The sequence below is a fragment of the Thalassotalea mangrovi genome, from assembly GCF_005116735.1.
GTDB classification, from domain to species: Bacteria; Pseudomonadota; Gammaproteobacteria; order Enterobacterales; family Alteromonadaceae; genus Thalassotalea_A; species Thalassotalea_A mangrovi.
Genome location: NZ_SWDB01000041.1, coordinates 1 through 41,120, shown reverse-complemented (window position 1 = coordinate 41,120; position 41,120 = coordinate 1). Strand labels below are relative to the sequence as shown.

The 41,120-nt window shown below is 46.4% G+C and carries 30 protein-coding genes; 17 read left to right on the top strand and 13 right to left on the bottom strand.

The features are described 5' to 3' along the window. Positions 1-127: 127 nt before the first annotated feature. Positions 128-1,804, bottom strand: a complete 1,677-nt coding sequence (ettA, locus tag E8M12_RS15760; protein ID WP_136737229.1) for an energy-dependent translational throttle protein EttA — start codon at positions 1,802-1,804, stop codon at positions 128-130. 295 nt (positions 1,805-2,099) lie between these two features. On the opposite strand from ettA, the gene E8M12_RS15755 reads away from it, so the two are divergent. Together E8M12_RS15755 and E8M12_RS15750 are read left to right on the top strand one after the other, a co-directional pair. Continuing rightward, a complete protein-coding gene (locus tag E8M12_RS15755; RefSeq protein ID WP_169303164.1) occupies positions 2,100-5,075 on the top strand; it encodes a response regulator in 2,976 nt (991 codons plus the stop codon). Positions 5,076-5,149: 74 nt separating this feature from the next. After that, positions 5,150-5,782, top strand: coding sequence for a LysE family translocator (locus E8M12_RS15750; RefSeq protein WP_136737227.1), 633 nt, complete (start codon positions 5,150-5,152; stop codon positions 5,780-5,782). A gap of 2 nt (positions 5,783-5,784) precedes the next feature. Here the strand turns inward: E8M12_RS15750 and E8M12_RS15745 are convergent, their stop codons facing one another. The 5 genes from E8M12_RS15745 to E8M12_RS15725 all read right to left on the bottom strand — a co-directional run bounded on the left by E8M12_RS15745 (position 5,785) and on the right by E8M12_RS15725 (position 12,000). Further along, on the bottom strand, positions 5,785-6,366 hold the full coding sequence (locus E8M12_RS15745) for a 3D domain-containing protein (RefSeq protein ID WP_136737226.1): 582 nt from the start codon (positions 6,364-6,366) through the stop codon (positions 5,785-5,787). 290 nt (positions 6,367-6,656) lie between these two features. Then, complete coding sequence (locus E8M12_RS15740) at positions 6,657-7,196, bottom strand: GNAT family N-acetyltransferase (protein ID WP_136737225.1); 540 nt, start codon at positions 7,194-7,196, stop codon at positions 6,657-6,659. 209 nt (positions 7,197-7,405) lie between these two features. Then, complete coding sequence (locus E8M12_RS15735; RefSeq protein ID WP_169303163.1) at positions 7,406-8,809, bottom strand: sigma-54 dependent transcriptional regulator; 1,404 nt, start codon at positions 8,807-8,809, stop codon at positions 7,406-7,408. Between the two features lie 42 nt (positions 8,810-8,851). Continuing rightward, a complete protein-coding gene (locus tag E8M12_RS15730) occupies positions 8,852-11,026 on the bottom strand; it encodes a M3 family metallopeptidase (RefSeq protein ID WP_136737223.1) in 2,175 nt (724 codons plus the stop codon). A gap of 194 nt (positions 11,027-11,220) precedes the next feature. Further along, positions 11,221-12,000, bottom strand: coding sequence for a DsbA family protein (locus tag E8M12_RS15725; protein ID WP_136737222.1), 780 nt, complete (start codon positions 11,998-12,000; stop codon positions 11,221-11,223). Between the two features lie 517 nt (positions 12,001-12,517). Between E8M12_RS15725 and E8M12_RS15715 the strand changes: the two genes are divergently transcribed. Then, positions 12,518-15,490 (top strand): Ig-like domain-containing protein, encoded by a 2,973-nt coding sequence (locus tag E8M12_RS15715; RefSeq protein ID WP_136737221.1) that lies wholly within the window; start codon positions 12,518-12,520, stop codon positions 15,488-15,490. A 94-nt stretch (positions 15,491-15,584) separates the two neighbouring features. On the opposite strand, the gene E8M12_RS15710 is transcribed toward E8M12_RS15715, so the two are convergent. Then, the gene (locus E8M12_RS15710; protein WP_136737220.1) at positions 15,585-17,861 is read right to left on the bottom strand and encodes a hypothetical protein; all 2,277 of its coding nucleotides are present in this window, start codon (positions 17,859-17,861) and stop codon (positions 15,585-15,587) included. Positions 17,862-18,379: 518 nt separating this feature from the next. On the opposite strand from E8M12_RS15710, the gene E8M12_RS15705 reads away from it, so the two are divergent. Then, positions 18,380-19,033 carry a cupin domain-containing protein gene (locus tag E8M12_RS15705; RefSeq protein WP_136737219.1) on the top strand — a complete coding sequence of 218 codons (654 nt, stop codon included), beginning with the start codon at positions 18,380-18,382 and terminating at the stop codon, positions 19,031-19,033. On the opposite strand, the gene E8M12_RS15700 is transcribed toward E8M12_RS15705, so the two are convergent. Next, positions 19,002-20,087 (bottom strand): acyltransferase family protein, encoded by a 1,086-nt coding sequence (locus tag E8M12_RS15700; RefSeq protein WP_136737218.1) that lies wholly within the window; start codon positions 20,085-20,087, stop codon positions 19,002-19,004. The genes E8M12_RS15705 and E8M12_RS15700 overlap by 32 nt on opposite strands. Positions 20,088-20,340: 253 nt before the next feature. Beyond that, positions 20,341-21,591: a sodium:proton antiporter NhaD gene (nhaD, locus tag E8M12_RS15695; RefSeq protein ID WP_136737217.1), complete on the bottom strand. Its 1,251-nt coding sequence runs from the start codon at positions 21,589-21,591 to the stop codon at positions 20,341-20,343. Positions 21,592-21,866: 275 nt separating this feature from the next. Between nhaD and E8M12_RS15690 the strand changes: the two genes are divergently transcribed. Then, positions 21,867-22,178 carry a 2Fe-2S iron-sulfur cluster-binding protein gene (locus E8M12_RS15690; RefSeq protein WP_136737216.1) on the top strand — a complete coding sequence of 104 codons (312 nt, stop codon included), beginning with the start codon at positions 21,867-21,869 and terminating at the stop codon, positions 22,176-22,178. 22 nt (positions 22,179-22,200) lie between these two features. On the opposite strand, the gene E8M12_RS15685 is transcribed toward E8M12_RS15690, so the two are convergent. Next, positions 22,201-22,374, bottom strand: a complete 174-nt coding sequence (locus E8M12_RS15685) for a DUF2986 domain-containing protein (RefSeq protein WP_136737215.1) — start codon at positions 22,372-22,374, stop codon at positions 22,201-22,203. A gap of 633 nt (positions 22,375-23,007) precedes the next feature. Then, positions 23,008-24,459, bottom strand: coding sequence for a decarboxylating NADP(+)-dependent phosphogluconate dehydrogenase (gene gnd, locus E8M12_RS15680; RefSeq protein ID WP_136737214.1), 1,452 nt, complete (start codon positions 24,457-24,459; stop codon positions 23,008-23,010). 326 nt (positions 24,460-24,785) lie between these two features. Between gnd and ppc the strand changes: the two genes are divergently transcribed. From ppc to E8M12_RS15620, 12 genes are all read left to right on the top strand, one after another. Next, positions 24,786-27,341, top strand: coding sequence for a phosphoenolpyruvate carboxylase (gene ppc / locus E8M12_RS15675; protein WP_136737213.1), 2,556 nt, complete (start codon positions 24,786-24,788; stop codon positions 27,339-27,341). 387 nt (positions 27,342-27,728) lie between these two features. Next, the gene (locus E8M12_RS15670; protein ID WP_136737232.1) at positions 27,729-29,900 is read left to right on the top strand and encodes an ABC transporter permease subunit; all 2,172 of its coding nucleotides are present in this window, start codon (positions 27,729-27,731) and stop codon (positions 29,898-29,900) included. Between the two features lie 24 nt (positions 29,901-29,924). Then, entirely contained in the window at positions 29,925-31,559 is a 1,635-nt protein-coding gene (pstA, locus tag E8M12_RS15665) for a phosphate ABC transporter permease PstA (RefSeq protein WP_136737212.1), read from the top strand. Between the two features lie 41 nt (positions 31,560-31,600). Next, positions 31,601-32,422 carry a phosphate ABC transporter ATP-binding protein PstB gene (pstB, locus tag E8M12_RS15660; RefSeq protein ID WP_136737211.1) on the top strand — a complete coding sequence of 274 codons (822 nt, stop codon included), beginning with the start codon at positions 31,601-31,603 and terminating at the stop codon, positions 32,420-32,422. Between the two features lie 16 nt (positions 32,423-32,438). Further along, a complete protein-coding gene (gene phoU, locus E8M12_RS15655; protein ID WP_136737210.1) occupies positions 32,439-33,146 on the top strand; it encodes a phosphate signaling complex protein PhoU in 708 nt (235 codons plus the stop codon). 152 nt (positions 33,147-33,298) lie between these two features. Continuing rightward, positions 33,299-33,976, top strand: a complete 678-nt coding sequence (locus E8M12_RS15650) for a TIGR00153 family protein (protein ID WP_136737209.1) — start codon at positions 33,299-33,301, stop codon at positions 33,974-33,976. 18 nt (positions 33,977-33,994) lie between these two features. Beyond that, complete coding sequence (locus E8M12_RS15645) at positions 33,995-35,260, top strand: inorganic phosphate transporter (protein WP_136737208.1); 1,266 nt, start codon at positions 33,995-33,997, stop codon at positions 35,258-35,260. A 292-nt stretch (positions 35,261-35,552) separates the two neighbouring features. Beyond that, positions 35,553-36,974: a DUF3943 domain-containing protein gene (locus E8M12_RS15640; protein ID WP_246034197.1), complete on the top strand. Its 1,422-nt coding sequence runs from the start codon at positions 35,553-35,555 to the stop codon at positions 36,972-36,974. Between the two features lie 6 nt (positions 36,975-36,980). Next, complete coding sequence (locus E8M12_RS15635) at positions 36,981-37,886, top strand: hydrogen peroxide-inducible genes activator (RefSeq protein ID WP_136737207.1); 906 nt, start codon at positions 36,981-36,983, stop codon at positions 37,884-37,886. A 128-nt stretch (positions 37,887-38,014) separates the two neighbouring features. Further along, the gene (locus E8M12_RS15630; protein ID WP_136737206.1) at positions 38,015-38,563 is read left to right on the top strand and encodes an RNA polymerase sigma factor; all 549 of its coding nucleotides are present in this window, start codon (positions 38,015-38,017) and stop codon (positions 38,561-38,563) included. Continuing rightward, a complete protein-coding gene (locus tag E8M12_RS15625) occupies positions 38,556-39,245 on the top strand; it encodes an anti-sigma factor (protein WP_136737205.1) in 690 nt (229 codons plus the stop codon). Before E8M12_RS15630 ends, E8M12_RS15625 begins: the two co-directional genes overlap by 8 nt. Before the next feature lies 1 nt (position 39,246). After that, entirely contained in the window at positions 39,247-40,170 is a 924-nt protein-coding gene (locus E8M12_RS15620) for a hypothetical protein (protein ID WP_136737204.1), read from the top strand. A 57-nt stretch (positions 40,171-40,227) separates the two neighbouring features. On the opposite strand, the gene E8M12_RS15615 is transcribed toward E8M12_RS15620, so the two are convergent. Next, positions 40,228-40,533 carry a hypothetical protein gene (locus E8M12_RS15615; RefSeq protein ID WP_246034195.1) on the bottom strand — a complete coding sequence of 102 codons (306 nt, stop codon included), beginning with the start codon at positions 40,531-40,533 and terminating at the stop codon, positions 40,228-40,230. A 1-nt stretch (position 40,534) separates the two neighbouring features. Then, positions 40,535-40,906 (bottom strand): hypothetical protein, encoded by a 372-nt coding sequence (locus E8M12_RS15610; RefSeq protein WP_136737203.1) that lies wholly within the window; start codon positions 40,904-40,906, stop codon positions 40,535-40,537. Between the last annotated feature and the right edge of the window lie 214 nt (positions 40,907-41,120).

Genomic DNA, 41,120 nt, shown 5'->3' with positions numbered 1-41,120 from the left:
AAAAACGCTTCAAAACCAGAGCGAAGGACTCGGCTATGAAGCGTTATAAATTTGTGGGGATCCTACAGGGTCAGAGTCACAGACTCTGACCCCTTGATTTCTAACCCCTGATTGGAGTTTTAAAAAGTTAAGCACTGATACGCTTATACTTGATACGGTGTGGCTCAATTGCCTGCGGACCAAGAGTTTTCTTCAGCCATTCTTCATATTCGGTGAAGTTACCTTCAAAGAAATTCACCTGGCCTTCATCACGATAATCGATGATGTGGGTGGCAATTCTGTCCAGGAACCAACGGTCGTGCGAGATCACCATGGCACAACCCGGGAATTCCAGTAAGGCTTCTTCAAGCGCACGCAAGGTTTCAACGTCCAAATCATTGGTCGGCTCATCGAGCAGCAATAAGTTGCCGCCGGTTTTTACCAGTTTCGCCAGGTGCACCCGGTTACGTTCACCACCGGATAAATCGCCAATGAATTTTTGTTGATCATTACCTTTAAAGTTAAAGCGACTGACGTAGGCACGGCTAGGAATTTCATAACCACCAATCTGAATCAGGTCATTACCTTCGGAGATTTCCTGATAGACGGTATTTTTAGCATCCATATCGTCACGGAACTGATCAACACTGGCCAGTTTCACGGTTTCACCTAATGAAACGCTACCGGAGTCCGGTGTCTCACTGCCACTTAACATTTTAAACAAGGTTGATTTACCGGCACCGTTCGGGCCGATAATACCAACAATGGCACCTTTTGGAATTGAGAAACTCAAATCATCAATTAACACGCGACCATTGAACGACTTGGTAAGGTTTACCACATCCAGCACTTTGTCACCCAAACGTGGTCCGGGCGGAATGTACAGCTCATTGGTTTCGTTACGCTTTTGGTTTTCCTGGCTCGATAGCTCTTCAAAACGTGCCATACGGGCTTTGCTTTTTGCCTGACGGGCTTTCGGGTTAGAGCGTACCCATTCAAGTTCCTGTTTAATGGTTTTCTGCAATGCATTCTCGGCGCGCTTTTCCTGCTCCAGACGAGCATCTTTTTGTTCCAGCCAGGACGAATAGTTACCCTCCCATGGGATACCGTGACCACGGTCAAGCTCAAGGATCCAGCCGGCAACATTATCAAGGAAATAACGGTCGTGGGTAATGGCAACCACAGTACCGTTGTAATCGTGTAAGAAACGCTCTAACCAGGCAACCGATTCCGCGTCCAGGTGGTTGGTCGGTTCGTCGAGCAGTAACATATCCGGCTTTTCTAACAACAACCGACACAAGGCAACACGACGACGTTCACCACCGGATAATACTTTAACCTGCTGATCCCACTCCGGCAAGCGCAGCGCATCGGCGGCACGCTCTAATACATTGTTGATATTATGACCGTCCTGGGAGTCAATAATCGCTTCCAGCTCGCCCTGTTCTTTGGCAAGGGCATCAAAGTCTGCGCCTTCTTCGGCATATTCCATATACACCTGATCGAGACGAGCCAGGGCATTTTTCACTTCGCTAACCGCTTCTTCAACGACTTCGCGAACCGTCGCTTCTTCATTCAGCTCCGGCTCCTGTGGCAGATAACCAATTTTGGTGCCAGCCAACGCTTTGGCTTCGCCTTCAAATTCGGTATCAACGCCAGCCATAATGCGCAGCAAGGTTGACTTACCCGCACCATTCAAACCTAGTACACCGATTTTGGCGCCAGGGAAAAATGACAGGGAAATATCTTTTAGAATGGTTCTTTTTGGAGGCACCACTTTAGAAACGCGGTGCATGGAATAAATAAACTTATCGGGCAATGCCATGGATAAAACCTTTTGATTTTGGTACTCGAATTATAGCCGGATATTTTATCCCAAGAATGGCTCATTTCACAATTGTAAAGGTTGACCTGATGACCACCAATCAAGGTGTTTGGCTGGGCGCTGTGGCAAAGAACTTGGTGATAAATCAAACTATATGGTAACAACTGAACAAAAGCCCACGGATTCCTTGCATCATAACAACAGGATTGCATCATTTTGTGTTTATTTATTGCTCACAAACTGGTATAAAAAGCACTTCATGGACGATCAGGATGTTAGGGATTTCAATCACTTCATGCGCAAGCTAGATACGCGTTTCGGCGAAAACTTCAATAAAGTTGTAATTCAGTCTCTGACGCTGTCGACTGCCGCATTGATATGCCTTTCGTCTGCCACGTTTTCACCACGGTCGTTGGCCAGTCAGGCGAACCTTGCGGATTCGCTTGCCACATCACTAGCGGCAAACCTGGAACGCATCAGTGCCGAGCAAGATGAACAAAAGGCACAACAATTATTTGCGACTTTGCTTGCCGACGATACATTAACCGATATTGAAACCATTAATATCCTGCGTGCCAAAGGAATGCGCGCATTTGCCAGTGATAATTTGCAGCTGGCTATTGAGGAATTTAACCGGGCCAGGGAAATCGCCGAGGTCATAAAAGCCAGGCAGCAGGTCGCTGAAATAAATAAACGGCTTGGTGTATTTCATTACTTTCGCGGTGAATACGAGCAGGCCGCAGCCTACTACAAAAAGTCGTTGTTATTTTACTCGTTGCAACATTACCCGGTTGAACGGGCCAACCTGTTTAATAATCTGGGTCTCGTCTACAGCAACATGGCCGAATTTAAAACGTCGCTCGATTATTATCAGCAGGCAGAACCCATTTATCGGCAATATGGTGAACCACTGGATGTGGTCGATGTGCGTTTCAATATCGCCGGTTTGTATGTGCAGATGAAGCGCTATGATGTCGCAATAGAGTCGTTTTTAGAAGTAAAACGATTTCGTGAACAGCAACAGGACGAATCGGGTCTGGCATTGGTACATAGCGATCTGGGCGTCGCTTATAAATATGCGGGTGACTTTCAGCTCGCCGAACGCTATCAATTACTGGCATACGACTATTACCAGACTCAGGGCGAGGGTTACCACCTTGCTACCCAGTGCAACAATCTGGCCGGTTTGTACAATGAGTTTGGTATGACGGAACACGCAAGGAAGTATGCAGAGCAGGGGATTGACCTTGCACAACAGCATCAGCATAAAAGCGCCTTAGCGGGAAGCTACTATGAATTAGCGTTAGTCACCTATACCGCGGGGCAGCAACCAGCGGCGCTTGATCATTTGCAGCGTGCCAGGCAATTGGCTGAACAGTATGATAACCAACGATTACTGGATGAAGTTAAACAACTGTCTGCATTGGTTTATGCGGCTGCCGGTCAATATCGACAGGGTTATCAAAGCCAATTGGCGGTTATTCAGGATAAGGATAAACGCAATAATGAAGAGTTAAATGCGCAGCTGGCTGAATTTGAAACCAAACAGCTTAAACAACGCATCGGCCAGTTGGTAACCCAGGATAAGTTGACGCAACTGGAATTCGAACGCGCCAATCAAATGCGTAATTTCTTTGTGTTTGTACTGATCTGCATCACCATTATCGGTTTATTGTTAATGCAGAAACGTCGTTCCAGAAAGGCTGAAGCGGAACTTGAAGCCAGGGTGTCAGAGCGAACTGCAGAATTAAGTCAGGCAACAGACAAACTGGAAGAAGCAAACCGTATTAAAAATCAGTTTCTTGCCAATGTCACCCATGAGATCAAAACGCCTTTGTCGGTAGTACTGGCTAATGCCGAAGCGTTATTAAATGAAGAGCTGGCTGGCGATGATAAACCGGCGCACTATCGACAACTGCATACGAACAGCCTTTATCTGCTGGATATCGTCAATGATTTACATGATCTCAGCAAGATAGAAGCCGATCAACTTAGCCTGTGTCCAAGACAAACGTCGCTGAGTGAATTATTTGCACAGCTTGACGCCATGTTTTCGAAACAGGCGCGAGACAAGGGGCTGACGTTTCGTGTTAACCAGAACTTTGACAATGATATCTCCATCAACCTCGATGCCATGCGCTTTAATCAGATATTGATTAACCTGTGCTCCAATGCAATTAAGTTTACCAACGCAGGAAGTGTCATAATTGATGTTTCATTGCTTGATGAACAATTATTAGTGCGTGTCAGCGACACTGGTATTGGCATGGATGATGAGCAGGCCAGTCAGGTATTTGGCTGTTTTGTGCAGGCCGATGAAAATATCGCCCGGCGCTTTGGTGGCAGTGGCCTTGGTTTGTATCTGGTGGCGAAATTATGCAGTCTGATGCAAGCGGATATCAGTGTCAGTAGTGCCATCGGTCGTGGCAGCGTATTTACCCTGACCGTACCCATTACCAGTTGTCAGCATCACTCAAGCCGCCGTACAGTCAGTGCAAGCATTCACAGTCAACAGGCATATCGGTTTACCGGTCAGGTGTTGGTGGCTGAGGACCATCCGGATAACCGGGCGCTGATTTCGCTTTATCTGCAGCGCCTGGGGTTAGAGGTTCTTGCGGTTGAAAATGGCGAGTTGGCAATAAACGCGATTGAACAACATGAACTGGACCTGGTATTGATGGATTTGCAGATGCCTGTGCTGGATGGTTTTGCCGCGCTTACCCGGTTACGAAAATCTGGTTTTCAAAAACCGGTTTATGCGTTTACCGCCAATGCGATGTCCCATGATATTGAGCATTTTCATAGCATCGGCTTTACCGGCTGTGTCGAAAAGCCCTTAGATCGCCAAAACCTGATAAGCATGTTGCAACAACATTTGCCGTACCAGTCAGAGGTCGTGATCGATGAAACGCCTGAGGTTGTCATAGCCGCTAATCAGGATGCGCAAGCTCAACAACAACTGGCAAAGCGATTCCGCGATAGCATTCATCTCGATGTTGCCAATATCTGTCGCGCCGATGCCGAGCAGGACTGGCAGGCGATGAGTCGATATTGCCATAAACTCAGCGGTGCAGCCCTGATGTTTGGCGATAAAAAGCTCGCTGATGTGAGTCGACAATTAGAGCTTTGTCTGGTTCACCGACGATTTGAACAAAAACACGCGTTACTCATGGCGTTAAAGCGCGAAGCCGGGCAAATGGGTGATCCAGCCAGTGACGACATGAGACACGAGTTTTGGGACAGTAAAGTCACTAGTGCTACATTACAATAAGGTTTTAGTCTAACCCCTGACTTCTGCTCTGCTATGTTAGATTATCGGTGTTTATTACCTTCCAGGAATTACAGATGAGTGTGGAAATGTACGCGGCCTTGGCGCTGTTTTGTTTGGTATCGTCGATAACGCCCGGCCCCAATAACCTGATGTTGATGTCATCTGGCGCAACCTTTGGGTTTCGTCGCACCATTCCGCATCTGCTAGGCGTCGCCATTGGTTTTGTGGTGATGGTAATCCTGGTAGGGATAGGTTTGACGCAACTATTTGACCTGTTTCCAGTCAGCTATCAGATCCTCAAGGTCATTAGCGTCGCCTATCTGCTGTTTCTGGCCTACAAGATTGCTCACTCGTCTGATGCGGTAAAAAATAATGCAAACACTATCGCTGAACAGGACGAGGGAGATGAGAATAACCAGCCAACCCCAATCAGCTTCTGGCAGGCAGTGGCATTTCAATGGGTTAATCCTAAAGCCTGGACCATGGCATTAACGGCTATCAGTGTTTACGCACCATCACAACAATTCGCCGCCGTGTTAGTCGTTGCAGGTATCTTCGGGATGATCAATTTACCCTCAATTAGTGCCTGGACCATGCTGGGGCAGGAATTACAGCGGGTGTTAACCAGTCAGCGACGCTTGCAACGTTTTAACTGGACCATGGCGACATTGCTGGTGTTGTCATTGTACCCAGTGGTGTTTATCTGAGTTTAACTGATTGTAGCTGCCGTCGGGTAGCACACCTGATGAAAGCCGGTAATGGCGTAGGTTTTATGCCTTGCCTGATCACCTTCACCGGTATAAACATCCACATGCTTTTGCTTGATTGCACTACCGACATCGCTGGCGATAAACTCACTGCGGTTTAAATGAGCTTTAATGTTGGGGATATGCACCTGGCTTTGTTTGGGGATGATCCGGTTATCAACCGCGACCTCACCGATGACCAGAGGTTTGCCGATTGAATTTAATGGTGTCTGGCTTTTATGCCAGTGTCCGGAGAAATATCCCAGATACCAGCCAAAGCGGGTTTTTCCCCAACCCTCGATTCTGACGGCATTGACAAAATTGAGCTTGAACCGGTAAGTTTCATCGTTTTTTAAGGTGAGTGATTTGTACGGCGCAACAGAAAAATCAGTTTCTATCGGCGTGTAATAGCCTGTGATTCTCCAGTTATCTTCACAACGAAGGTTGGTTGTCGAACTTGATAATTCCGGGGGCACCGCCGTGCAACCGGTGAGTGCAAGCGATGCAATAAGACCGGCCAATCCTCTGCCTTTGATTAATTCCATGTGGTTATCTTGTTGCTAATTACGTTATACCAATCCCATTAAATTATTGCTCACTCAGTGAGAATTTAAAGGCGTTTAGACAAGGCTTTGATTGCAGAGAATGGTCACTCCATTGTCAAAATCAATAACGCAGGATAAACGCCTTTAAAACTCACCCGTAGGGAGTTTGCCAGAGGCCCATTTACGACCCTATATTTCATTAATATAGAATGACTATATCAATGAAATCTATGTTGTAACTGAACCTCTGCCCTAACTCTGAGTTGTGCACAAACTTAATGGGATTGGTATTAGTTATTATCTAACTGATAATAAACGACCGTCTCAGAAATACCACTATCTTCATGCACATACGTTTTGATGTAGGTCATTCCCAGTTTTTCCATAATGCGAATCGAACCTTCATTTTCCGGTACCGCCAGCGCCGAGAATGCTTTCACCTCGGGTTGAGTCGCCAGGGCATCCATCACCGCCTGTGCCGCTTCGGTCGCATAACCTTTACCCCAGAATTCCTGCTTAAAACGCCAGCCGAGCTCCAGGTTATGATCATCGCGTTGCTCGGAGAAAAAGTTCGCCGGGCGCACCAGAATCCAGCCGATAAACTCATCCGAATCTTTTAGATTTACCTGCCATAATCCCCAGCCCCTCTCCGGGTTACGATAGGCATTCAGGCGCGGGATAAACCGCTGTTCGATTTCCTGCCAGGTGGTGGGTTTGCCATCATTGACATACTTCATCACTTCCGGGTTTTGATCGAGTTCGAATAGGAGTTGGCTATCCGCTTCAGACATAAGCGTAAAAGACAGGCGTGTACTATTTTCTATATTCATGTAACCAGCAGAATTTATTATTTAATCTGGCAATATAACACAAACGGTTTCTCTTATTAGGTATTTTATTAATCAATCACTAATGGCTTTTTTGTAAGTCTGGAATATGGAGGGATGCAGGTTTCCCCACCAAACACGTTTGATTTACGATTTATTGTTAAATTGATAAAGTTCATCAATATGGGCGTGTGATCTAGCTGGTTGTATCGTCAGACTTTTAGGTTCGATTTTTCAATAATTCGATATAGAGATGTTCTTGAAATATTTAATGATTTCGCCGCTTCTGACAGGTTATGTTTACTGTCCTCAATAGCTCTCACGATTTCCGCTTCTTGCAATTCGCTGGGCTTTTTGCAATTTCGTTGCGCTCCGCTATTCGACTTTTCCTTCCTGTCGTTCGGCAATTCGTCAGTTCCCAGTATCTGGGCTCGTTCTATGTAATTCAAAAGTTCACGGATATTGCCAGGCCAGTGGTAATGCTTTATTTTCGCAATGAATTCGTCACACAGAATCCTATCTGTATCACCACTGAATTTGCCAAGGTGCGACTGAGCAATAATGAATGCATCATTTTCCCGGTCACGTAATGGTGGGCTTTCGAGCTGCAAGATATTGAGGCGGTGATAAAGATCCTCTCTGAATTTACCTTCGCTAACGGCTGATTCGAGGTTATTGTGCGTTGCCGCAATAATCCGGCAATCGACTTGAAACGAAGAGTTGGCGCCAATTCGCTCTACTATTTTATCATCTAAAAACTTAAGTAAAACCGCCTGTAATTGCAAAGGTAATTCACCAATCTCATTAAGAAATAAAGTGCCACCATGGGCTTGCTCAATTTTCCCTTTGTGTTGACAAACGGCACCGGTGAATGACCCCTTTTCATGACCAAACAATTCCGATTGGATCAGATGCTCTGGAAATGCAGCACAATTAATGTTGATAAATGGCCCATTGGAACGCTCTGACAGTTTATGTATTGTTTGTGCTGCCAAATCTTTTCCTGTGCCGGTTTCTCCGAGTAGCAAGACACAAGCACTTGATTGAGCGACCAGTTGAATCTTTTGCCTGAATTGTTGCATCGCAAAAGAGTCACCTACCAGCTCATTGAGTGGAGAATCGTGCTCTGAAGTTCGAGGTCTGGATTGCGCGATATTAGCGAGGCCGTATGCATGACCAAGAGTATGTTCCAGGCGGGAGGAGTCAACTGGGAAGTGATGATAATCGTGAAAAAAACGAGGAAACAGCAGTTGCGCTTTTTGTAAATGAGAATCATTGATTAAGGCAATATGTTTTACCTCAGGGTGGTGACCATGCAAGTAGTCCAGAGAAGAAAATATTTGCTGGTGTGATTGGTTTTCCAATATCACCAACATTACCCGGATTGCGAATTGCTGGATGAGTGCGGAAGCCTGTTCAACCTGATTTATTTCGCAATTCAAACAACGCCAGTTGGAGAGTTCAGGTTCTATTTTTTCTCGATATTCTGGGGGTCCGATAACAAGGACAGTTCGTTTAAGGATGGAATTCGAATCTCTGCACTTCATTGAAATCCAGATACTACTGTTGATTAAACCTGTGGGGTAAAGCCTAGAAGATGATTTTCCTTTGAGCAAGAAAAAGCCGGCTAATGCCGGCTTTCAACTGTAAAGAGTGGCTTATTTAGGAGCCAATAATCCGCGACGCTCCAGTAGGTGAACCGGATCTGGTTCCTGGCCACGGAAACGCTTGTACATGATCATCGGATCTTCAGTACCGCCAGATTCCAACACGTTCTTACGATAAGATGTTGCCGTATCCTGATCGAAAATGCCTTTTTCTTCAAATACTTTCCAGGTGTCCGCGTCAAAAATGTTCGACCAGATATAACCGTAGTAGCCTGAAGAATAGCCACCCGCGAAGATGTGCGAGAAGTACGTAGTGCGATAACGTGGTGCAATCTCGTCAATCAGACCAATGTTAGCCATCGCATCGGCTTCGAACTTGTCCGCATCCTGCTCTTCGGCAGTTTTCAATGTGTGCCATTTCAGATCCAGTAATGCCGCTGCCATGTACTCGGTAGTAGCAAAGCCCTGGTTGAATTTCCCTGAGGCCTGGATTTTTTCGACCATTTCCATTGGGATCACTTCACCAGTTTTGTAGTGAATAGCGAACTGGTTCAGTACTTCTGGCTCGGTCATCCAGTTTTCCATTACCTGTGATGGATACTCAACGTAATCGCGTGGCAGGGAAGTACCCGTCAATGAACGGTAATAACCGTCAGATAGTAAGCCCTGAATGGCATGGCCAAACTCGTGGAACAAGGTTGAGGCCTGATCAAATGTCAGTAGTACCGGCTCATCACCGACAGGTGCCGGGTAGTTCAAAACGTTGTAAATAACAGGCTTAACGTTTTCACCATACATCTTGTATTGTTTGCGGAATGAACTCATCCAGGCGCCACCGCGCTTCGAAGCACGCACGTAGAAGTCGGTCATATAGACACCGATAGAAGAACCGTCTTTATCGAAAACTTCATAGGTGGTGACATCCGGGTGGTATTTCGGTAAGTCATCACGCTCTTTAAAGGTAACGCCCCAAAGTTTTTCAGCCGTGTAGAATACGCCCTGCATGGTGTTTTCTAAAGAGAAATACGGTTTGGTGGCTTCTTCGTCCAGGTCATACTTTTGCTTGCGAACTTTCTCGGAGTAATACCACCAGTCCCAAGCTTCCAGTTTAAAGTCTGCACCTTCAGATTCGGCGAAAGTTTGCATATCGGCAACTTCCTGCTTGGCACGCGCTAAAGACGCAGGCCAGACTTTGTCTAACAGACCGTAAACGTTTTCTGGTGTTTTCGCCATCGCGTTTTCCAGCACGTAATGGGCGTGAGTTTCATAGCCTAGTACCTGGGCACGTTGATAACGAAGGGATGCCATTTTCGATGCAATTTTCTTATTGTCGTTGGCATTGTCGTTATCGCCACGGTGGGTGTAGGCGTAGAATAACTGCTCACGCAGGTCGCGCTTGGTCGAATAGGTTAAGAATGGGTAGAAGCTTGGACGATGCGTGGTAAATACCCACTTGCCTTCGTGGCCACGGTCGCTGGCAGTTTTCGCCGCTGCAGCAATAATACCTTCTGGCAGACCGGCCAGGTCTTCTTTATTGTCGATGACTAATTCAAAGTCATTGGTTTCATTCAACAGGTTTTCGCCAAACTGAATGCTTAATTTGGATAACTGTTCGTTTAAGTCACGTAACTTGGCTTTATCGTCGGCATCGAGATTAGCACCACCGCGCACAAAACCTTTGTAGGTTTTCTCTAATAAGGTTTTTTGTTCGGTGTTTAATGTCAATGTATCTTTTTGTTCGTAGACCGCTTTTACGCGCTTGAACAGGTCTTCGTTCAGATATACATCGTCGGATAGCTTAGATAATTTTGGTGAAATTTCTTTCGAGATAGCCTGCATTTCCGGCGTCGACATAGAGCCGATTAGGCCATAAAACACGTTAGTGACTTTGGTTAGTAAATCGCCACTTTTTTCCATGGCTTCAATGGTGTTTTCGAACGTTGGTTCTGCTTCATTATTGGCGATTGCCATAATTTCTGCTTTTTGCTCGGCAATGCCTTTTTCAAGCGCAGGCATGTAATGTTCGATTTTAATTTTTTCAAATGGTGCTATACCAAATGGCGTATCGTAGTCAGAATAGAAAGGATTCGCTTGCTCAAGGTTGGCGTCATTTTGTGCAACTTGTTCGGCGGCGACTGGCTGTGTATTTGCCTGTTCTTTTTGTTCTGACTGACATCCAGCCAATGCGATTGCCAATGCAATCGGCGTTAACACGCGTTTGTTCATATTAATTTCCCCTAAAAAAAGTCCGGTTTACTGACATTTTGCCTTTCCAATCGGAACACCGGACTTCTACTATATATTTAACTTCGACACCTTATTTAACCTAAACGAAGGGAAATGTAAAATATTCATGGCAACAGCCCGCTGTGATACTGTCAACTTTCAAAGCAGGCTGAGGGGGAGGGTAAGTGCGGCTACTACTCGCCCTGGGAGCCGTCCGTGTCGCTACCTTTTGACAGTTGTGCGATAACATACTCGAACGAGGATTGTGGTTGAGCGCCAATTAACAGTTGCGCATCGATTAACGAGTTACCTTCGATTTTTCCGATCACGAATGCTGGAGTCCCGGTTACGCCTAACGATCTGGCCAACGCTATATCCTCATTGATGTTGTCTTCAGTCGCAGACTCGATACAGTCATTAAATGCATCCATGTCTATGTCCAGGCTACTTGCCGCCTGTCGATAATAATCGTCCGATAGCTTAGCTATGTTGTTAAAGAAAACTTCTCTTAATTGCCAATACTTTTGTTGCTGATGGGCACAGTGACCAGCAATCGCCGCACCACGCGCCTGAGGGTGGAAACTTAATGGAAAGTCGCGTACAAAATATGCGGTTTTGCCAGCGTCAATAAACTTTCGTTGAATGGAGGGAAACGTTTGCTCAATAAAACGCTTACAGTATGGACACTGAAAGTCGGAAAATTCGATAATAGCGATCTTGGCTTCGTCGTCCCCCAGTCTTGGAATGGTATTATTTCGGTTGAAGTTTTCTAAAGTTCCAAGCTGTTTGGTGTTAGGGCGTTGTGAGCGGGTGGCAATTTCATGAATCTCTTCTACCTGCTTAGCTAATATCGACACTTGCTCCTGAAGTTCACTGAGTTGTTGTTTCATCTCCGCATTATCGGCCGAATCGGAGCAGGAAACTAACGATAAGCTAAAGAATATCACGCTGAATATCTGTATGAGTCGTTTCATGTAGACCACCTTAAGTTATTGATATAACGCACGGAGTAAGGTCGAAACCACAAAATGCAAGACATCGGGTTTTACAATACTTCCTACCCGTCTAACAGAACGAGTTTACCCTTAGCGTTTTTCAATGTGTTAGCGAATGCAAGAAGTGTAGAAAAGGCTCGCTGAAACGGCAATTCATTCTTCAAGAAATAGACACCCTCATCAGGCCAGGTCGGTCACAAATTCGAACAATTAATTTTTCTGAATTTTCCGGTTGAAATCTAAAGCATTTTTCCAGGCTTTATCTACGGCCGACAAAAATGGCGAAGGACATGGCTTGAATATTAAATAGACAGTTTGCTAGTGTTGGCGCGCTAATTCCCGTTTTGTAGTTGCCCGACGGCGAACCAATGTTCAGCTCTTATATGCATGGCAAATAAAAATGTCGCGGCAGTAATACAAAATGGAGTCATGGGGTTATTGGGTTCAGTTAATGAAAGATAAGAACCAAACCCACTTCTGTTAAGGGGATAATATCTTGAAATTTAAGTCTGTGCTAAAGGCAGGGGATTTTTGTGCGCCAAAATCCTGGATGCCGATGCTATTAACCACCAGCTTATTGCTGGTTTCTACTAATTTATTGGCTTCGCAAGCCGGTAGTGTCATTTCATCAGAGACTTCATCTTCGGTAAATGATGTCGAAGCTCTGGTGCGTCAGGTACAGAATCAAACATTACGTCTGTCCAAATCAATGCGCGACAAGGCAGCTGAAAGCGCCGCTGTAGATATAGCCAAAGCTCGTCATCAAGGGTTACTGCGACTGGCTGAATTATCTCCGTCAGATGTCGTCAATATGAAGATTCCGAATAGGGGGTCTGTAACTAGCAAAATTAAACCTTATCTGCTCGATCGTAAAAAATTGACCGGAGCTGTCGAAGTCATATACGAAGATGATGCGAATAATGGTATTGCTCAGGTTCAATATCGGTTAATGCAAAATGGCCGAAAATTCGTAATAAAACCGACCCTGCCCGGTCAGTTAAAAGGCTTAACCACTGATCAGCACATTGAAATTAGCGGCCTGCACCTGCCAGTAGACGATAGTGAGTCATACCTGTTGCTTGAGCAGGGAGATACTGCACAAACTTCACAACTTGTCACCCCACAAGGTGCATCAATTACTCTTGGTGAGCAAAAAACCCTAGTGATGCTGATTAATTTTCAGGACAATGCGGAAGTTAAGCCCTGGTCAGTCGAGGAAACGTCAGATCTGGTATTTAACCGTGTTGATGCGTTTATTCGTGAAAACTCCTACGGCAAGACCTGGTTAACCGGGGAAGTACTCGATTTTACAACCTTACCAATTGCCCAGACTTGTGACAGCTGGGTAATATATACGGCGTCCCGGGAAGCTTTGTCGACGCAAGGCATAGATGTGTATGATTTTGATAAAATCATTTATATCTTTCCTGAGAATTCTGCGTGCGGTTGGACTGGTAAAGGCACATTAGGGGGTAACCCTGGGCGTACTTATATCAACGGCTCTTTTACCCTAAATACAGTTGGCCACGAGCTGGGCCATAATTTGGGGTTGCAACATGCCAATGCGTTTGAGTGTGGCGATTTTGCTATCGCCGAAAATTGCTTAAACCTTAGCTATGGCGATAAAGTTGACATCATGGGCGCTTTTGGAAATGAAGGGCATTTTAATGCCTTCAACAAGGAAATTCTGGGCTGGTCGAAGGATGATGCAGCTAGTGTGGAATCAGTTAATACCAGTGGCACTTATTTCATCAGCCCATTGGCAAGCCAACAGGCCTCTGGTAGCAAAGGACTAAAAGTGTTGCGTCATCTAACGGCGACAGGGGAGCAATATTGGTATTATCTTGAGTACCGGCGTGCAGAAGGGTTTGATCAGTTTATAGCCGATACCCCGGCATTATCGAATGGGGTGCTGGTTCATTACGCCTCCGATAGTGATATATCCAGCTCACGCTATCTGGATATGACCCCTGCTAGTGGTTTTTACGACTGGAATGATGCTGCTTTATCAATTGGTCAATCCTATACCGATATGGAAGCGGGAGTGGTAATCGAACCGGTTGAAATTACGCCAGATGGTATATGGGTTAATGTTCAGGTGAGTCAGGAACTTTGTGTGGCATCAGCCCCAACATTAACGATTACCGAGCCGGTAAGTTGGGGAGCAGCTGGCAACGCACAAACGTATCAGTTAACGGTGACGAATAATGATAGCGATAGCTGTCCACAAACCGACTTTGCCCTGAGCGCTGCTGTTCCTGTCGCCTGGTCAGCGGATAATGCGATCCTTTCTCTGCTTCCCGGGGAGTCGAAAACAGCAACAATTACTGTGTTTTCTGCAGATGATGCCGAAGATGGTTTTTACACTATTTCCTTTAGCGCAGAAAATGCTGTAAGTCAGGAGTATATCGCCACACAGGAAGCGACATTTGTGGTTGAAAGCCCCCAATTACAGTGTCAAGCTGTTGATCCTGTGTTACACCTTCAGTCACAGTCGGCGCAAACCGTTGCACCCGGGGAAACAATAGATTTCCAGGGGCTATTGGAAAACCAAGATTCATTAGAATGCGATGCGAGTTTGTACAACATTACCGCAAATCTGCCCGACGGTTGGTTAGTGAGTGAGCAGCAAGTGCAACTGGCTCCTCAACAGAGTCAGCCGGTAACAGTGACGATTACATCACCGCAAATTGCGCAAACCGATACGTATAATGTGACTCTGGTCGCTGAAGTTGCCAATAAAACCGAAAGCGCGGCTATGGCCGATGCCATATTTGGTATCGATCGCACACTGGCCTGTGAGTTGCGACAACCTGAGTTGAACTTGCTCTCTGATGCAATACAGTCCGGTATCAGCGGTGAAACCCTGACCTATCAATTTTCACTGTTAAACCATAACAGCCTTGACTGTGAATCGCAGGCATTTTTGATCGATGCTGGCCTACCTGAAGGGTGGAGCACAACGGCTCAGCAATTAACTTTGGCGAGTGGTGAAAGTCAGGAATTTATCCTGAACATTACATCTCCTGCGTCTGTTAACGCCGCGGACTATGCATTACCGATTAATGCGACGAACGTGCAGAATACGGCCCAGTTTGCTCAGCAAAGTGTGACTTATCGAGTTCTGGCAATGGAAAACGCGGCTCCAGTGGCAGAAGATGATATTGTCATCATTACCGATAAATCGGCAGTCGATATTGACGTGCTCGCAAACGATTTTGACCCAGACGGTGATTTGTTGACTCTGGTGAGTGTTTCTCCGGGGGCGAAGGGCAGTGTAAGTATCACCACCGATGGCAAGGTGTATTATGTTCCGGCTAAGAGCTTTAAAAACAGTGACAGCTTTACCTATGTGGTAACAGATGGTGAATTGCAAATTAGTGCGACTGTTACTATCCAGCTGCAAAGCGATGAATCATCGAGCGGAGGCAAAGGGGGTAAAGGCGGCGGAAAAGGCGCTAAAGGTTAGTATCATTTCGGAGCCCGATAAAAAAGAGCCAGTCTTGCGACTGGCTCTTGTATTACTAGCTATCTAAAAGATATGCCAATATTCGTCCATATCATTAAGGTTCAATGGTTTGTACTGAAACACCAACCGCGATGTCTTCAGAACCCTCGTCATCTGCAACATTGATAATCAAGGCTTGAGGTCCTATCAGCTCTCTCATCACATCGCCGACTTCAAAGCCGGGTTGTAGTTCGACGGTGAATGCACATTTGAAGGTTTCACCCACAAGGATGTCTGGATTTGCACCGAAGCTACAGAATGGCAAGCTAGTTTCTGCACCATAGTCATAACCTTTGGATGATTCATCGCGGATCACAAAGGTATTGGCTCCCGGTGTTGCGCCATCGGTTAATGCCACCCCACCAACTGTCATAGCGGTAATGTCGACATTGTCTACACCACCATTAGTGAGTTTGACATAAACATTGAGTTTAAAGGCAAATTCAGGAGTGATTTGCAGTGGTACGTCAATAAATAGCACATCAGCAGGATCACTGGCCATCAGCATGGCACCATCCGTATCAGTACCGTAAACAGTTGCCAAGTTACTCCATGTATAGCCAGCATCACCGGATACTTCCAGAGTGATGGTACATTCGGCAAATTCACCTGGTGAAAGCGTATAACCGCTGGAAAGAGGTGCATCGGCAACAACGCCATCACTGTCTAAATCAATAAAACAGTTGTCGGTCAAATCTTGCAATGAACCACCTGCGTCCGCGGTATCCACCACATCTTCCAGTTTATCAAAGTTAACGTCATCGACACCGGCAGCATCAACACTGAAGCGATAGGTGTAATCAATGCTTCGGGTTAAGCCGGTATCGCCAGTTTCTTCAACTTCAGCGGCAACACCATCTGCCAGTCCATCTACGGTTTTCACTAAGGTGATATTGGATGGCACATCATTAATATTAACCGAAGCTGAGCCTTCGGCGGTCGCATCATCGCCTTCGTTATCCGAAGCCATTGCGGTTACGGTATTCATATGGACATCGCCCTGATCGCCACCAATAAACTCAGTGAAACTACAGGTATATGGTGCGCCAAGGAAAATAGTACCACCAGTAGCACAATCACCTTTGCCGTTTAAGTCTCCGAAATCAGAATCGGTTAGTGAGTCCAAGGTAACGGGATCGTCATAAGTTCCCGAAGTGCTGGTTACTTCCACGGTGAAAGTAACATCATCACCAGGCTCTAACACCGAAGCTTTGTCTGGCGTTTTGGTCACGGTAATACTTGGAGGTAGGTTAGTGACCGTTACCCGTTCTACATCACTACAGGTATCACCACTACTGGTTGGAACATCACCTGGACAACTTTCTGGATCGCCAATTGGGTCATCATTTTTGTCCAGCAGAGAGACCAATACGGTATCGTCATAGATTTCAGGACTTTGATCGTCAGGCAAGTCACTGTCGACTATGGTGACACTAAACATACAGCTAAATGTCGCGCCCGCTGCAACCTCTATTTCACTACCCATTGCTGGCGCACAGGTGCTGGCTGTCAGGTAAATACCATCTGCAGTGCCTGCTGGTGCCGGGGTATCCCAAAGGTTGATTGCCGTTTCAAAGGTACCGTTACCGTCAAGATCGATATAGTCGGTCAGGCTGGTAATGGTTACCGCTGAGGTCATACTGGTATTAGTGAAACTGTAACTAAAGTCAAACTGTCCACCTGGTTCGCTGTAGGTAGATACGCTGGTAACTTCCTTCGCAGGTTCTGGTGGATCAGGTTGAATGAAGATGTCGATATTAAAGGTATCACAGTTACATTTTGATTTGGTATTAGGTATCTGCCCTGGGTATGGATCTGCTGCGGCTGTACAATTATCCCCAGTTTGATTGTCCCAGGCGGCACAATAGTTAAAATCAGCACGATTGTCACCATCTTTGTCGATACAAAGCATGGTGATTTCTTGCTGTACTAATACGTACGAATCAGAGGGGGACGGATTCTGAAATTTTTGAATATCGCCACACTGGTCCATGTCGAGATCAACGTAAGAGCCGATATCTGGGTTTGGACTTTTGGGTAGAGCAATCGAACAGTAATCCGGATAGGTAACCCCAGTAGGCGCTCCCGCTCCGAGATCGGTTTGCACCACTTGTGGACTTTGATCGGTTAGTGGTAAATAAAAGGTGGTATCCCAACGCTCCTTGGCATTTGTCTTAACTGTTAAATCAGCATCAAAAGAAATGACATCACCTGGCGAACATTCCGTAATTGAAATGTTACCGACCTGCGTGATTTCAACATCGTTGGCGGTACAGTTTAATGCATCAGTAGCCAGCGAATTACCAGGCTCAAGCAAATATGCATCGGCCATACACTTTTCACTTTCTAAATTGGGCCAAAGTTCGGCTTTTACGGATGTGACACTAAACAGCCCGACTAAAGGAACTGTTAGCAAGCAGGCTCGTGCGACTCGCGTGAGCTGCTTTGAATTGAAAATAACCATAGCGTGATTGTCCTATCTAAAAAATTGAACAAAGTTTGGCGAACCATGAATCTCTACCCGGTCAGACTCAATTCTTTCAGCCTGGCATTTCGTTTATCTTCAAAGAGTGCCATTATTGAAACCGTTGCTGAGAAGCAAGAACACTGCGAGTTAATCCGCACAAACTTGACGCTACTAAAGCAACCCCTGTGCCACTTATTAATGCACTGATTTTATTGGGTTTGTTTGAGCGAGGAGATAGGGGAAATGTTCAGATTTTTGAGACTCGCCATATTATTAAAATTAACCACTTGATTTGCATATAATTAATCATGTAACAGAATGTTACAGTTGTTACACTTTCCGGATAGAGGGATAGAAACCAGCATTTAATTGAGACCACATAAATGACATTAAACTTAGACCGCAGCATTCGCTTAGCCATCAACACCAGTGAAATGGAATGGGAATCATCGCCAGCGCAAGGAGTTTTTCGCAAAAAACTGGAACGGGAAGGGGTGGAAAGCGGATTAACCACCAGCCTGGTGAAATACGATAAAGAAACGGCGTTTGCACCGCACCCGCATCCAAATGGCGAGGAGATTTTTGTGCTTGAGGGAGTGTTTGAAGATGAGCATGGTAAATACCCGAAAGGCGCTTATTTTCGCAACCCTCCCGGCAGTCAACATGCACCGAAAAGCCCACAAGGCTGTGAATTATTCGTCAAATTGAACCAGTTTCAAACCGGTGACAACCAGCTGGTGCGCATACAAACCGCGGAACAAACCTGGTTACCAGGACTGGTAGATGGGTTATCGGTAATGCCGCTGCATTCGTTTGCCACCGAGCATACCGCACTGGTGCGCTGGCAGCCGGGCACCCATTTTCAGCCACATGTGCATCCGGGCGGGGAAGAGATCTTCGTACTCGATGGTATGTTTGAAGACGAATTTGGCCAATATCCGAAGGGCACCTGGTTACGCAGCCCGCCTTATTCCAAACACAACCCGTTTTCAGAACAAGGCTGTATTATTTTCGTAAAGACGGGTTATATGCTCTAGACATGGGTTTGCCCGGCAATATTGGATTGAGCCCCTGGCTTGTTGTAGGTTGGCTGGTCGCAAGTCGTGGTCTTGGACGTCTCGGAATAAACCGATTTCGCAACCATTGATTACTGCGTTTCTCGAGAATATAGAAGGATATGATGGACAATACACCGCAAGCTACCACCACCGCAGCAGCGACCAGGGCACTACCAATAGTTAAGCTATGCATATTGAAGATCAGGCGGTCAACACCAAGCACCAGGTAAGGGTGGAACAGATACAGTGAATAGCTGGCATCCCCCAAAAGGACTAACCAGAAAGGGAACTTAATACTTCGTACGCCCCAAAGCATCAGACTAACCACAGCCACGGCAGGAACGCCAAATGACAAAAATCGAATACCACCTCGGTCGATGAAAAACATCAAACATACCAATGTCAGCGCCAGTCCCAGCGCCAGGTATTCGAGAGATTTATTAACATCGATGTGGTTGGTATTTTTCCACAGAGTGTAAATCGCCATACCGTAAATGAACTCCAGCAAAATGGTATCGGTATAGAACTGATAGAATAGATTATTGGCATCGAATAATTGTCCTGCTGAGATTAACAGTGCCAATATACCGGCACAAATCGCGCTGGCATGGACTTTTGATAGTTGCAGGCTGAGGGCGAACACCACGTAAAAGAACATTTCGTAATTCAGCGTCCAGCCGAGTTTGAGAACCGGAGCCACTTCACCGCCAGCGTTATGATAAGGGATGAATAGCAGCGACTTGATTAGTTCAGTTACCTGTCCCGGCTCTGAGGACACCAGCGCCGGAAAATAAGTGCCGATGAAAAATATGCCTAAGGTGCCGACGTAATAAAGCGGCAGCACCCGAAAAATGCGCTTAACGATAAAGTGAGAGCTATCACGCTCGGTGATATAACAAATAATAAAGCCACTGACGACGAAGAATATGTCGACGCCAAATTCACCTCTGTCAATCATTGGGATATGGCTGAAAACGACTGCAAATGCGGCAAGGGCGCGCAATACCTGCAGGGAATCTAATTTATTAGTCACGTGTCACTCGCAGAAAATTATTTGTTTACGGGGAATATCATCCCTGAATATCGATAAAACGTGGGCTGGTAAGTTCCCACAGCCCGGGTTAAACAACTGCATTAGTACTCAATTGGTACAAAACACTTAAGGAAAGTCGTGTTGGATCCATTAACACCAAAATATGACAAGGGACAGGACGCCCCTTGCAACGACTAGTGATAAATTAACTATAGGATATGTCGGTAATATTTCTTTGGATATTCAAAAAAAACTATCCGGTGACAGCAATTAACGAATTCGATAACCACATGGTAATTAGATAACCCAGGGTATAGGCGACAAGTAACGCCGGCGCATATTTTAAATAGGACATAAACGTTAGCTCCGACATTTTACTCATCGCGATAATACCGGCGGCCGAGCCGATAACCAGCAATGAACCACCGACGCCGACCGCATAGGTCAATGCCAGCCATTGCGCGACACTAAGGTCTGGTTGCGCTTTTAGTAGGGCCGCGGTAAGTGGCACATTATCAACCAGCGCAGAACCGACACCAGCGAAATAGCTGGACATACTCGGGTCGTATTGTGCATAAGCATCGGCAAGCATATTTAATACGCCAATTTCTTTAAGCATCCCGACCAGCAACAAAATACCAAGGAAAAATAACAGGGTGTCATACTCGATGCGGCGGATATAGTCGAGCATCGCCGGCCGCTCAGTGTCCTTGTTTAACAACCGGCCGACCAGAAACATGGTAGACAGGCCGGTCAGGAAGGTGAGCACCGGTGGTACGCCGTAGAGAATGTTAAGCGCCATGGTGGCACCAATGGTACCGATAAATATCAGCGAAATGATAATCTCTAAACGGCTGAACTGATGTTTTGTCTGCTCGGTGGTAACTTCACCTTGCACCCCAAGGCTTAACAGTACCGCCAGCACCGCAACACTGATAAACGCCGGCACAAACAGCAGTAACAGTTGGGTAATTTGTACATGCCCGTCTAAAAATATCATCAAGGTGGTGACATCACCGGTTATCAGGGCTACACCTCCGGAATTCACCGAAAAAATAACTAAAACAGCGGTTTTTATGCGGGTATCGAGGGGTAAATTAAATGACTGTAATAACGCCAGTGAGACCAGGGTGGCGGTAACGTTATCGCAAAAAGAAGACAGCAACAGCGCAAATCCGGCTATGGCTAGCATCAGCTTGCGTTGACCGATTTTTGCCGGGAATATTTTCTGAATTGCTGCCTGGATCACGCCCTGGGCGTTAAGATAAGCCACAAAGGTCATGGTCGACATTAAAAATAGCCAGAGTATGGCAATTTCCAGCAGGTTTTCTTCGAGGTGATGATTAATGCGCGGTTGTTCTGTTCCGGCATTAATAAACAATAACATCCAGGCCAGGCAGCCAAGGAACAAGGTGGTTTTGGCTTTGTTTATATGGGTAACTTCTTCAAATACGATACTGAGAAGTGCCAGCACAGCCAGAAACATCAGGAAATAATCAAGCATGGACTTCACGCATAAAATGATATTGGATAAACCATAGCAGTAGGATCTCGCTCCTGCTAACTTCCGGTTTGTAGGGGTTAAATGGAGGCTGGCGATAGTAGCAGATATAGCATCCTAAAACACGTTAAATTTTCAATGAAAATAAAAAGTTATCTTTAACTCTCGGTTATATGCTGTGGCAGCAGGCACAGGAATGCTGATTATCATCGCGGGATTTAAGAATAGCGAAAGTTTAAGCTAGTATGTAAACAAACGACCAAGGAAATGCAGAGTAAATGGCGAAAATTACTTTTATCACCACAAATAACGACGTAATGGAAGTTGAAGGGAGCAGTGGCTCGGTTATGGAATTAGCGGTTGAGAATAATGTTCCTGGCATATATGGAGACTGTGGCGGCGTGTGCAGTTGCGCTACCTGTCATGTGCATGTCGCGCCAGATGATATGGCCAAGGTCGGAGAGCAGGGGGAGATCGAGAAAGACTTGCTGGATATGAACGACTGCGCCACGGAATACAGCCGACTTAGCTGTCAGATAGAGGTCAGTGATGCCATTGATGGCATAACACTGACCGTCGCCGAATATTAATTGATACCGGGATTGCACCCCGTTAACTATCGTCATCGGTCAGAAGTCCATCGCTTTCTGCGGTCTGCTGCTGATCCGCCAGCCGCTCCCGCTCCGCTTTCGACACATATTTGGGCTTGTTGCTTTTATGCAGCTTTTTATTGGTCTTTTTCTTTTTGGCCATCAATATGGATTTAATTTTCTTTTTTCGGTTCATAAAAGATTAAAGGTCTCCGGTTTCAGGTTTCAGGTCTCGGAGTGCGAACGGCCTTAAATCGAGGGTTCAGGTCTCGGAGGGCGAAAGGCCTAAAATTTGAGCAACTAGCACGCTGATAAATCAGCTCCTGGCACACGGTTAAAAACCGTTCCTGGCATGCAATCGAAGATTGCGCCTAGTAAAAGCTTATGAGCGAGATCCCGGCCTCGGCAATTGCTCCATGCATTGCTCTACCTCCTACATCCATGCAGTCGTTCGCCGGGATGACATCAGTAATCTAAAATTTTAGGCTCTTCGTTGTCACCGAAAATTGCTCCTGCATTTTCGGCATACCGGTCATCCATGACCATAACCCTTAGATACCTTTAGACACCCTCAGACATCCTAAAAAGTTAGCCGAGCTCAGAGTCTTCGTCATTTCCTGCGACGACAGGAAATCTCAGCCAAAACATAAAAAGCGAGATCCCCACTTTCGTGAGGATGACATAACTTTTGGCTCTTCGTTGTCACCCTTAGACACCTTTCGACACCCCTAGACACCCAAAACCTAACTAAGGTTTCAGGTTTCAGGTCTCAGGCTTCCGGTTTCAGGCCTCAGAAAGCAAGCACTTACCGCTTATAGCTTACAGCTCGCTAAACATCATACGTCGTCGACGAAGTATCTCCGCCGCGACCGGTCCAGTTGGTATGGAAAAATTCGCCTCGCGGCTTGTCTTTACGCTCATACGTGTGGGCACCAAAGTAATCCCGTTGCGCCTGTAATAAATTGGCAGGTAAATCTTTACAACGATAGCCATCAAAATAGCTCAATGCCGATGCCAGGCAGGGGATAGAAATACCGGCCAGAGTCGCCTCGCTCACGACCTTGCGCCAGCCAGGTTGAGCGGCTTTAATCGCCTGGTTAAAGTAATCATCCAGTAACAGGTTGTCGATTTCTGGATTTTTGTCGTAAGCCTTTTTGATGTCGTCTAAAAATACGCTGCGGATAATACAGCCACCACGCCACATCAGGGCAATCGCGCCATAATCCAGTTCCCAGCCAAAATCTTCAGAAGCCTGTTTCATCAGTGCATAACCCTGGGCATAGGACACCATTTTTGAGGCCAGTAATGCATCTTTCAAGGCGTCGATAAAAGCTTGTTTATCACCGCTGAATTTCGTTGTAACACCGTCGATAATGTCCGCAGCAACAACGCGCTGCTCTTTTTGTGCCGACAGGCAACGGGCAAATACCGCTTCACCAATCAGGGTCAGTGGTGTGCCTAAATGTAATGCTGTTACCCCAGTCCACTTACCGGTACCTTTCTGACCAGCGGTGTCGAGAATAACATCGATTAACGGCTTGCCGTCTTCTTTGTAGGCCATGATGTCAGCGGTAATGTCTATCAGGTAACTGCTTAATTCGGTTTGCTTCCAGTCAGCGAAAACCTGCGCCATTTCATCGACGGATAACTCGAGCACATCACGCATTAGCAGATAGGCTTCACAGATCAACTGCATATCGCCATATTCGATGCCGTTATGCACCATTTTTACGAAATGGCCGGCACCGCCGTTACCCACCCAGTCACAGCAGGGGACATCGCCGTTAACCTTGGCGGCGATAGCCTGAAAGATAGGTTTAAGCTCTGGCCAGGCCGCTCTAGAACCGCCGGGCATTATTGATGGGCCGAGAAGTGCGCCTTCTTCACCGCCAGAAACACCGGTGCCTATGTACAGCAAGCCTTTTTCTTCAAGATAGGCTGTGCGGCGATCAGAATCTTCAAACTGGCTGTTGCCGCCGTCGATGATAATATCCCCTTCGCTAAGATGCGGTAATAGTTGTTCAATTGTCGCATCAACGGCGCTACCCGCTTTGACCATCAGCATGATTTTTCTGGGACTGGACAGTGAATTGACAAACTCTTCGATACTGTGCGCGCCGCGAATGCTTTTATCTTTACCCCGGCCATTGATAAAGCGGGTAACTTTATCGGTGGTGCGATTATACGCGGTGACGGTAAATCCTTTTGAAGCCATGTTTAAAATCAGGTTTTCACCCATGACCGCGAGGCCGATAACGCCAATGTCTGACAGGTTTTTCATATTCAATACTCTTATTCGTCAGGAATCGAAGATCGTTTGTGCAGTAGCCACTGCGCAACAATGTACAACCACAATCAGTGATCAACGAAATTATTAACGCTTATTGTACATAGATATCGGTGCTTTGGCTTGGCGGATTGTTAAATAAATGTGATTCCAGGCAATGCATCAGCGCTGGTATTTACCGGACGGGAGCATTAATGAAATTTAAACAACTGGTCCAACTTAATGAATTATGGTGGTTTTTTAATGTTGAAAGCGCTAACCTTTGGGGCTCTGCCGGATTTTTGCGCAGAATATGAGGCAGCTATTTTCAGAGGTTTTCTATGTTAGATTCGATTCGCAATAACATTCGTGTATTAGGTGAAATTCTCGGACAAACCATTGCCATTGAGCAAGGACCTGAGTGGGTTGATCGCATTGAAGCGATTCGGGCTCTGGCCAAGGAGGCTAATAGCAATGAAGCAGCATTAGATAAGATGCAGGACATCTTCAGCGAGATGTCGCAGCCCGATATGCTGGTGTTAGCGCGTGCCTTCAGTCAGTTTTTGAATCTGGCTAACATTGCCGAGCAACAATATACCATTTCCGAACAGGGACTGGCGGAGCTGGATCTGCCACACCCGTTAACCGAATTGAAAACCAAAGTCGGCGGCATTGCACCTGATAAAATTCGTCAGGCGTTACAAAAGCTGCGTATTGAATTGGTGCTCACCGCCCACCCGACCGAGGTGAATCGACGCACCTTCATTCATAAATATCATCAAATCGCCGATCAACTGGATAAGCACCGCGATGATTTTTCGCGGATCAGTGAACTGGTTGAGCAAGCCTGGTTTACCAATGAAATTCGCCAGCAACGACCGACTCCTTTAGATGAGTCGCGTTGGGGGCTGGACGTGATTTCCGATAGCTTATGGTCGGCATTACCGCAATTTATGCGTGAACTCGATCAGGTATGCCAGCAGTTACTGGGTGAACCTTTAGCCGATGACTTCATGCCAGTGAATATTGCCAGCTGGATGGCGGGTGATAGGGATGGAAATCCATTTGTTACCGCCAAGCTCAGTCGTGAAGCGATAATGAATGCACGGATTCGTGCGACCCGGTTGTATTTGCGGGATATGCGCGAGCTATACCTGGAAATGTCGATGCACAAAGCCGACGCTGACTTGCTGGCGGCAGATGTGCGTGGCAGTGGCCCATATCGACAGCAATTAAAGTTGCTAATCAATCGTCTCGAACAGAATCTTGAATTGTTATTAAATGGTAATACCCTGGGCAGTATCGAAGATGCCAATGAATTATTGCAGCCATTAATGCGCTGTCGCCAGAGTCTTCTTAATCATGGGATGCAGCGCGCTGGCAATGCGAAATTACTGGATTTAATTCGCCAGGTGCAATGTTTTGGCATATCGATGGTGAATCTGGATGTTCGTCAGCACAGCGAACGGCATGATGCGGCGATGGCGGAAATTCTCAAATATCTCGAGTTAGGGGATTACTTGCAATGGGACGAACAACAACGCCAGCAGTTTCTGGTCGCCGAACTTAACTCGAATCGTCCGCTGTTGCCTGAGCATAAATGGAGTGACGAGACCCAGGAAGTCCTCGATACTTTCGCAATGATCGCCGAACAACCGCAACAGGTGTTGGGTATCTACATTATCTCCATGGCAAGCAATGCCAGTGACGTTTTACTGGTGCGTTTGTTGATGAAAATCTGTGGGGTGAAGTGGCATATGCCGATCGCGCCCTTGTTTGAAACCCTGGATGATTTAAATAATGCTCCAGCGGTGATGGAAGAGCTGCTGTCGCTGGATGTATATACGCAAAGCTGCGCCGGTCAGCAAACAGTGATGATTGGATATAGCGACTCAGCCAAAGACGCTGGCGTGCTGGCTGCGAGTTGGGCTCAGTACCAGGCCCAGGAGGCATTGGCAAAGGTGTTTGCCAGCAAAGGCATTTTACTGAAATTGTTCCATGGCCGGGGCGGCACCATTGGACGTGGCGGCGGACCTGCTCACGCTGCGGTGGCATCGCAGCCTCCGGGCACCCTGGAAGGCGGTTTACGGGTAACTGAGCAGGGGGAAACGATTCGCTATAAATTTGGCTTGCCCAATTTAGCAGTGCGTAGTTTACATCTATATGCATCAGCGATTCTTGAGTCATTAATTATCCCGCCAAAATCGCCAAAAACCACCTGGCGTGAATTGATGGACGCCATGGCCGCGGATAGCTGTAAAATCTATCGAAGCTATGTGCAGGAGCAGCCTGAGTTCGTGCGCTATTTCCGCCAGGCAACGCCTGAGCAGGAATTATCGTCACTGCCGCTTGGGTCCAGACCTGCCAAACGTCGTGCTGATGGCGGCATTGAGTCATTGCGGGCAATTCCCTGGATTTTTGCGTGGAGTCAGAACCGCATGGTCCTGCCGAGCTGGCTCGGCTTCGGTCAGGCGATCGCCAATCATCGCCAACAATACCAGTCATTGATTGACGAGATGCTTGCGCAATGGCCATATTTCCGCTCGCGATTATCGTTAATCGAAATGGTTTATCTGAAATCGAACCCGATGATTGCCAGTCGCTATGACGAAGCCCTGGTAGATGATGGATTGAAACCTTTGGGCGTTGGCTTACGACAACAACTGGCGAATGACCAGAAAACCGTACTCGCTGTCTCGGGCCATCAGCAACTGATGGAAAATGACCCATGGAATTTAAGTTCCTTTGAATTGCGTCGCCCGTATTTATTACCCCTGCACTTAATGCAGATTGAGGCGTTAAAGCGTTTGCGCGTATCACCTGAGAACTCAGGATGTGAGCAATTACTGATGCATACCATGGCCGGTATTGCGACAGGAATGCGTAACACCGGTTAGGTTTACGATTAAGTGACTAACGAAACCTGCAAAAAGAGCACATTATGTGCTCTTTTTTTTGGTAAGCAGCTTGTTGTTTATTTGTTGCCAGAGGTTTTACAAAAAATTAAGTGACGGTTAATCATAGTTCGATATGAGTGTTATTTCCTTATGTATTACAACGGGTTATAGGTGTTTTCAGGGGCGGTTTGCGAACGGCGGAGGCAATCGGCTAAGCGTCAGAATAATGGTATTTCCCGGGATTAATATTCCTGCTGTAACAAAACTGTCATATTTCTGTCTTATAATCGCCGACATAAGAATTTAAGTCGCTATGAAGGTTTAAACGTGACAATTTCCGCTAAAACTTTTGAGCCAAGGCAATTGAAAAATTCCCTGGCCCGCTGGATGATATCTGCCGGCGGTGTCAGTGTGTTATTCACCTTGGTGCTTATCTTTATGTATCTGGTTTATGTTATTAAACCGGTGTTTGAATCTGCCAGCATCGAACCGGAAACTACGATTCAATTTGTCGAACAGGGGAATACGGTTGCCGTTGGCGTGGATGAGCTGAAGGAAATCGGATTTCAAATTAGCGAGCAGGGCGTCATGTCCTTTTATCAGTTACGGGCCAACGACCAGCACCCGGTTGGTGAGCAATTGCTGATAGAACCTCTTCTTATTGACGACGAAACCCTGCAAAAAGTACGGGCAACCACTGCCAATCAATACATCCTGCTCACCACCAAGGGCACCATTAAAGTCGTGCAACCTGCATTTTTACTGTCGTTCGACGGTGACAAGCGAATGATGAAACCGGCAGTTAGGTATCCACTGGGTGAAGACGCGATTTTCATTGATGAGAATGAAGCGAAAATCGTTGATTTTTCTTTTGTGATGAACGAAGAAAAAGCGGTGATACTGGCACTGACAGAAGATAAACGCCTGATTAAAACGTCGTTAATCGCGGAAGACGATTTTAACTATGATCCGGAGTTCTCCGCAGAATATCAGTTAGTCCAGGAAGACGTTGAGGCGATTGATTTTATCCAAGTGACTCCGGATATGACCCTGGGTATGGTGGCAAGCAATAACGAAGTCAGTGTATATGAGCTAGACAGTGATTGGGATGTGCCACTCAAAGGTCAGTTCAATCCGGTCATTGAACAAAAAGCTAACATCACTGCGATGGCGCTATTATCAGGCAGTAGCTCGATTCTGTTTGGTACCGATAAAGGTAAAGTGCTGCAATGGTTTGAAGTGGCAACGGCGGATGGTCGCGAATTTCAGCAGATTCGAAGTTTTGGTGTCAGCGTTGATGAACCGGTAACGAAAATTTATCCGGAATTGTATCGTAAGAGCTTTTTTACCGTCACTCCAGCAGGCGAGGTGGGGTTGTTTTATACCACCAGTGAAGCGGATCTATGGCGCGGTCAGATGCTCGAGTCTGATCAGCAGTTGATGGCTATCGCCCCGCGAGCGAATGGCCTGGCCATTGCCGGCAACGGCGAGCTTGAGGTGTTAACGGTTCATAATGAGCATCCGGAAGTTACCTGGTCGGCGTTATGGCAGGAGGTCTGGTACGAAGGGTACCCGGAACCTGATTATATCTGGCAATCTACCTCTGGGTCGGATGACTTTGAGGCAAAATTCTCTCTGGTACCGATCTCGTTTGGTACCATGAAAGCAGCCATGTATGCGATGTTGTTTGCTGTACCTGTCGCCATTGCTGCGGCCATTTACACCGCTTACTTTATGCCACCGGTGATGCGTCGCACGGTGAAACCAACCATTGAGTTAATGGAAGCATTGCCAACAGTAATCTTAGGCTTTTTGGCCGGTCTTTGGCTGGCTCCGTTAATTGAGGCTTATTTACCAGCTGTATTTCTGTTGCTGATTCTTCTGCCACTGGCCACGTTTGTCACTGCATTTGCCTGGTATAAGTTGCCGAAAAATATCAAAGTGATGTTACCTGAGTCCTTTGCACCGCTGATCATTCTGCCGGTGTTGATATTGGCGGCATTGCTGGCGTTTTACCTGTCACCGGTTGTCGAAGCCAGTTGGTTTGGTGGTGATATGCGCAAGTTCATTACCAATGATTTAGGTATCGATTTTGACCAACGTAATGCATTGGTTGTTGGTATCGCGATGGGCTTCGCAGTAATTCCGACCATCTTCTCGATGGCTGAAGATGCGATTTTCAGTGTACCTAAGCACTTAACATCAGGCTCCCTGGCGCTGGGTGCTACCCAGTGGCAGACGCTGGTAAAAGTCGTGCTCCTGACTGCAAGCCCGGGCATTTTCTCGGCGGTAATGATGGGACTGGGACGCGCTGTTGGTGAGACCATGATTGTCCTGATGGCAACTGGTAACACGCCGGTAATCGACTGGAGTATTTTCCAGGGGATGCGTACCTTGTCGGCAAATATTGCGGTTGAGATGCCGGAATCTGAAGTTGGTAGTTCCCATTACCGCATCTTATTCCTTGCAGCCTTTGTGTTGTTTGTTTTCACCTTTGTCTTTAACACCTTGGCTGAGTTTGTTCGTCAGCGATTGCGTGAAAAGTACAGCTCTCTGTAGTGTTTAAGTAGGATTATATTAACGATGAAAACATGGTTTAAATCAGGCTCTCCATGGGTTTGGCTTTCAGCGGCCGGGGTGAGCATCAGTTTAATCTCTGTCGTGGGATTGTTGTTTCTGATTGCCTCAAGAGGTCTGTCCTTCTTTTGGCCATCGCAAATCCATCAGTTTGAATTACAAACGGCTCAGGGACAAACCTCTGTGGTAATCGGTGAGATTTATGATCGCGAGCGTATTCCTGCCAGCCAGCTAAATAACGCTCAGGTTGACTTAGGCGATGCGGAGAGTGTTGAACGCTACCTGGTAAAAACCGGTAACCGGGAGTTGGTTAACCTGGATTTTCGCTGGGTATTGGAACCTATGGTGCAGCAACAATCCCAACCTGAAGACGTTGCGGTCATTGAGCGTCGTACCAATGGTAACTTCTACGGCTTTATCGAAGAAGTTTATATGGATGGTGAATCGGTTGATGTTGCTAAGCTCGACAGCTTTATCGACCGGGTAAATGAGCTGCAGGAAGACATTGAACAACTGCAGGGTACCGACATCGGTGCCATTAACTATGAGCTTGAGCGGATTCGTTTAAAAGAGCGTAAAGCCGAGCTTGATGGCATGTTGACCGATGAAGTTAAAACGGGCTTTGAAAAACGCCGCCAGGAACTGGCCGCTGAATACAAAGAGCTGGAAGCAAATCTGAATAAGCTACGCCGTGACGTACAACGTGACAAGATCGTAGTGCGTGCCATGGATGGACAGACGGTTGATATTAATCTTGAGCAGGTATTGCAGATCAACTTTAACAACCAGATGGGCTTTTTCAGTAAACTCGGTCAGTTTTTTACCCAAATCGGTAATTTTATTGGCGATGACCCTCGTGAAGCCAATACCGAAGGCGGGGTGTTTCCAGCCATTTTCGGAACCGTATTGATGGTACTACTGATGACTGTGATTGTATCACCGTTAGGCGTTGTCGCCGCCATCTACCTACACGAATATGCGGGCAATAATGCATTTACTAAGCTATTACGAATTGCGGTGATCAACCTTGCTGGTGTTCCATCAATCGTTTATGGCGTATTTGGTCTCGGCTTTTTTGTCTACATGGTCGGTGGTTCAATTGACCAGTTATTTTATCCGGAGTCATTACCAAGCCCAACATTTGGTTCCCCCGGCGTACTTTGGTCGGCAATCACCCTGGCTATTCTGACTTTACCGGTTGTCATTGTTTCCACTGAAGAAGGCCTGGCACGGATTCCATCCTCGATGCGTCATGGCTCGTTGGCGCTTGGCGCCACCAAAGCAGAAACCTTGTGGCGTATTATTCTGCCAATTGCCAGCCCGGCGATCATGACGGGTATTATTCTGGCTATTGCCCGTGCCGCCGGTGAGGTTGCACCGTTAATGCTGGTGGGTGTCGTAAAAATGGCACCATCTCTGCCACTGGACGGCAATTTCCCGTTCCTGCATTTAGACCGCAAATTTATGCACTTAGGTTTCCACATTTATGACGTTGGTTTCCAAAGTCCGAACGTTGAAGCGGCCCGACCTTTAGTCTATGCGACGGCGTTATTGCTGGTCACCATTATTGTTGCCCTGAATATGACGGCGGTATCGATTCGAAACCGTCTGCGCGAAAAATATCGTGCTTTAGAGCACTAATGTGAATCTGAAGTACAAAAAGTTAATTGAGAATCAAAGATATGATTAATGTAAATCCACAAATATTAACCCAAGGCAATAAGCTGGATATCAATAATTTGTCTCCTGAGCAGGTGGCGTTGGAAATTAAAAACCTCAATCTTCACTACGGAGATAAGCAGGCGCTAAATGATATTTCGATGAAGATTCCAAAAGGCCAGGTGACCGCATTTATCGGCCCAAGTGGTTGCGGTAAATCGACGCTATTGCGTTGTATCAACCGGATGAACGATTTGGTAGACAGTTGCCGTATCGATGGCGCGATTGAACTGCACGGCGACAACATTTATTCCAAGCATGTTGATGTGGCGCAATTGCGCCGTAAAGTTGGCATGGTATTCCAGCGCCCGAATCCGTTCCCTAAATCCATTTATGAAAACGTGGTTTACGGCTTGCGTCTGGTCGGCCAGAACAATCGTCGGGTCCTGGATGAAGTGTGTGAACGCTCTTTGCGCGCCGCGGCACTATGGGACGAAGTTAAAGATCGTATTCACGACAGTGCGCTGGGATTATCTGGTGGTCAGCAGCAACGTCTGGTAATCGCCCGGGCGATTGCCATTGAGCCAGAGGTATTGTTACTCGATGAGCCGACCTCTGCCCTGGACCCGATTTCAACCTTGACCATTGAAGAGCTAATCAATGATCTGAAGAAAAAATACACCGTGGTGATCGTTACCCACAATATGCAACAGGCGGCTCGTGTCAGTGACCAGACCGCCTTTATGTATATGGGTGATTTGATTGAGTATGCTGATACCAATACACTGTTTACCACACCTGCTAAGAAAAAGACCGAAGACTATATTACCGGCCGCTACGGTTAATCGAAGGAGATTTCCGATGGAAAAGTTTAATACCGGCAAACACATTTCTGGCCAGTTTAACCAGGAATTGGAGACCGTCCGCAACCAGGTCATGACCATGGGCGGATTAGTTGAGCAGCAACTGACTGATGCCCTGGCATCGGTTAGTGAAAACAATGAAGACCTGGCGCAAAAAGTATTAACCAGTGACTATAAAATTAATAGCCTGGAAGTGTCGATTGATGAAGAATGCACCCGCATCATTGCCAAACGTCAGCCTGCGGCCAGTGATTTACGCCTGATTATGGCGATCATCAAAACCATTGCTGATTTAGAACGCATTGGCGATGAAGCAGAAAAGATATCAAAAGTAACGTTAGAGCATTTTCCCGGCAAAAAGCATGACTTTTTACTAAATCTGGAAAATCTCGGCCGCCTGGTTTTGTCCACCCTACATGACACCCTAGACGCGTTTGCTCGCATGGACTTCGATGCTGCGGTAAAGGTGCATCAAAACGATGACAGAATTGATCGTGAATATGAGGCGATGATGCGCCAGCTGATGACGTATATGATGGAAGACCCCCGTTCAATCCCGTCAATTATGAGCGTTATTTGGTCAGCGCGAGCGCTGGAGCGTATTGGCGATCGCTGTCAGAACATCTGTGAATACGTGATTTACTTTGTTAAAGGCAAAGTTGTTCGTCATATTTCTGAACAGGATATGCACGAGCTAAAATCGTAACATTATGAATTTACTTGAAATACTGTTAGTTTAGTTGGGTAATTAGGGTCTTTTCCCAGAATAATCCATAATTAACGGTTGAAATGGGGGGCAAATCACGTATATTTGCCCCGAATTTTAGAAAGCAGCAAACTTAGGTTGCAGGAAATAATATGTCTGCCAATAACATTCTTGGTGTCTTTGCAAAGTCACCATTAAAACCCCTCAAACAGCACGTTAATGCTGTCAATAAATGTGCAAAACTACTTCCTTCCATGTTTTCCGCTTGTGCCCAGCAGGACTGGCCAAAAGCTGAAGATATCCGCAAGCAGATTTCTGTGATGGAAAAAGAAGCGGACCAGTTAAAACGCAAAATTCGTACTGAACTTCCCGGTGGCATCTTTATGCCGGTGCAACGTACCGATATGCTGGAGCTGGTGAGCCAACAGGATAAAATTGCCAACAAAGCGAAAGACATCGCGGGTCGCATCCTGGGTCGTCAGATCAAGGTACCAGAGCAGCTATCTAACGATTTTGATGCTTATTTATCGCGTTGCCTGGATGCCATCAAGCAGGCCGCGAAAGCTGTTAACGAAATGGACGAGCTACTTGAAGCCGGCTTTGCTGGTCGTGAACTGGATTTTGTCGAGACCATGATTCATGAACTGGACGCGATTGAAGACGATACCGATATTATGCAGGTGAAGTTACGTCAAAGTTTACTGGCGATCGAGAAAACGCTGGATCCGGTTGATGTCATGTTCTTGTATCAGATCATTGAGTGGGTTGGTGATTTAGCCGACATCGCAGAACGTGTAGGCGCTCGCCTTGAAATCATGTTAGCAAGATAAAGATAAGGTTTCGTATTAATGGATATTTTAGCTAATTATGGAACCATGTTGGTTCTGGTTGCCGCCGCAGTAGGCTTTTTTATGGCCTGGGGTATCGGTGCTAATGACGTAGCCAATGCGATGGGAACATCCGTTGGTTCCAAGGCGTTAACGATTAAGCAGGCAATCATCATTGCAATGATTTTTGAATTCGCCGGTGCTTATCTGGCCGGTGGTGAGGTAACGTCGACGATTCGTAAAGGCATTATTGATGCCAGCTACTTTACCGATATACCTGAACAACTGGTATTCGGGATGATTTCTGCTTTATTTGCTGCCGCCACCTGGTTGTTAGTGGCGTCCTATTTGGGATGGCCAGTGTCAACGACACACTCAATTGTCGGTGCCATTATTGGTTTCTCGGCCATCGGTGTAGGAGTAGAGACGGTAGCCTGGAACAAGGTACTGGGCATCGTCGGCAGTTGGATTGTAACCCCGCTGATCGCTGGTGTGTTCTCCTTTATTATTTTCAACAGCGCACAGAAGCTAATTTTTGATACCGACAAACCGGTTGAACAGGCAAAACGCTGGGTACCTATGTACATGTTTCTGGCCGGTTTCGTCCTGTCGCTTGTGACTATTAAAAAGGGTTTAAAGCATATCGGTCTGGAAATCGGTACGGCGGAAGGCTACATCTATGCGATAGCCGTTGCCCTTGCGGTGGCGTTAGCTGGTAAATTCTTTATCTCTCGTCTTGATTTAAACCTTAAAGCTGACCGCCGCGCACAATACATGAACGTAGAAAAAGTATTTGCGATTTTGATGGTAATTACCGCTTGTTGTATGGCATTTGCTCACGGTTCAAACGACGTAGCTAACGCCATCGGTCCATTAGCGGCAGTAGTAAGCATTATTGAAAATAATGGTGAAATCGCGTCTAAAGCGGCACTAGCCTGGTGGATTTTGCCATTGGGTGGTTTAGGTATTGTTGCCGGCCTTGCCATTTTTGGCCACCGCGTCATTGCCACCATTGGTAAAGGCATTACCCACTTAACCCCAAGCCGTGGTTTTGCCGCAGAGCTCGCCGCTGCCTGTACCGTTGTAGTTGCATCGGGTACTGGTTTGCCAATTTCTACGACGCAAACCCTAGTCGGTGCGGTATTAGGTGTGGGCATGGCCCGTGGTATCGCCGCGATTAATATGGGCGTGGTTCGCAACATCGTTGTATCCTGGGTGATCACCTTGCCAGTTGGCGCTACCTTATCGATCATGTTCTTCTGGATGATCAAAGGCGCGTTAAGCTAAAGCAAAAGCTGTAAGATAGAAGCGATAAGCTGTAAGTAATAGCTTTTTTGAAAACCAGAACTTGTCCGCAGGTTCTGGTTTTTTTATACCTACCACCAATCAAACTTCCTACTTACAAGAAGGCTTTAAGGCTATAGAGCTGTAATGCTGTAAGTAAAAAGCGGCTTTTACTTTACGGCTTACTGCCTTACAGCCTGGTTTTTGCTCTTACTTACAGCTTACGGCTTACAGCTTGCAGCTTGCCGCTTTTCCACTAACATTTAACTAATTCACCCACAATAAGTGATTGACCATGTTAGCCTGCGAACCGCTCAGGGTTTGCCAGACATTGGCCATGATGTTATTGACAAGTTGTGCCGTCAATCTATGGGCAGCGCCCGGCGCACCTGACGAAAAACTATCTTCATCGACAACTTTAGAGGCCCGCCAGGATCAGGCACAGGCCGATACTTACCTGCCACTTGTTAGCAATAGTGCCTGGGAAGAAAAGGTTGCCCAGGATGGCTTTTACGATAACCCCTTTAGCGTTTCTGTGTTTTCCGCCGATCACGGTGAAGACAGAGAACGACTGTGGTCGCAGACGAAATCCATTTTTGTATACGGCTTTGGTGTTATCGGCGTAATTGCCTTAATGCCAGAGGAAATCTCCAACTGGGAGAAAGACGGCGAGTTAATGCGTAAATGGGGCGATAACGTCAGGGAAGGGCCGGTATGGGATCGTGATGTCTTCTGGATTAACTATATTGGTCACCCATATTCCGGGGGCATTTATTATCAGGTGGCTCGAAAATCTGGTTATCGTCAATGGGATTCGTTTATGTATGCGACTCTCATGTCTACGTTTTACTGGGAGTATGGCGTCGAAGCGTTTGCAGAAACGCCTTCCATTCAAGACCTGGTGGTCACTCCGGTTATGGGCTGGGCATTCGGCGAATGGATGCATCAAACGGAACGTCGTTTGCGAATGGGGGACGGCAAGGTTATGGGATCAGAAGGACTTGGAACATTATCCTTATGGTTGCTCGACCCAGTTGACTCATTGGGAAGGGGCATTAATCAATTATTTAATCGGCAGATATTTAAAGCTGGCACTGGCTATATTAATTACCACTCGCAACAGATTCAGTCAGAAGGAGAAGCCGGACTTTTGCGGGAAAATCAGTGGCAGGTCCAGATGCATTTTCAGTTTGGTGATGGCAAGCCACTGACCGCAACGTCGACACCTTTGTATTACCAGTTCAGTCGCGACCCTATTGATTACAGCATTATTGGTATTGGCGTTGGCGGCGGTTATGCCTGGCTGGATAATGTCTGGCGGGTGGAAGATGATCCCTTTGCCGAGTTTAGCCTCGGGCTTTATTTCACTAACGACTTCTCCGCCCGGTTGAATTACGCTCGCGCTCATTTTCAGCAGCGCTCCGATTCTGAAAAGCTTACCTATGAAAACTACAGCATTAGTGGTCAGTATTATTTTCGCGCCGACAGCGATTTTCGCCCTTATCTAACCGCCGGAATAGGGGAGATGTTGCGTGATCAGGATCGCGATTTAAAATCCTTCTTCAGTCATGCCGGTCTTGGATTGCATATGAAACTTAGCAATAACATCGCCATTCAAACCGATATTGCTCGTTATTTTTCGACTAAACTCGATACTCAGGAGGATCTACTTCGCCTTAGTCTGATTTATCGGTTAGGCAAAGGTAATTGGCGCTGACATAAGATGAATACCCACTTACCCAACCTCAAACACCTGCAATACCTGGTTGCTTTGCATCATCATCAACATTTTCACAAGGCGGCAGAATCCTGTTTCGTCAGTCAGTCGACATTGAGTAGTGCCATCATTAAGCTCGAGCAGTTATTAAACTGTCAGTTGATTGAACGTGACCATAAAAACTTTGTGTTTACCCGACATGGCAAAGAAGTGGTGGCCATGGCGGAACAGTTGTTAAATCAGGCGGATGATTTGATTAATTACTGTCAGGTTCAGGGCAACCCTGCACAGGGAAAAATTTATCTCGGCTGTATTCCCACCATCGCCCCATTTTTGATGACTGAAGTAATCGAGCGCGCCCACCAGAGTTATCCCGGGTTGGATATGTTTGTCATTGAAGACACCACCGAAAATCTGCTCGATGCCCTGCAACATGGAAGAATTGATGTCGCGGTATTGGCACTACCGATTGATGACAAATTTTCCCAGGGATTTCATTATTTGCCGCTGGGAAAAGATGGCTTTTATCTGGCGGGGAGCCGGGCGTTAATTGACAAAGTCCTGGCCGATGGTGATTATCGCCATGTGAGCAAGGGGCAAATATTTGTCCTTAGCGAAGAACATTGCCTGACCCGTCATGCGCTGGCAGTATGCAAGGTTAACGAAAAAGAAAAACTGAATGACTTTGCGCCGACCAGTTTAACTACCCTAATGCAGATGACGTTGCACCACAAAGGCCTAACCTTTTTACCTCATATGGCGATCAAAAGGGGGTTGGCTGGCTACGCTGATATCGCCTATGCGCCGTTGCCTGGACATCCTAGTCGTGAGATCGCTTTAGTTTATCGACATCGTAGTTATCGTCAGGAAACCTATGAAAACCTGGCAAAAATTATCAAACCTCTTATATAGCACCTGAGTATTTCTATTCCTGCCATTATCTGTTTCAATAACTATTTAAAATTAATTCAAACTATTTTTCCCTGCGGTACGACTATAGGGGAAAAGTAGCTTTAAAAAGTAATTAACAGGGAAAATTTGTGTTTGAGCGAAGCGATGAAACCCTGATCAAACAGGCATTGAAAGGCAAGAAGTCGGCCTGGGTGCAGTTGGTCAGGCGCTATGAAAAGGGTATTTACAATTACGCCCTGCGCATGGTTGGTCACCCGGATGATGCTATGGACCTGATGCAGGAGATTTTTATCGCGGTGTTTCGCAATCTCAGCAGTTTTCGTGGCGATGCCAAATTCAAAAACTGGCTTTATCGGATTGCTCATTATCGTTGTATTGAGTTTTATCGACGCAAACGTCCGACCCAATCGCTCGATGATGAACCACAAGAGGTAACCGAGGAGTCCGATCAGCAACCCGAACAGTTGATGCATCAGACCCAACAGGCATTGGCGCTGGCGAATGCTATGCAAAGGTTGCCGATAAATCAGAGAACCGTGGTCGAACTAAAGTTTTTTCAGCATTTCACTTTTGATGAAATTGCTAACCAGCTTGGGGTGTCCAGCAATACGGTGAAATCAAGGTTGTACAGCGCATTGGATAAGTTAAGGGGTGTATTGGAGGTAGACTATGTCTGAGAAAGAACAATTATTTCAGGCCTGGCTGGATAACCGGCTAAGCGAACAGCAAAGTCAACGCCTGGAACAGCTGGCATTAACCGATGACGAATTGAAAAATCGTCTGGCAACGGCCCGCTATATCGAACAGCAGGTACATGGCTATGAAGAGCTAACGCCACCACCCTGGGATCCTGGCGGCATCGTTGCAGAACAAAACAACACACCCTGGTGGCAATGGTCCGGACTTTCGGTATTGTCGCTTGCCTGTTCCTGTTTTGCGATTGCTCTGGTGTTATTCAATGTGCGAATCACGGCTCAGACGGATGGGTTTGCCATCACCTTTGGTCAATCCGCACAAGGCAATAATAGCCAGCAGTTAGAAGCGCTGTTGGATCAAAGGCTACAACGATTTGCGGCTGAGCAGGAATTGGTGCTGGCCAACTATGCGTCTGACTTAAAAGATCAACAACAGGCAAATAACATACAGCTGGCCGGCTATTTGATGACGACAACGCGACAGGAAAGGCAACAGGATATGTCGCACTTTATCCAGTATGTCAATGAGCAACGCAGTGAAGATGCGTTAGACAACAAGCTTAAGTATCAACGGCTGGAATATGCCCTGCAGGCTCAGGCCCTGACTCAGGGGGTAGGGCAAGGTGTTTACCAGTCAACCAACTTCAACGAAGAGGACAAATAACATGAATAAGTTTAATAATGCGGTACTGCCTCTGGCGTTGTCCGTTATCAGCGCCTTTACCAGCGCGAACCTGGCTGCCAATGAACAACCTTATCAGGAACTGGGCAAGCAAATTGAGATCATGGAAGATATCTTTACCAGTGCTATCAAAAATGATGGCAATAATAACAACATGGGGCTGGCTGCCATAGAATCCATGTACCTGGCTAAACAGGGCGTGGTGTTTACGGTAAAGTCAAAACGTAATTTTCACTTCCCTGGATTTTCGGTACCGGTGCCGGTAGCGCCAGTTGCTCCTATGCCACCAGCGGGCTTTGAAAACAGTGAGTTGTTTGGTGAAGATTTACAGGTTGTTATCGATGAAGCCATGGAAGAGGCCGTGGTGGCGATGGAATATGCCCATGAAAATATGCGCATGGATGTCGAGAAACAACGACAACTGCGTGAGCAGGAACGCGAACTGGCTTATGAGCTCAGAGATATCGAACGCGAAAACCGGGATTTGGCCTTTAAAAAACGCACTCTCGATAAGGATGAGCTGAAGGAATTCGAAAAGCAGGTAGCGAAACTGGAACAGCGCAAGAAAGACTTGTTGCAGGAGAAACAACAATTAGCCAAAAAAGCCGGTGAACTCAAAGCGGAACAGGATAAGCTCCGTGATGAGCAAAGAAAGCAACAACAGGCATATTTTGCATCACTACAGACTAATCTCAGTGAAATATTGTGTACCTATGGTGCTGGTTTGAAGGCCTTGCCGGGCGATGAACACGTATCTTTAATCATTAAAGATGCCGCCTTTGACCCATCGGGCAGAACGTATAAGGACCAGGTGCTGGTGTTTGCCAAATCTGATATTAAGAAATGCTTGAGTGAATCTATCGATGCCAAGGGGTTATTAAAATCCGCGACCACTTATCAGCTTTAAGTAAGCAAATAAGAAAAAGGCCAGTCAATGACTGGCCTTTTTTTGCAATGAATAGAATTAATTGAGAATGTCGATAATTTCTCTGGAAGCGTCCACAAGGCGAATCAGCTTGCCATCAATTTTAACCGTGACGATGCCGTGTTTATCAACCGGAACGACAATATCCCGGTGTCTGTATACGTCATAACTGAGCACGGTGCCGCGTTGTAGTTTCTTTTGCCAACCTGGTGGCAACTCACCGCGCGCTGCTTTCTTTTTAAGGCCCGGTGGCAACTTATCTTTATCATTTTTGGCAAATACTGCCGTCGAGTTCAGGGTTAGCAGACCGGCAATGATCAGTACGATATAAGGTGTTTGCATCATGTTATCCTTCTGTCGTTTGTAAATTATTTTCAGTGACTTTATTTAAGGTGATGCCTAATAACCCTTTACCTTGTTGCAGGGTATTGTCATCAATGATTTTCCATACCTGTTCTTCTTTACCGCGACGAAACACCAGGTATTGTTCTTCACCGCGCTCACGTACAGTGACTTCATCATAATAAGTGCGCTTCCCTTCCTTTTCGATGTAATCTTCTCCAATAACGATATTGGGCACTTGAATTGCGTCGGCAAAGGCATCCAAAAATTCGTTTTTAGAGGCACTTTTAATCTGGTATTCGCCTTCATAACCGTGTCCACACCCCCACAGAAAAACGCAGGTTATTGCACAGGTAAGCATTTGCTTGAAACTCATATTTTTATAATCCTGAATATTAATTAATGGGTCAAGCAGCCTAATGCTGCATGGTAATTGGGGGCAGGTCTTTAATCGCAATGATTTTATATCATTTGCGATTAAAAGTACCGGTATCCAGGTAGGATACCGGATTATACCAATCACACTAAGTTTGTGCACAACTCAGAGTTAGGGCAGAGGTTCAGTTACAACATAGATTTCATTGATATAG

Coding starts and splice junctions, on each gene's coding strand:
- E8M12_RS15620 (WP_136737204.1), top strand. CDS start 39,247: ATGAATAAGTTTAATAATGCGGTACTGCCTCTGGCGTTGTCCGTTATC.
- E8M12_RS15740 (WP_136737225.1), bottom strand. CDS start 7,196: ATGAATATAGAAAATAGTACACGCCTGTCTTTTACGCTTATGTCTGAA.
- E8M12_RS15625 (WP_136737205.1), top strand. CDS start 38,556: ATGTCTGAGAAAGAACAATTATTTCAGGCCTGGCTGGATAACCGGCTA.
- E8M12_RS15755 (WP_169303164.1), top strand. CDS start 2,100: ATGCGCAAGCTAGATACGCGTTTCGGCGAAAACTTCAATAAAGTTGTA.
- E8M12_RS15610 (WP_136737203.1), bottom strand. CDS start 40,906: ATGAGTTTCAAGCAAATGCTTACCTGTGCAATAACCTGCGTTTTTCTG.
- E8M12_RS15750 (WP_136737227.1), top strand. CDS start 5,150: ATGAGTGTGGAAATGTACGCGGCCTTGGCGCTGTTTTGTTTGGTATCG.
- E8M12_RS15670 (WP_136737232.1), top strand. CDS start 27,729: ATGATATCTGCCGGCGGTGTCAGTGTGTTATTCACCTTGGTGCTTATC.
- E8M12_RS15725 (WP_136737222.1), bottom strand. CDS start 12,000: ATGAAACGACTCATACAGATATTCAGCGTGATATTCTTTAGCTTATCG.
- E8M12_RS15635 (WP_136737207.1), top strand. CDS start 36,981: ATGAATACCCACTTACCCAACCTCAAACACCTGCAATACCTGGTTGCT.
- E8M12_RS15650 (WP_136737209.1), top strand. CDS start 33,299: ATGTCTGCCAATAACATTCTTGGTGTCTTTGCAAAGTCACCATTAAAA.
- E8M12_RS15640 (WP_246034197.1), top strand. CDS start 35,553: ATGTTAGCCTGCGAACCGCTCAGGGTTTGCCAGACATTGGCCATGATG.
- E8M12_RS15745 (WP_136737226.1), bottom strand. CDS start 6,366: ATGGAATTAATCAAAGGCAGAGGATTGGCCGGTCTTATTGCATCGCTT.
- gnd (WP_136737214.1), bottom strand. CDS start 24,459: ATGAAAAACCTGTCAGACATTGGCGTTATCGGCCTCGCGGTCATGGGT.
- E8M12_RS15730 (WP_136737223.1), bottom strand. CDS start 11,026: ATGAACAAACGCGTGTTAACGCCGATTGCATTGGCAATCGCATTGGCT.
- nhaD (WP_136737217.1), bottom strand. CDS start 21,591: ATGCTTGATTATTTCCTGATGTTTCTGGCTGTGCTGGCACTTCTCAGT.
- pstB (WP_136737211.1), top strand. CDS start 31,601: ATGATTAATGTAAATCCACAAATATTAACCCAAGGCAATAAGCTGGAT.
- E8M12_RS15615 (WP_246034195.1), bottom strand. CDS start 40,533: ATGATGCAAACACCTTATATCGTACTGATCATTGCCGGTCTGCTAACC.
- E8M12_RS15690 (WP_136737216.1), top strand. CDS start 21,867: ATGGCGAAAATTACTTTTATCACCACAAATAACGACGTAATGGAAGTT.
- E8M12_RS15710 (WP_136737220.1), bottom strand. CDS start 17,861: ATGGCCGATGCATATTTGCTTGAGCCTGGTAATTCGCTGGCTACTGAT.
- ettA (WP_136737229.1), bottom strand. CDS start 1,804: ATGGCATTGCCCGATAAGTTTATTTATTCCATGCACCGCGTTTCTAAA.
- E8M12_RS15645 (WP_136737208.1), top strand. CDS start 33,995: ATGGATATTTTAGCTAATTATGGAACCATGTTGGTTCTGGTTGCCGCC.
- E8M12_RS15685 (WP_136737215.1), bottom strand. CDS start 22,374: ATGAACCGAAAAAAGAAAATTAAATCCATATTGATGGCCAAAAAGAAA.
- ppc (WP_136737213.1), top strand. CDS start 24,786: ATGTTAGATTCGATTCGCAATAACATTCGTGTATTAGGTGAAATTCTC.
- phoU (WP_136737210.1), top strand. CDS start 32,439: ATGGAAAAGTTTAATACCGGCAAACACATTTCTGGCCAGTTTAACCAG.
- pstA (WP_136737212.1), top strand. CDS start 29,925: ATGAAAACATGGTTTAAATCAGGCTCTCCATGGGTTTGGCTTTCAGCG.
- E8M12_RS15705 (WP_136737219.1), top strand. CDS start 18,380: ATGACATTAAACTTAGACCGCAGCATTCGCTTAGCCATCAACACCAGT.